This window comes from Candidatus Zixiibacteriota bacterium, from assembly GCA_018820315.1.
Lineage (GTDB): Bacteria > Zixibacteria > MSB-5A5 > JAABVY01 > JAHJOQ01 > JAHJOQ01.
Map to the genome: position 1 here is coordinate 1 of JAHJOQ010000011.1, position 48,331 is coordinate 48,331.

At 51.4% G+C, this 48,331-nt stretch carries 35 protein-coding genes; 18 read left to right on the forward strand and 17 right to left on the reverse strand.

Translation table 11 applies throughout. From position 1 onward, the window contains the following. On the forward strand, positions 1–438 hold a 438-nt coding region (locus KKH67_00955), incomplete at its 5' end, for a hypothetical protein (GenBank protein ID MBU1317741.1). Between the two features lie 303 nt (positions 439–741). Here the strand turns inward: KKH67_00955 and KKH67_00960 are convergent. Continuing rightward, positions 742–4,059 carry a PAS domain S-box protein gene (locus tag KKH67_00960; protein MBU1317742.1) on the reverse strand — a complete coding sequence of 1,106 codons (3,318 nt, stop codon included), beginning with the start codon at positions 4,057–4,059 and terminating at the stop codon, positions 742–744. A gap of 301 nt (positions 4,060–4,360) precedes the next feature. On the opposite strand from KKH67_00960, the gene KKH67_00965 reads away from it, so the two are divergent. The 5 genes from KKH67_00965 (at position 4,361) to KKH67_00985 (ending at position 9,672) form a co-directional block, all read left to right on the forward strand. After that, positions 4,361–5,755, forward strand: coding sequence for a sodium:solute symporter family protein (locus KKH67_00965; protein MBU1317743.1), 1,395 nt, complete (start codon positions 4,361–4,363; stop codon positions 5,753–5,755). 37 nt (positions 5,756–5,792) lie between these two features. After that, on the forward strand, positions 5,793–6,176 hold the full coding sequence (locus tag KKH67_00970; GenBank protein ID MBU1317744.1) for a cupin domain-containing protein: 384 nt from the start codon (positions 5,793–5,795) through the stop codon (positions 6,174–6,176). A 122-nt stretch (positions 6,177–6,298) separates the two neighbouring features. Then, on the forward strand, positions 6,299–8,053 hold the full coding sequence (locus KKH67_00975; protein ID MBU1317745.1) for a metallophosphoesterase: 1,755 nt from the start codon (positions 6,299–6,301) through the stop codon (positions 8,051–8,053). Positions 8,054–8,282: 229 nt separating this feature from the next. After that, positions 8,283–9,173 (forward strand): DMT family transporter, encoded by an 891-nt coding sequence (locus KKH67_00980; protein ID MBU1317746.1) that lies wholly within the window; start codon positions 8,283–8,285, stop codon positions 9,171–9,173. A 64-nt stretch (positions 9,174–9,237) separates the two neighbouring features. Beyond that, on the forward strand, positions 9,238–9,672 hold the full coding sequence (locus KKH67_00985) for a CoA-binding protein (GenBank protein MBU1317747.1): 435 nt from the start codon (positions 9,238–9,240) through the stop codon (positions 9,670–9,672). Positions 9,673–9,890: 218 nt separating this feature from the next. On the opposite strand, the gene KKH67_00990 is transcribed toward KKH67_00985, so the two are convergent. The 5 genes from KKH67_00990 to KKH67_01010 all read right to left on the reverse strand — a co-directional run bounded on the left by KKH67_00990 (position 9,891) and on the right by KKH67_01010 (position 14,621). Beyond that, on the reverse strand, positions 9,891–11,561 hold the full coding sequence (locus KKH67_00990) for an FAD-binding protein (GenBank protein MBU1317748.1): 1,671 nt from the start codon (positions 11,559–11,561) through the stop codon (positions 9,891–9,893). A gap of 31 nt (positions 11,562–11,592) precedes the next feature. Beyond that, on the reverse strand, positions 11,593–12,348 hold the full coding sequence (locus KKH67_00995) for a 4Fe-4S dicluster domain-containing protein (GenBank protein ID MBU1317749.1): 756 nt from the start codon (positions 12,346–12,348) through the stop codon (positions 11,593–11,595). A 47-nt stretch (positions 12,349–12,395) separates the two neighbouring features. Further along, entirely contained in the window at positions 12,396–13,280 is an 885-nt protein-coding gene (locus tag KKH67_01000) for a CoB--CoM heterodisulfide reductase iron-sulfur subunit B family protein (GenBank protein ID MBU1317750.1), read from the reverse strand. A gap of 8 nt (positions 13,281–13,288) precedes the next feature. Then, complete coding sequence (locus tag KKH67_01005) at positions 13,289–13,696, reverse strand: 4Fe-4S dicluster domain-containing protein (GenBank protein MBU1317751.1); 408 nt, start codon at positions 13,694–13,696, stop codon at positions 13,289–13,291. A gap of 511 nt (positions 13,697–14,207) precedes the next feature. Next, positions 14,208–14,621 (reverse strand): hypothetical protein, encoded by a 414-nt coding sequence (locus KKH67_01010; GenBank protein MBU1317752.1) that lies wholly within the window; start codon positions 14,619–14,621, stop codon positions 14,208–14,210. Positions 14,622–14,744: 123 nt separating this feature from the next. Between KKH67_01010 and KKH67_01015 the strand changes: the two genes are divergently transcribed. Next, on the forward strand, positions 14,745–15,236 hold the full coding sequence (locus KKH67_01015) for a DUF1801 domain-containing protein (GenBank protein ID MBU1317753.1): 492 nt from the start codon (positions 14,745–14,747) through the stop codon (positions 15,234–15,236). Positions 15,237–15,242: 6 nt separating this feature from the next. Here KKH67_01015 and KKH67_01020 read toward each other — a convergent pair whose 3' ends face one another. Then, entirely contained in the window at positions 15,243–16,214 is a 972-nt protein-coding gene (locus KKH67_01020) for a hypothetical protein (GenBank protein MBU1317754.1), read from the reverse strand. 220 nt (positions 16,215–16,434) lie between these two features. On the opposite strand from KKH67_01020, the gene fni reads away from it, so the two are divergent. From fni to KKH67_01045, 5 genes are read left to right on the forward strand one after another with little or no spacing between them, the layout of a single operon-like run. After that, positions 16,435–17,547, forward strand: coding sequence for a type 2 isopentenyl-diphosphate Delta-isomerase (gene fni, locus KKH67_01025; protein MBU1317755.1), 1,113 nt, complete (start codon positions 16,435–16,437; stop codon positions 17,545–17,547). A 5-nt stretch (positions 17,548–17,552) separates the two neighbouring features. Continuing rightward, positions 17,553–19,853 (forward strand): hydroxymethylglutaryl-CoA reductase, degradative, encoded by a 2,301-nt coding sequence (locus KKH67_01030; protein ID MBU1317756.1) that lies wholly within the window; start codon positions 17,553–17,555, stop codon positions 19,851–19,853. Continuing rightward, positions 19,850–20,821 carry a diphosphomevalonate decarboxylase gene (gene mvaD, locus KKH67_01035; protein ID MBU1317757.1) on the forward strand — a complete coding sequence of 324 codons (972 nt, stop codon included), beginning with the start codon at positions 19,850–19,852 and terminating at the stop codon, positions 20,819–20,821. The genes KKH67_01030 and mvaD overlap by 4 nt, the downstream gene beginning before the upstream one ends. After that, positions 20,812–21,735 carry a hypothetical protein gene (locus KKH67_01040; GenBank protein ID MBU1317758.1) on the forward strand — a complete coding sequence of 308 codons (924 nt, stop codon included), beginning with the start codon at positions 20,812–20,814 and terminating at the stop codon, positions 21,733–21,735. Before mvaD ends, KKH67_01040 begins: the two co-directional genes overlap by 10 nt. 59 nt (positions 21,736–21,794) lie before the next feature. Beyond that, a complete protein-coding gene (locus tag KKH67_01045; GenBank protein MBU1317759.1) occupies positions 21,795–22,316 on the forward strand; it encodes a DUF2250 domain-containing protein in 522 nt (173 codons plus the stop codon). 140 nt (positions 22,317–22,456) lie between these two features. Here KKH67_01045 and KKH67_01050 read toward each other — a convergent pair whose 3' ends face one another. The 4 genes from KKH67_01050 to KKH67_01065 all read right to left on the reverse strand — a co-directional run bounded on the left by KKH67_01050 (position 22,457) and on the right by KKH67_01065 (position 28,348). Next, complete coding sequence (locus KKH67_01050; protein MBU1317760.1) at positions 22,457–24,838, reverse strand: DUF5686 and carboxypeptidase regulatory-like domain-containing protein; 2,382 nt, start codon at positions 24,836–24,838, stop codon at positions 22,457–22,459. 183 nt (positions 24,839–25,021) lie between these two features. Then, complete coding sequence (locus KKH67_01055; GenBank protein MBU1317761.1) at positions 25,022–25,303, reverse strand: RNA-binding protein; 282 nt, start codon at positions 25,301–25,303, stop codon at positions 25,022–25,024. A gap of 472 nt (positions 25,304–25,775) precedes the next feature. Then, the gene (locus KKH67_01060; protein ID MBU1317762.1) at positions 25,776–26,210 is read right to left on the reverse strand and encodes a DoxX family protein; all 435 of its coding nucleotides are present in this window, start codon (positions 26,208–26,210) and stop codon (positions 25,776–25,778) included. Between the two features lie 386 nt (positions 26,211–26,596). Then, positions 26,597–28,348: a glutamine--tRNA ligase/YqeY domain fusion protein gene (locus tag KKH67_01065; GenBank protein ID MBU1317763.1), complete on the reverse strand. Its 1,752-nt coding sequence runs from the start codon at positions 28,346–28,348 to the stop codon at positions 26,597–26,599. A 291-nt stretch (positions 28,349–28,639) separates the two neighbouring features. Between KKH67_01065 and KKH67_01070 the strand changes: the two genes are divergently transcribed. Next, on the forward strand, positions 28,640–28,921 hold the full coding sequence (locus tag KKH67_01070) for a DUF427 domain-containing protein (protein ID MBU1317764.1): 282 nt from the start codon (positions 28,640–28,642) through the stop codon (positions 28,919–28,921). Between the two features lie 22 nt (positions 28,922–28,943). On the opposite strand, the gene KKH67_01075 is transcribed toward KKH67_01070, so the two are convergent. Beyond that, a complete protein-coding gene (locus KKH67_01075; GenBank protein ID MBU1317765.1) occupies positions 28,944–30,314 on the reverse strand; it encodes a sigma-54 dependent transcriptional regulator in 1,371 nt (456 codons plus the stop codon). Then, positions 30,314–31,387: a DUF4118 domain-containing protein gene (locus KKH67_01080; protein ID MBU1317766.1), complete on the reverse strand. Its 1,074-nt coding sequence runs from the start codon at positions 31,385–31,387 to the stop codon at positions 30,314–30,316. The genes KKH67_01075 and KKH67_01080 overlap by 1 nt, the downstream gene beginning before the upstream one ends. Positions 31,388–31,837: 450 nt before the next feature. On the opposite strand from KKH67_01080, the gene KKH67_01085 reads away from it, so the two are divergent. From KKH67_01085 to KKH67_01100, 4 genes are read left to right on the forward strand one after another with little or no spacing between them, the layout of a single operon-like run. Beyond that, positions 31,838–33,223 (forward strand): TolC family protein, encoded by a 1,386-nt coding sequence (locus KKH67_01085; GenBank protein ID MBU1317767.1) that lies wholly within the window; start codon positions 31,838–31,840, stop codon positions 33,221–33,223. Between the two features lie 16 nt (positions 33,224–33,239). Then, positions 33,240–33,740, forward strand: coding sequence for a hypothetical protein (locus tag KKH67_01090; protein MBU1317768.1), 501 nt, complete (start codon positions 33,240–33,242; stop codon positions 33,738–33,740). Between the two features lie 27 nt (positions 33,741–33,767). Beyond that, a complete protein-coding gene (locus tag KKH67_01095) occupies positions 33,768–35,675 on the forward strand; it encodes an efflux RND transporter periplasmic adaptor subunit (GenBank protein ID MBU1317769.1) in 1,908 nt (635 codons plus the stop codon). Between the two features lie 3 nt (positions 35,676–35,678). After that, positions 35,679–39,509, forward strand: coding sequence for an efflux RND transporter permease subunit (locus tag KKH67_01100; protein ID MBU1317770.1), 3,831 nt, complete (start codon positions 35,679–35,681; stop codon positions 39,507–39,509). Here the strand turns inward: KKH67_01100 and KKH67_01105 are convergent. From KKH67_01105 to clpX, 4 genes are read right to left on the reverse strand one after another with little or no spacing between them, the layout of a single operon-like run. Beyond that, complete coding sequence (locus KKH67_01105) at positions 39,496–40,809, reverse strand: adenylosuccinate synthase (protein ID MBU1317771.1); 1,314 nt, start codon at positions 40,807–40,809, stop codon at positions 39,496–39,498. The two genes, KKH67_01100 and KKH67_01105, sit on opposite strands and share 14 nt — an antisense overlap. A gap of 13 nt (positions 40,810–40,822) precedes the next feature. Further along, positions 40,823–41,410 (reverse strand): ribosome biogenesis GTP-binding protein YihA/YsxC, encoded by a 588-nt coding sequence (gene yihA / locus KKH67_01110; GenBank protein MBU1317772.1) that lies wholly within the window; start codon positions 41,408–41,410, stop codon positions 40,823–40,825. Then, positions 41,397–43,763, reverse strand: coding sequence for an endopeptidase La (gene lon, locus KKH67_01115; protein MBU1317773.1), 2,367 nt, complete (start codon positions 43,761–43,763; stop codon positions 41,397–41,399). The genes yihA and lon overlap by 14 nt, the downstream gene beginning before the upstream one ends. A 3-nt stretch (positions 43,764–43,766) precedes the next feature. Next, positions 43,767–44,996 (reverse strand): ATP-dependent Clp protease ATP-binding subunit ClpX, encoded by a 1,230-nt coding sequence (gene clpX, locus KKH67_01120; GenBank protein MBU1317774.1) that lies wholly within the window; start codon positions 44,994–44,996, stop codon positions 43,767–43,769. Between the two features lie 1,184 nt (positions 44,997–46,180). On the opposite strand from clpX, the gene KKH67_01125 reads away from it, so the two are divergent. Beyond that, a complete protein-coding gene (locus tag KKH67_01125; protein MBU1317775.1) occupies positions 46,181–48,124 on the forward strand; it encodes a hypothetical protein in 1,944 nt (647 codons plus the stop codon). Positions 48,125–48,331: the final 207 nt, after the last annotated feature.

Below are 48,331 nucleotides of genomic sequence, written 5' to 3' on the forward strand. Positions count from 1 at the left end.
CGTTTCAGTCTATCACGCTCCTCCTTCGATAATCGAACGATGTACTTTTTCATCGACCACCTCCTTGTTTGCACAAATATAGCGCAAACAATTTCGGAAGTCAATGACATGCCCAATAATATCATGTTGACGGGACACTACGGTGACGGACGATATGCCGACGCTCGATTTGAAGACCCCATGCGTACCGGCTTCGTCGATCATGAGCGGCGCATACATTTCGTAAATCTCCCAGCGCAATGCAAGATCAGCATATTCACTCTTGATGGCGATTTGGTGCGCGAGTTGGATCATCCGGGGAGATTCAGCGACACCGATTCGAAGCTGACATGGAACGTGAGGTCGGTCAACAATGAGATAGTCACAAGTGGGATATATCTGTTTGTCGTGGAATCAGAATGGGGGAATCAGATTGGGAAGTTGGTTATCATTCTCTGACGGCCACAAAAGAGAGAGTCGGCGACTATTGCCACCGACTCTATACAGAGAAAGGGTTGGAGCTTCCTCTAATCAATGATCGTTCCGTTGTCAGTCCGTTGTCATTCGAGTTGTCAATCCGCTGTCGATCTGTTGAAAAACCCTGGTGTAAAGCCGTTGTCATGCCCCGGTGTCAACGTGCTGCGCGCCCCGAAGTCAATCCCTGTTGACATCCAAGATGTCAGACCGTTGTCTTAGTGGGGAATATCGGTGTTTTGCAGGAATTGGCAAGGCGGCAAAAATACGCACTGAGGACGTATGCTTTTATACGCCCTTGAAGCCCTTGAGAAAGGCCGAAAGATTTATGTTCTTGTTAGCCAATTTGAGCTTTTTTCTAACCTTTTCGCGGTGTTTCTTGACTGTTCCGAGCGAAATAAAGAGCGCATCTGCAATCTCCTGCGAGGTTGCGCCATTTCTGATAAGATTGCATATCTCGACCTCACGAGGAGATAATCGAGAATATAGGTAGAGTATCTCGTCAGACGTCGAGGCCAGATCCTGCAGGCTGTTCTTAAGCAGATCGAGGAAGCTCCGATTTACTGTGCCATCGCTATTGACCAGCCTGTTCATAGCCGGTGTGAGCACTTGATCCACAGTCTCGGCGATTTTCGCTCTGATCTGCTTTCGCTCGTCATCGATATGCTCCAGGACCTCTCGCAGCGCTATGTTCTTCTCTACGAGCGCCTTACGTTCGACACTCAATTGTTCGTATGCTGATCTCAGGGCCTCGTCGGCGCGTTGACGATCCGTAATGTCTTCTCCGGAGCTTAGCGTCGCCACGATTCTCCCTTTATCATTGACAAGCAGAGCATTGTGCCAAGCGATCAGTCTCTCCTCACCGAATCTGTTCAGTATTGGATTCTCATAATATTCTGCTGGTTCGATGTGTCCCGCCATGAGTTCTTCGAATGTCGCCTTAGTCTCCGTCCTGCTGCTTTCGGGGACGAAGTTATTGAACCAGTTTCTGTTCAGGATATCGCGCTCTTCGAAGCCGAGAATCTCGCATCCCTTTCTATTGATTAGTGTAACCTCACCCCTATTGTTCAGCACCACAAATATTGCTCCAGCGATATCGAGATAGTTTTGCGCCCTGTCTCGCTCCTTCTGAACCTCCAGCTCCGCGCGTTTGCGTTCGGCGATTTCTGCTTTCAGCTGGGCCAGGTGCTCTGCATTTGACATCGCCAGCCCGATGGATCTCCCGATAGAGAGCAGGGTCTCACGTTCACGCTGGTCGAGAGGGTGTTCTTCTCTGAAGATAAGAACCATTGCTCCCTTAACTTCGTCCTGATGCGAGATTGGCACAGAAACTATGGTCACAAAGCCCTGGTCTGCGAGATGCTTCTGAACTCCGGTATATACGCGATTATCTTCGGTCAACTCTGGGGACACCATGATATCATTTTGCAGGACCGCCTTCCCTGTAAGGCTGCTTTCGATTGGCATGGTCTCCGCTGCTTTGACGGTTGCATCGGTAAATCCACGTGCATGCAGCAGCTCCAGTCGGTTAGCCTCCCTGTTGACAGAGAACATGCCGACAGATGGTGACTGACTATAGCGCATCATGGCCTCCACGGCGGCCTTGACGACATCATCAAAATCGAGGGAACGGTGCAGAGATCCGGAGACATCGATCATTGACACGAGCGCCATGTTTCGAGCTTCCAGTTCCGCCTGTGACTTTTTCAGCGCGTCTTCAGCCTTCTTTCGGTCTGTTATATCTGAGAAAGTCGAATAGACCTGAAACGGCTTGTCATCGCCCGGCTTGAATTGAGGCACTGCATTGACGCTTATCCATACCCAGTCTTCTATTCTGGGATTGAATATACCCATCACGACCTTATGCACTTCCTTTCCAGTACTCAGCGCCACTGTCGAAGGATAAGCATCGCGGGTGAATTCCGAACCATCCTCATGAATGGCTCTCCAGCCGGAGTCATGCGATGTCCTGCCGCTCATTTCGTCGAAAGACAGTCCCAGAATCCTCTCAGCCGTAGGATTGACTGATGTGATTCTGCCATCAGCATCCTGATAGACAACACCCTGAGCCATAGTCTCATACAGTGTGCGATATCTCTCCTCACTCTCCCGTAGCGCAACGATTGCGCGTTCTCGCGTCGTGATATCTCTGATTGCCGTAATTCTTGCCTTTGCTCCACCATATTGGACTATCTTGCCGCACGCCTCTACCGGGAATGTCGTTCCGTCTTTGCGCTTACAAACCGATTCATATGGAGAATCATAATCTGCCTCTATCTTTGCTGAGACGTCTTCCCTTTGCTCAGGTGCAAAGAGATCAATCACATTCATCCCGATCAGCTCTGTCATTTGGTAGCCGAAAAGCTCGGCGAACCGCTCACTTGCCTCAGCGACTTTGCTCGCTGTGCTGATCGCGTATCCGCCAAATGCAACCTCTGTCAACTTTCGATATCTCTGCTCGCTGTCTTCAAGAGCCTTATGAGCCTGCTTTCGTTCGGTGATGTCCCGAATGATCGCCAGCACTTCATTCTCCCCGGTAGCGTTCATCCTGCACTCGAAATTTCTCAGTTCGCCAGATATCAGCAATTCATATTCACATGTCTGCATCACGTTTGTTCTCAGAGCATTCTCAATAGCGTGCAAACTGACAGTGGCAACTTCAGGGGGCATGACATCCTGAACATTCTTGCCCAGGAACGCGCGCTCTTCCACGTACAAGTCCTCTGTCGGTGCGATGTAATCCAGAAATGTACCGTCCGAAGAGAACTGGAACATCAAGTCCGGATAAGTCCTGAGGATGGCACGTGTCCGCGCCTCGCTCTCCCGCAGGTCTTTCTCGACCTTCTTGCTGTCAGTTATGTTGCGAAGCGTGCCGATCATTCCGATGACTTCACCCGAATCGTCGCGGAGCAGAGAATTGTGCATCGCAGTTGGGAATTCGGTTCCGTCACGTTTGACATGCCATATCTCGCCTGTGAATTCTCCGGTGTCTGCAATCTGCTTGTTTGCAGCATTCACGGCAGCCATCTGCCCCGGCGTGTGGAAGACTGAAACGTGCCTTCCGAGAAGCTCATCCGGCTTGTAGCCGTGCATTTCCGCAAAAGCGTTGTTTATGAATTGCAGATGACCTTCCATATCGATCACCGCTATCCCTTCGGTACTCTGCGTGGCAATGGACGAGAGTATCTGCGACTGCCTGTCGGCGCTCCGCCTGCTCTCGGATGGCTTCAGGAGAAGCGCGGCCTGCCTTCCCGTTTGATTTGTCAGTGGCACAATCGTAATATCGGCGCTAAATACATCCTCTCCTGCAGCGCTGAATGGGATATCTCTGAAGTGAAGCTGTGTCTTGCTGGAAGTCCAGCTCATCAGTTCGTCTGCACGTGAGAAATCCTGTGAGGAAAGAAGTGAGGTCAACGTTGCCGACTTCAGATCACTTTCTGATCGGCCGAGCATCGAACAGGCAGACTTGTTCACATGAATAACCGAGGCTGAAGCGCCATCGACGACAATGATACCGTCAGACAAGACATCACAGATCAATCGAAGTTCTGGCGCTACCTCGTGAATCCCATCCGCTGGATTTCCTGATTGATCGCTGCTCTTCATAATCTCTCAATCAAAAGAGTAGTTTTCAGGTCTCCCCACTTTTTCGATCGTCTCGAGATTGAAAAGCCCAGGTGGCGGTTGCAGCTCTATGCCAGCATTCCCTTTCTCACAGACAGTATCACAAATTTGGACGGACTAGGCAAGACTTTTGTTGTGTTATTCTGAATTCTGTCTTTCGATCGAGATATAGTTCTTCTGTCTCTATTCTTACGCAATTCATATTGTCAGCGGTCACAACAGACGGGAGTTAATTGGATTACGTATTTGACAAACACATGCCGCACATATTATATGTGCCGTCATGGTCTATTTCTGGACAATCATCGCCTACCTGCTATTGCTGATCGCTGTGGGGGCTTACCGCAGCACTCGAGTCAAAACGCAGGATGACTTCATGGTGGCAGGCAGAAGGCTGTCGGCGCGGGTGCTGGTCGGAACCCTTCTGGCGACATGGATCGGGTCAGGCTCCATAATCGCAGGAGCCGGTCTCGCATACGATAAGGGCTTTTCCGCACTTTGGTTCGATGCCGGAGTCTGGATAGCTATCATCATCTTGTATCTGATTGCCGGAAGGGCGCGGAAACTCGCGCAGTACACCGTGCCTGACATTCTGGAGATTCGATACAATAAATATGCCAGGGTGCTGGGAACGATTGTTACGGTAGTGGCTTACACGGCTATTGTAAGCTACCAATTCCGCGCGGGTGGGATGGTACTGAATTTGATAACCGGCATCTCTGTCGATTATGGGATAATTATCACCGCTGCTTTTGTGATAGGTTACACGGTCCTTGCAGGGATGATCTCGGTGGCCTATACCGACGTTGTCAACGGCATTATCATGATAATCGGTCTCTTTCTTGCCTTGCCTTTTCTGATTAATGATGCTGGCGGTCTCAGCGAAATTGTGAAGAGATTGCCCGAGACTCACCTCGATCTTCTCGGCGATATGTCACTTCTGGAGGCGCTCGGGTACACGCTCCCCACTATGCTGCTCTTGCTCGGGGAATCCGGTATGTATCAGAGATTCTTCTCAGCGAAGGATGAGCAGACGGCGAAAAAATCGGTAGTCGGCTGGTTAATCGGCACGATTATTATCGAGACTTTGATAGTTGTCGTAGCAATTGTTGGCAGGTCGATCTTCAGCGATATCGACGGAGAGAAAGTCATTCTATATTCGGTGAGAGATGCACTGCCTGTCGCCATCGGCTGTCTCTGTCTTGCAGCAATTGTGGCGATCATAGTATCCACGGCAGATTCGTTCCTGCTGGTGCCCTCGACGAATTTGATGCGTGATATCTATCAGCGATTCATCAATCCTGGTGCCTCGCAGAAGCGAATTCTGCTCTATTCGCGGATTGTGGTTGTCATTCTCGGTATCTTTGCATTTGTGCAGGTGAGGTTTTTTGAAAAAGTACTCGAAATGGCAATATATGCTTACACCATGTACGGAGTCGGTATTACACCGGCGGTTATGGCGGCGTTCTTCTGGAAGAGGGCTACTGCTGCGGCGGGTGTCAGCTCGATAGCCGCCGGAATGACGGTCACCATCCTGTGGGAAGCCCTGAGTCAACCGTGGGGTTTGCCCACCGTCTATCCAGCGCTCGGACTGTCGCTGTTTTGCCTTATCTTCGTGAGCTTTGTGACCCCGAAACCTGACAGGGCGAAGGTGGAGCCCTTTTTCGAAAGGTGTTAACTGTGAGAGAGCTCCAGTGACCAAGGAGTAAATTGAGATGTCCAATGAAACCAATCACTATTTCATCAGTCCGGAAGAAATTCGATATATCGAGTTGATGCCCGGGGTAAAGTCAAGAATCCTGACCGGCTTGCTCGGCGAGAAGATGATGATGGTACTGACCACTGTCGAACCGGGCGAGACTGTGCCGTCGCACGCACATCCGCATGAGCAAATCGGGATGGTCTATTCCGGCAAGGCGTCATTTCGAGTCGGAAACGAGGAACGGGAGGTTTCGAGAAACGATTTTTTCTCGATCCCTGCCAATGTCGATCACGAAGCAACCTGCATTAGCGCCGAACCGTTTGTCGCTCTCGACATCTTTTGTCCGGTGCGAGAGGATATGGCTGAAAAGGCGAGAAAACTGGAATTGCCGAGGTAATCGACTTGTTGACAGCGAGAATGTTGCGCCGTTAGGAATCCCTTCCTGACGGCAGGATGGTTCGGGCAGGAAAGGATTCCTGTCCGCGCGATGAGGGGAATTTCTTGGAGGAGGAGCAATCCATGTGTTATCAGATTTCGTTTCGTGAAACTGCGTCAGCGCTGCTTGTGATTGTTGCGCTCGCATATTCTGGCTTTGCTGCGGTCGGTGACTGTGCGGTAAATTTCGCGGTTATTGGCGATCGTACCGGCGATCACATTGAAGGTATCTATGGTCAAATAATCGAACAGGTCGAAAAGCTTCATCCTGATTTCGCAATCACCGTTGGCGATCAGATCGAGGGATATGTTGAGGATGCCGCTATACTGGATACAGAGTGGGCCGAATACGATTCTATCGTTGCCGCGTTGAGTGTTCCGCTCTTTATCACGCCCGGAAACCACGACATTACGAACAGTTTTATGGGGGAGTACTACCAGGCTCACAGAGGCGAACCGTATTATTCAGTCGACCAGAACGGAATCCATCTGATCGTACTCGACAACAGCCGCTACAATACGACAACTGATTTCTCATCGGAGCAGCTCGATTGGCTGGCGGATGATCTCGAGAAGAATCGGGATGCCGAGTATACATTTGCGTTTATGCACAAGCCGTTCTGGTTTGATACCGTAGCAGATGGCAATCCCGATACGCTTCACAGCCTGTTTGTGAAATTCGGTGTGGACGGTGTCTTCTCGGGTCATTTTCATAGCTATTTCAATGGCACATTTGACGGCATCAATTACACCAGTGTGGGAAGTTCCGGTGGCGATGCGGATCCGGCGCCGACCGGCATGCATTTCCATTTCGTTTCTGTGACAATCGACGACAGCGGATTCTCGATCAATCCGATCACTCTCGATGGTGCGGTGCACCCGTGGGATGAGGTCACCGTATACGATGTCAAATTCGGCAATCAGATAAGATACCGGGGGGTCGAGATAGTGCGTCCTCTCGAAATAGGACAAGATCTGAATCTTGAAACGCAGACACTTGAAGTGTCGGTGACAAACCTAAACGAGGGACTCGAGATTTCCGATACGATTCGATGGGATTTGCCGGAGGGTTGGTCTGTCGAGCCGCAGATGCTGCCGTTCACCGTGCCGGTAGGGGATAAGCTGACTGCAGAATTCAAATTCTCGGTCGAAGGCGAATTGTATCCATTGCCCTCTTTCTCATTGACCTATCCCTTTGGTTCGAATAAGGTGTACACTGTCAAGAAGTATGCAAGAGCTGTTAGATCTGCAGAGTGCCTCCCCGCTACAGAAGCCCCGGTGATCGATGGCATTGTCAATGACGCGGCATGGGGCAGCCCGGTCAGCCGATTGTTTTCACCAGACGGTGGGATCGCTATCACAGATCCAGTCAATTTCTATTTCGCATACGACACCGACAATATCTACCTTGCAGCATATTGCTCCGAGCCGTTTGTTGATTCGATGAAGTCCGGGACCACCGAACGTGATGGCATGCTCTTCGGAGATGACTGCGTCGGATATTTCATTCAGCCGGATATCGACGAGGGTAAGGCATATATGATATATGTCAATGCAATTGGCACGGTATTCGACCAGGAGCTTGTCGTCGGTTACGATGGTTTCACGGACTACGATCCGAAATGGGATGGCTCTTATGAAGTCGTGGCCGGCAGGGGAGGGGATCATTGGAGTGTAGAAATCGCTATCCCGCTTGCGCAGTGGGGAGCGAAGGCAGAATCGGGTCAGAAATGGGGAATCAATTTCCGTCGCAAACAACCGAGATTTGGATCTGCAGCCGATTGGCAAACTCCGATAGATTACGCTCCCGATTCATATGGGAATCTGATAATGAAATAGCCGCACGACAGTTGGGCTGTTAGGCAAGTCCGTTGTGAGTTGTAGTCGTCATCGCGAGGAGCGAAGCGACGTGGCGATCTCCGACACTGCGCTGTCAGGAATCCCTTCCTGACAGCTTGATAATACGGGCAGGAAAGGATTCCTGCCTGCGCAAAACAGCTTCACACCGCGCTGTCGGGAATCCTTTGCTGACAGCCGAGTAATACGAGGGTGCATTGGGGCCGCAGCTATGAGCGACAGCAAAAACATTCGGAATATATCCTCGCACATCGGCTTGATCTATGCTGCGGCGATATGGGGATCAACGTTTATCATCGTCAAGGCGAGTCTCGACAATATCGATCCGGTCATACTTGTCGGATACCGCTTCACTTTCGCCGCGCTGGTGCTTGCCGGATTTCTGATCTATGAGCGAAAGCCGCTGTTCGCCCAGATCGGCAGAGGATGTGTGCTTGGGTTTTTCCTGTGGATGCTCTATGTTCCGCAGACCATTGGACTCGGATACACGACAGCCTCGAATTCGGCGTTCATCACCGGACTCTTCGTGGCATTTGTGCCGTTGTTCTCGCTACTGCTGTTTAAGAAGAAACCTGCAATCCGGGATTATCTTGCCGTTACCATTTCTCTAGCCGGGCTGTGGTTTCTGACCGGCGGGTTGGTCAATGCGAATCTTGGCGATATGCTGACTCTGATTACGGCGATGACATACGGGCTGCACATTCTGCTTGTCGACAAGTACGCGAAGTTCGGGTTTGACCCGTACTTGATGGCATTTCAGCAGTTTCTGTTTGTAGGTGTCGCAAGCTTGATCGCGGGTGTCGTGTTTCAGCTTCCGTTTGGTATCGGTACGACCGAAACCGCGATTGCAGTCTTGTTTCTTGCACTGCTGCCAACACTCTCGGCGTTTGTGATTCAGATGGTCGCGCAGAAGATTGTGCCGCCGGTGCGAGTGTCGCTGATATTCGCGCTGGAGCCGGTGTTTGCGGCGCTGTTCGCGTGGACTGTCGGCGGCGAGGAGTTCTCTACATATCGCGCAATCGGTGGTTTGCTGATAGTCGCCGCAATGATCGTCTCAGCCATCCCATACCGGAGGTTTGTGCTGAGACGAGCGTGTATGTGAGAGATGCGAATTGCATTGCGACAGCAGGGTGCAACAATTATCCTATTCCCAGGAGGTGATCGCAGTGGATAGCAGAGCAGAAAACATCACAGCTTCCAAACACATCGCTGTTGTCGGTGTGTCGAATCGCAAATTCGGCGGGGCAATATACAAAGAGCTGAAGAAACGCGGCTATAATGTCTACGCGGTGCATCCCACAATGGAGTCTTTCAACGGCGACCCATGCTACGACAGCCTGAAATCAGTGCCGGCTGATGTCGAGGCAGCAGTGGTGGCCGTATCGCCCGCCAGTGCAGAGAAGGTTGTCGATGACGCGCTGGGGCGCGGCATTAAGAGGCTCTGGTTTCAGCGGGGGTCGGATTTTACGAGAGTAGTAGAAAAGGCGGAGGCGGCCGGCATACAAACCATCAGCAGGAAGTGCATTCTGATGTACACGCAGCCGGTAACCGGTATCCACGCATTCCATCGCTTCCTCGCACGGGTTTTCGGTTCAGTCTGAGCCGAAGCAAGGGCAGGATTGCCCCAAGCCTGCCCTACGCTCTTATTCAATGCGTCAGGATCTCCTCACTGCCGTTCGGACCTGCTCTTCGCTTCGCTCGATCATGCAGGGATCCTGACCTACAAGATGCTCGAACAGGCAACGGTCATGAGGTACAGACAGCAACGCCGCCGCGGAAATCGCGGCGGCGTTTTAGTACGCTCGAATTAAAGGGAAACTTATCGGAGCGTGCCAACATAGCGTGTGGTAAGTTGCTTCTCGCGTGTGCGCGGATCGGTGTAGTCCGGAAGGATCATTGGGGCTACACGGCCATCCGCAACGCCGGCGTCATCAACTTCTTTATTGTATTTGACCGCATGCTCAATAGTGAGCTTGCCATCCTTGAAGGTCTCTTTTATGTAATTCGCGGCGCTCTTGCCGGCAATCCGACCGAACACCATGATATCCAGCAGCGAATTGCCCATCAGGCGGTTCTCGCCGTGGATGCCTCCGCCTACCTCGCCAGCGACAAACAGACCTGGAAGCTGCGTGGAACCATCACTCTTGAATTCGAGTCCGCCATTCTGATAATGCAATGTCGGGTAAATCAGCATCGGCTCTTTCGCGATGTCGATCCCGAAACGGTCATACAGAATGTGCTTGCCGGGGAATTCGCGCTCGACTGTGCCCTCGCCCGCTAGCATCTCGATCATTGGTGAGTCAAGCCAGACACCGAGCTTGCCCGTCGGTGTCGGAACGCCTTTGCCTTTCACAACACACTCTTTGATGATCGAAGCAGCCTCGACATCGCGCGGCTCGCGCTCGTTCACAAACTGCTGGCCGTCGATGTTAACGAGATTTGCACCCGATCCGCGAAATTTCTCGGTGATCAGGATGCCTTCGGCCTGCTCCGGAAACACGACACCGGTCGGGTGATACTGGACCGTATGCAGAAAACAGATTGGAACTCCGGCACGATACGCCATGACGATACCATCACCCGTAGCACCGTAGTGGTTGGTGGTCATGAAACCCTGGATGTGCAGCCGACCGCTTCCGCCGGTTGCCATCACAACCGCTTTGGCCTTGACTACGAGATATTCCTCGGTCTCAAGATTGTAGAGAACAGCTCCTGCGCACTGACCATGCTCGTTGAGTAACAACTCGACTGCGGGCGAGAATTCCATCAGCGTAATTTCGCCGGGAGAGTTTCGCGCTTCGTCGCGGACCGTACGCATCATCTCGGCACCGGTAATGTCAGCGGCGTAATGCATTCTCTTGCGACATGTACCACCGCCATGAATCGTTTTCAGAGTGCCGTCATCAAACTTGGAAAAATTACATCCAAGACTCTCGAGCCACTTGATCACGCCCGGGGCTTCGGTGACAAGCGTTTCGACAAGCTCCGGAGTATTCCCGAAATGCCCCCCTCCCATAACATCGAGATAGTGATAGTATGGTGAATCCTTGTGGCCTTTGGTCGCCGCCTGAATTCCACCCTCGGCCATCATAGTGTTGGCGTCACCGTGGCGCAGCTTGGTTGCGATTATGACTTTCGCGCCGTTGGCCTGAGCGAGCAGAGCCGCGGATGTTCCCGCGCCGCCACCACCGATCACCAGCACGTCAGTCTCATAGTCGATCTTCGACAGATTGATAGCTACGGGATCGACACGGGATTTGGCTTCAAGAAGATCGGCCATTTCGTGGGCAATGTGATAGCCTTTGCTCGGGCCGACTTTTACCTCGCGACGTCCTTCTTCTTTGACGTCGGGGTGATACCGGAGCATCTCCTTGCGTTCATCAAGTGACAGGAATGGAACTTCCTCGTTCTTTTTCTTGCGCTCGACTCTTTCCGCACGGGTGCTCTCTACTACTTTGATCAGTTTCTTCAATTCTTCTGGGTATGGCATCTATGACCTCAACTTCGAATCTGTTCTCGATCTACAGGTTAGCCGCTTCTTTGGGAGTCCAGTCTTCACCAGCGGTGGCCGGCTCCATCTCACGTTCCTGATATGTACTCTTCAAGGCCGCCTCATCCATTGCCTTGAGCTTATCGAGACCCTCTTTGAATCGACCTGCCTCGATATTCGCGACCATAGTCTTGAGATGCTCCGCCGGAATTGTCAGATATCTGCCGTTGAGCCGCCTCGCCAACTGTGCGATATGATACTGCGGCATCTCCGCGAAGCATCTGCTGGCACACAGCCCGCACTGAATGCAGTCGAATGATATCTCGGCGGCTTTCTTGATATCGCCGCGCTTGAGTGCTGAGATATAATCGAGTACCTGCACATCCATCGGGCAGACCTTGGTGCAGGCGTTGCAGGCTACACACCTCATAAGTTCGGGATAGAGTACGAAGATTTCTTCCGGCTTACCTTCAAGAGACTCGAAATCGTATACCGCACGATTTGCCGGATAGAAGGGTATCTGCGTGAGGTACATCTCCGGCTCGACTACTGTCTGGCATGCGAGTCCGGTATAGATTTTGTAATCCCCCGGTTTACGGTATACAGTCGAGCATGCGCCGCAGACGCCGCCGCGACATCCGCATCCTCGAATGTACTTGTAACCGGAGTATTCGATCGCCTTCATTATTGTCAGCGTCGCAGGCACATCATATCTCTTGCCCATAACGTATATGGGGATCAACTGTGCCGCGACTTCCGCTGTCACTTCTTCAGTTTTAGTGCTCATGTTGACCTCGTCCAATTTCTATAGACAAATTGTTGTTTTCATTGTACTCAGGCAGTCGCAATCAGATTTCTATTCTTCAGAAGCTCGACTGTACTGCTACGATTAAGTTCGAAATGGCAGACATCCGCAGGCAGCCCGAGTGCCACCGCAAGAAGCTGTGTGAAATAGAGAACGGGAACATCAGTTGCACCTTCGTATTTCTGCAGCATCGCGTCCTGCCTGCGCCCGAGATTGTAATCGCACAATGGACAGGTCAGCACGAGTGCATCTGCACCTCGCGAAACCGCATCGCTTAGAATATCGAATGACACTTTGAGCGCAGCATCCGGATTGACGAGAACCTGGTAGGAACCGCAGCAAACCGTCGATGACGGAAATTCGATTACTTCCGCCCCGAGAGCATCCATGAACTCGCCGAATATGGTCGGACTATCCGGGTGATCGATCGCCACGTCTTCAGGACGAAGAAGTGTGCAGCCATAGTAGGGTGCTACTTTCAGTCCATTCAGCGGGGACTTAATTTTCTCTTTGAGCTTATCCCATCCGATCTCATCGCGCAGGAAATCGAGGAAGTGAACGACCTTGAGATCACCGAAGTAATCCGGCTCTTCATCCATGAAATCGTTAATGGTGTTCCGTTTTGCTTCGTCGGCTTTCATCAACTCATTGGCGCGGGCGAGAGTGTTGTAACACATCGAGCAGAGAGTAACGACTGTGTCGCTGTCGAGCTCTTTAGCTCTGACAAGATCTCTGACTGGCGCGACCATGTGTATCAAATCATCATCTGCCAGCGAAAAAACTGCACCGCAGCAATTCCATCGAGGAAGCTCCTCCCAATCGATTCCGAGAGCATCAAACACCGCAAGTGCCGACTTTTCGAGGTTTTTAGCTTTCGTCTTCAGCGTGCAGCCCGGATAATAACTTACCTTCATATCCTACCTCACGATGTCATCTTGCGAAAACCGGAAACCAATGCAATCTGCGGGAGATCCACGATCTCTTCAGGTTGCAGGTTTGACGGCTCTATGTGGTTGACGTTCTGGCGCAGCTTCATCTGGCGCAGCATTTCCATGATCCTTGTGATATCCACACCTCTCGGGCAGCGAACCATGCAGGTGTGGCACGATGCGCAGACCCACGGTGTGTTGATTTCCTGGAGAGCTTCGACATTTCCGAGCTGCAGCAGCGCCATCACCTTCCGTGGGAAAGCATCGAGATGCTCTGTCATCGGACAGGAACCAGTGCACGTGCCGCACTGGTAACACTTCATGAATTCCTGACCGCTGATCTCTCTCGCCTTTTCTCGAAACTTGTCGTCTGATGTCCGGCGTGATATGATAAGTGGCATTAGAACCTCATATATAGAAACAGTTAGACCTATCGACTCCAGACGTGTTACCGAAGAGTATCCGCGCAGCAGAATTCTCACCGGCGACGCAATTCGCTATCCGGCACACTGGGAAACCTCGTGAAACCTTTCACAAGGAATGTCGGATAAATACACTTCTCAATATATATAAAAGATATTGAAATTCAACCCTTTTGTGAATTTTCTCACTTAATTTGCAGGATGAGCCTGGGTAGTATGAGGCTCTGTCAGGCAGGTCGGGCATAATCGAGTTCAAGATAGATCTAATCTATTTTATACTAAAAAGATGGACATGCTGTTCATGCGAAGACGCGGCTCAGGATGCTATTGGATGCGGAGTCGCCAACCGCAGAATAGACTGATCCTGAGAAGTATACTATTACTTCTGGAAAAAGGGGCACTCCCGAATGCATGATTGATCTTCATAGAGCTTTAGCGATGCGCCTTGAAAGGTATAATCATGTCAACCACACCAGGGATGCATCCGTCTCTATCGAGAAATCGCTACAAAGACCCCAATGCTGCCCCCGATTAAAACCAGGATGCCGAGAACCACGGCTAATAAGGTTGCATTCACTGAACTGACCTGAGTTCTGTATGGATCAATGTCGAGATGGCGGTCGCCGGCTCGTTTTTCGATTCGTCTCTTGAATCTAATCCGGGTGTCATCGAATTTCTCCACCAGCTCCCACCCCGCCTTAGACTCTTCCTGACAGAGCTTCTGCACTGCCTCAGCAGTCTTGAACTTGCGTGTACAAGCCCGGACAATCTTGAACTCCCAGCCTTTAAGATCGTTACCATTGTATGATGTCATCTCTTCTTCCTCTTTTCTCCGCTGTTCTGCTGCCGCCGCTGCAATTGCAGCAGCCACGGCCCCGGAGGATGCAGCTACCGCACCCGACATACTGCCTCCATTTCTGTCTGTTTCGAACAATATACATCTAATTAGCCCCTAAATTCAATCAAAATGAGATCGTCTGCATCGGAGCTACTGCATATCGATCAGTGATGAAGCTTTTCGAATCCTGTGCCCACCTTACGGGAACAGGATTGGCAGAATAGCATTCTGATAGTCAAAGCGACGATAGCCTCGTCAGGACTGCTGCATGCGGGGCGTTCGCAATGGAACGAAGCCACAGTAGGAAGGGATCAGATTATGGCGATGCAGTCAGGGAGCGATCCTCAAGTCGGTGCATTCATTGAGAAGCTCGATCCTGAATTCCGCGAGATCGCATCGAGAATTCGGAAACTGATTATCGAGGTAATACCTGATGTGTCCGAGACATTCAAGTGGAATCAGCCGGTCTACGAGAGAGACGGCCTCATTTGCTATATAGGATCATTCAAAGAACATATCTGTCTCGGCTTCTACCATGGAGCTTTCCTCGCTGATCCGGAAAAACATCTTCAGGGTGACGGAAGACAACTCCGTCATATCAAGATCAATAGCGTTGAGGACTTGCAGAGCAAACCTCTACGGAAGCTGCTTGAGCAAGCAGCCAGTCTTCAGCTTCGTTGATGCCGGTCACTGAATTCTGAAGTTGTCCAGGTAGACTTCGATCGTGTCTTGAATGTCGAATGCAAAGAGATGAATTGCCCATATCTTTGTCATATCCATCTCTCGTGATACGGGAGCATTTCTTACTTTCTTGAGCGGTACGGAAATCCTGTTGAGCCCGGGTTGAATCTTGACAACGAAATTGAATCTGTCCGGGTAACCTCCGTCATGCCACAGATCGTCGATTCTGACAGCGAGTTGGACTGTTGTGTCAAGCTCCGAATAAGCTTCAAAACGAAAGTAGCTGTATCCTGACCAATCCGGAAACGGTTCATCAATTCGCATTCCGGGATAGGTCGCAGGCAGCATTATCAGCTTGCCGACAGATTCACCGCCGGCATCGATGAATCCGTCGGGTGGTTTTACGATTTCCAGCTCTGCATCGATAACGGTGACGTATTTCTCTTCCCACACGGACTCGAATGTCAGAATGTTTGGAATTGCCTTGTCACGTTGCAGGTCGGCTACAATCCAGAGGGCTGAGGGGACAAGTGTGGCGGCGAGGAGCAGTACTGCGATAACAATCAGCGCAATCCTGAGCCAATCGAACCTGGCGCGAATCTGCCTCACTGCCGGGTCAATTGCCATGTAGAGTGCCAGGAATGATATTGTACCAGCCACATCCCTGATCAGGTCCCAGGTATCGGCGTCACGTTGCTGCGGAATCTGACTAATCTCGGAAATAGCTCCAATTGATACGGTTAGGGTGAGAGCAATCACATAGTGGGCGATGGGGTTTCTGATCCTTGTTTCGAGCACCATCTTCGATATACCGAGTAACGCGAGGGCCAGAATCCCCGACAGCGGAGCATGTCCGGCATTGTGGATCTCTCGCCAAGAATGAGTATCGTGCGGGAGTCGAAGGTATTCAAGAACCAGCAGAACTCCTGCAGCGCAGGCAAGCAAAAGCAATAGAGATACGTACTTATTGATTCTCATAGCATCCAATGACTTACTGTGCACACAATCTGTCAAGTAGAAAGCTTATGTCACCTGAATGACAATCGAGATAAAAGACTTGACGAATGCATACTTGAACTGGATATTGTGCGGTTGCGGGAGTATGCCGGCGCATTTCCGGGAACTCCGGCATGAATGAACCGTTCGGTCTATTCGAAGACCGAGATCGATCAAGGAATCGGAGTTTTAATCTGTGCCGATGCGGAAATCAGATAAATCGCTGAAGGAATCGGGTAGGTCCACTGAGACTATCCGGCGTAAGAGCGAGCATCTTAGAATTGTCGCCGACAAGGATGTGATTCATGCCGGAAGCACTCTTCTTGAGGATGTCATTCTCATCCACCAGGCGCTTCCCGAACTGAATCTTGACGAAATCGATCTTTCTACGAAGTTCTTTGGCAAGAGTCTTGCCGCCCCACTGATGATAACCAGCATGACCGGAGGTGCTGAATTCTCCGAAGAGATGAATCGCGGTCTTGCGGAAGCAGCGGAGCGCGAGTCCATTGCATTTGCTGTCGGAAGCCAGCGAGTTATGCTCCGGCATCCGGAAGTTGCAGATCACTTCGCGGTACGCAAGTACATTCCGAATGGTGTGTTGCTCGGGAATATCGGCGCTGTCCAGCTTGAAGAGTATCCGCCTGATGTTATTGTTGGGCTTGTGGAGCAGATCGAAGCCGACGGGCTCTGCATCCATCTGAATGCGGCACAGGAACTGGTGCAGACCGAAGGCCATCGTCATTTCCGCGGGATACTGGACAATATCGCCAGACTGCTGGATCATCTGGGTGGCAAATTGCTCGTCAAGGAGACTGGCGCCGGAATGTCAATCGAGACGGCAGCCAAACTGAAGTCTATTGGCGTGCCATACATTGACGTTTCCGGATCGGGAGGTACTTCCTGGACGAAAGTCGAGATGTTCCGAGCCAACTCCGGCCTTCTACGGCAGGTCGGATCGACGTTCGCCGACTGGGGAGTGCCAACCGCATTCGGCGTGATGGCGACACGGGATGTGTGCGGCTCAGATATTACAATTATAGCGTCGGGTGGAATAGAAAACGGTCTCGATGTTGCCCGATCTATTGCTATAGGCGCGGATATCGGTGGTCTCGCGAGGCCAATTCTGCTTTCATTCCTGGAAGGTGGTTCCGACGGCGCGTCTGATTATATTGGAAGAATCAAGGAAGAATTACGGATAGCCATGCTGCTGACGGGCGCGGGCAATGTCTCGGCACTTTCGAAGATCCCACGCGTATACAGAGAAGGGCTCCGTGAGTGGCTGTCCCATTTCGGATTGTCTGAGGAGACAGAATAGCAACAATGAAGAAGACTCGTACTCTTAAGAACAAACCAGCCTCAAGGCCGGAGCTCAGAACCTCACGAATCCCGGGATTCTACAGGCTTTCGATCGAGCAGCGCCTTGCGTACTTGGCCAGGACTTTTGGCCTGACAGATGAACAGATATCTCAGATGCGCGATGGAACAGCGCTGAGCGTCGATCACGCTGTGAACATGGTGGAGAATACCATAGGTGTGCTTGGGCTGCCGCTCGGACTGGGACTCAACTTCATGGTTGATGGTCGCGAGCATCTTGTGCCTATGGCAATCGAGGAGGCTTCGATCATTGCTGCCGTCTCCAAGGGAGCGTTGCTGATCAGGCGAAGCGGAGGGTTCACCAGCGAGGTTGACGATCCGATTATGATTGGACAGGTGCAGATTCTCGATCTGGATGATCCCGACAAAGCGTCTGAATTGCTTCTGGAGCGCAAACAGGAAGTGATCGACAGCGCCAACCGTTCTGACTCCAGGATGGTGACAAGAGGCGGCGGAGTCAAAGATTTGGAGACGCGGGTCCTGTATGGTGGCCGTGATGTCGGTCCAATGCTGATAGTACATCTGCTTTACGATGTCTGTGAGGCGATGGGCGCTAACGCAGTTAACTACGCCTGCGAAGCTGCAGGACCGAAAATCGCTGAATTAGTTGGCGGGAGAGTGAATCTTCAAATTCTCTCGAACCTTGCTGATAAGCGGATCGCTCGGGCAGAATTCCACTTGCCGTTCGAAATGCTCAAGACTGAGAAGATTGATGGACGGTCCGTCGCAACCAGAATGGTCGAAGCGAGTAGATTTGCGCAAGTAGATCCATATCGTGCGGCGACTCACAATAAAGGAATCTTCAACGGCATATGCGCCGCTGCGCTTGCCTTCGGACAGGACTGGAGAGCGATCGAGGCGGGCGGTCATGCGTATGCTGCCCGAGACGGACAGTATCGTGGACTGGCGACCTATGAAATCTCAGACGAATCATTGATCGGACAGATCGAAATACCTCTGCAAGTCGGTTGGGTTGGCGGAGCTGTTGATTCGCATCCCGGAGTGAAAGTCCTTCGTGCGATCAGCGGTGTACAGAATTCTCGCGAATTGTCAGGTTTGCTGGCGTCGGTTGGATTGGCACAAAACTTCGCCGCATGCCTTGCACTCTGCACTGAAGGCATCCAGCGAGGGCATATGGCGCTGCATGCTCGCAGCGTGGCGGTCAGCGTCGGCGTGGAACCCGAAAATGTCGAGAAAGTCGCGCTTGAGATGATTCGACGTGGTGAGGTGAAGGTCTCGGTCGCTGAAGATATTCACCGAGGCATGCGAGACACCGTGCCTGAAAAGTCCGGCGAGCATGAACTTCCCGTAAGATCGTTTGCCCGAGGCAAGGTTGTGTTGTTCGGCGAACATGCTACCGTGTATGGATATCCCGGAATCATCTCGACCATTGACCTCGGACTGACTGTCAAAATTAAGAGCGATTCGCACGGCCCAAGGTTCTTGCATCCTAATTTCAAGCAAGCATTTCCCATCCCGAATACGGATAAAGATGTCAGGCTATTTTCCCGCGCTGCGGATGCCGCATTTGAGCTCTACGGATTGCTGCAGGAGCCGATTGCGATTGAAGTCGAATCGAATCTGGTTCCCGGAATGGGACTCGGATCGTCGGCAGCTTTCTCTGTGGCGTTGTGTTCTGCTCTCAGACGATATAAGGGAATGAATCTCGACCAGCAGTGGAACGGCGAGTTGTTCGGTGAAGCTCAGCAGCTTGAAGCCGTATTCCACGGTAATCCGAGCGGTATGGATGCCGCCACGGTGCTTTCAGGCGGTGTGATTTGGTTTCGCAAAGGACCGCCGAGGGAGATTCTACCGATACGACTTCCAAAACCTATGACCGGCATTGTCTGCATCGTCGAACCGGGTGCCCGCACAATCGAAATGGTTGAGCTTGTGAAGAATAACCGCAAGCATGATCCCGAGAGTGTCGATGCAATTTTCGAAGAGATCGGTAATCTGACGGTTGATGCCGGAATCGCGCTCGGAACAGGCGACGCCCACGCTACGGGCAAACTAATGCAGAAGAACCACGACTTGCTTGCGAAACTTGGCGTATCGACGCCTCAACTCGATAAGGCGGTTGACCTGCTTCTCGATCGCGGTGCTCTCGGCGCCAAACTGACCGGTGCCGGAGGTGGCGGTGCAGTTGTTGCGCTGGTCGATCCGGATAAACGTCAGGAACTGATGGAAGAGCTCTCTGCGAAGTTCGCGCTCGTCTATCCTTTCACGCTTGGAGCCGCGACATGATCAGCCGGGTCAAGGCCCGCGCACACGCGAATATCGCATTAGTCAAGTATTGGGGTAAAAGGGAAGGGGCCGGCAATGTCCCGGCAACTCCCTCTATCTCGCTCACACTCGATTCACTCGTAACAGATACAGAAGTACTGCGCATAGATGGCAAGACTGACAGTGTTAGTCTTGATGGCCTTCCCGCCGACGTAAATGCTCACAAAAGAATTGTCTGCTATCTCGATCACTGGCGCGCGAGCGGTCTGATCGACGGGCATTTCCAGATCAAATCAGCAAACAGTTTCCCGACCGCAGCCGGGCTAGCATCGAGCGCATCCGGATTCGCAGCGCTTGCGACAGCTCTCAGAGAGTTCTCAGAGACACGAATCAGCAAATCGGTACTGTCCCGTCTCGCCAGGCGAGGCAGCGGATCGGCTGCGAGATCGATTCCGGGTGGGCTGGCAGCGATGCCAACCGGAACTGATCCAGCCGCGCGCTTGCTGATGCCTGCATCCGATATACAATGGGGAATGGTTGTCGCAATCGCTCAAGAGACCGAAAAAGAAATCGGCTCGCGCACCGGCATGGAAATGAGCCGCAAGAGTTCACCGTATTATTCTGCGTGGCTTGCATGCGCAAAACGCGATTACAGGTCTATGCTCCGAGCCATTTCGCAGAAGAACTTTACCGAGATTGGTCAGATTGCCGAGCAGAATGCACTCGCAATGCATGCCTGCATGATTGCGACTCGGCCGCAGTTGATCTACTGGAATGAGACGACGGTGAGACTCATAAAGAACGCTCATGAGTATCGGAAGGGGGGCATCGAAACGTATATCACGATTGATGCAGGTGCGAATGTCGTATTTTTCTGTCGACTTGACAGCATAGATGATGTGAAAAACGAAGTTGAAAAGACAGATGGTGTTAAATCGGTCATCAAGGCTGGTCCGGCACCGGGAGCGGAGGTGCTCGAATGGGAGTGACATCGGTACGGGTTCCGGGAAAAGTAATGCTAACCGGTGAATATTCGGTTCTGCACGGAGGTACGGCGGTAGTGCTGCCGGTGCCGCGATATCTGACCGTGACAGAGTCGGATCATACCGATCCGTCGAAGTACTCGCCGGTGATTCGAGCTGCCGCAGGATTTCCGATTGAAGAGATTCAGGAATTCGAGTGCGAGCAGAAGCTGCCCGGGATTGAAGTCGATTACACGGAATTTTATCACAAAAACTCTGCCGGTAAAATCACCAAGCTCGGGCTCGGATCGTCAGCTGCTGAGGCTGTCGGCGCGGTTGCGCTGCGATTCGAGAGAGCCGGTTTGTCGTGGGACGATCACGCAGAGATGATAGCCGCGTACGCCGACCATATTCATCGAGGAGTCCAGGGCGGGATCGGCAGCGGCGCGGACGTAGCAACGTGCGCATTTCGCAGGCCGATAAAATTCAAGCACAGTCACCAGGAAATCCTCGTCGATCAGATAGAATACTCACCCGATGCAGACAGACTGCCGCTTAATCTTGTCTGGAGCGGACATCCGGCGAACACGCGCGACATGGTCGACCGATTCGAGTCATGGCTGCGAAGCGGAGATGAGAACGCGGGGAAGCTGATGCGACAACTCAACAAAGCGGCCAGCGATGTTGCCCACCTTTGGTTCAGGTCGAAGACCGACAAGTTGTTCACGCATCTGGATAAATTCGTTGCGACGCTGATAGCGTGTGCGATGGCGGCTGACATACCGCTCATTCTCCCGATCCACGCAGAACTTGCTGATTGGGCGGAAAAGCATGGCGGTCGCGCAAAACCGACCGGTGCCGGCGGTGGCGACATGATTCTTCTCGTAGGCGATCTGCCGGTCGATCAACTCGAATATCCGGTCATTCCGCTCGAATACTGATAGCTTGATTTTCTTCGTGCTCTTGTATGCGGTCGCGATTTGGATTATATTACTGCATCATGTCATCTAAGGACAAGATTCAAATCAGGGAAGAGTATACGCTCGCGAATTGCTGCAAGCCGTCCACCGACGAAGCAATCGTCGGTTATCACAGCTATGGCGAGTTAATCAAGATACACACTAAAGACTGCCCGAACCTTGCCAACGTCGAGAGTAATCGTCTTGTCGAACTCGATTGGCACGACGTTGTCGTCATCGAAGGGTTCACCCCGAATCGAAAATACCTCTCACTCGGAGAAAACGATTTCAGGATTCTCGCATTGCATCTCAAAGTTGGTCTCGATTACTCACACAAAGTCGCGCGTATGCTGCATCTCGAGAAGCAGGAAGTCTTCGACCGCCATATCAAACTGCGAGAGATTGGCCTGCTGAGACGCGTTCCTAAAGTGATGATTCGATATCGCAAAGGTGTTGTCGACAACAAGTGGATCAAGCACAGAAATCACACCTATTACGAGTTGACCGAAGAGGGCAGGAAATTCGCCGAGCATTATGTCGGGCAACGTGGCCGCGACCTCTGAGCGCGGTTCACGAAACAATGTTCTGCGCTGTCAGGAATCCTTTCCTGACTGCTGAGTGAGTCGGGCAGGAAAGGATTCCTGCCCGCGCAAATAGAGTCCCCCAGTGGTTGGCGTACATCCTCGTGCGCCAACAAGAAACACTACTCTATAAATGCCATCCCGATATCGAGCGAGAATTTCTCGGTGTTGTGGTCTGATAACCGCCATGTGAAATCAACAGTGAAATTCAGCGGCGAGATCCTCCTGATCTGGAATCCGATCTCACTATATGCTTTAGGGGAGAACAGAATCAGATTGTCGCCCGGCTGATATTTGTGATTCTTGAAATCTGTCCAGAACGCACCGCCGAATACGCCTACCGAGAACGGGATGTCTCTGATCAATGGAATGCCGCTGGCGATGAAGAGCCGCCTGCCGAAATCGTGCGTGGCATAAACCGCAGCAGCGCGGTTGCCGCTGAAATTCTTCTCACCGAGAGTCTTGAAATATATGTCACTGGTGAGAAGTCCGGCGCCGTAGTCGACAGTGAAGTGTTTTTGTGGCGGCAGGTCTCCATCTGATGCTCCCGTATACAACGATAGTGACGAGAAACCGAATCCGAGCGTGCTCTGAGTTCTGTAGAATCTTGCATAATAGCGCCTGAAGTCAAAGTCGTTGCCAACTAGATCGGGAGATGCGACCTCCATTCCAGCCTGTAGTGTTGAGTACGACGCGGCAGGCTCTCTATATACACGGCGGCCGAATTTCATCAGATTTCTCGAGTCCCAGCCTACTTCTGCCGTCAGAGACCGAAGCTTGCCATCTACGATTGCGGGGTTATCTCTATGCTTCTTCTCCTGCTCAAATACCGCGAACTCCGTATTCTTGGTTACCGAATGCTGATTGTAATCATGATATCCGACAGTAGCAGTCGTTTTCCTCAGCAGCTTTGAACTCAGTGTCAGGTCGAATCCCGTTTCATGGAAGTAGTCGAACGGATCCGATTTTGTCGTAGCGGCGGCGACAGTCGGATTGGCGTCGGGTCCGGATACGATTGTCAGTCGGTGAACGATCTTGTCATGGTATCTTGCACCGAACTTCAGTCTGCGTCTCTCGTGCAATTCCGTGACTATGCCGTAGTCATGCTGCCAGTATTCACCGGTGATCGCATAGCCGGATTTGATGGCCAGGTCTGTCCTCGGCAAAATGTCGCGCAGATTGACTGCCGCTCCCAGATAGGTGCCCTCGACTCGATTGAAGTGAAAGAAATCAGGTGCAGCGGATGCGATATACATGGCACCGAAAGAGAGGCTCAGCAGGCGTTTCTTGAACGGCATAGGAGCTTGTGCGATCGAGTCTATCAACTCATAGCCACCGATCTCCTCATGCGTCAGCGGGATCATCTGCCCCTCATTCCAGGTTGCCGAGTCGACTTCGAGAGCATTCTCCGCGACTTCAAGCACATAATCATCGAATATGTCCTTATCATGTACCAAATTAATGTCGTATTTGTGGAGAGCCACTACGTAGTCAATGAAGTAATTCGATATCCCGGGAATTCCGAGTTCAATGTCGATTTCAAACCTGATTTCGATCGGCATCCAGAATGAATCACGAAAGAGCTCATACTTCTGACTGAAGCGGGGGTTCTTCAGGTACTGCCAGTCGAATGCCTCACTGAACTCGACATCGACACCGACAACATCATATGTCGAATCTGCGATCAGAATCTCTCCCGCAAACAGCGGATGCAGAGCGCTCTTCGGTTCTATCTCGAGCCGGAATACCGGTCTGTTATCTACAAATATCGTATCGAGAAGATAGTAGTTGTAGAAGTCGAGCGCATCCTCTGCCGCCGGTGCAACGACTGAATTCCCCTGGAGGTCCAGACGATTCTGGTTGAAATCAAGCAGCCCGTTTAGCGCGCCGGTACCCTCGACACCCTTGACATTCTGTGAGTGCCTCTGGGCATTCACAATAGTCTTATACTTGCCCGGCTGCTCCCAGTACGATTTCTGCTGTGACTCGTTGATGAAAGCGATGCTGGTCGAATCATCTTTACCCTCTTCTCGGATCACCATCTTGGTGTAGGCTTCGAACGTGTAGCTTTGAATCCGCGAGAGAATCTCCGCTTTCCGCTTGATAGCTTCAAGAATAATCCTCTGGCCGGGACCGTAGGCGCGCGCCGACACGGTAATACCGGGCACCTCAATTCGCGAAGGTTTGAGACGAATGTCGTATAATACTGCCGTATCAGGAATCTCGACTGCCAGTTTCTCGGAGTAATAAGCAAGATGGCTGAATTTCAACTCGTAACTTCCACGTCTTAGTCTCAGACGATACTCACCATCTTTGTTCGCCGAAATCGACTGTCCCGAAATATCGTCGCGAACAGTAGCATATGAGATGGGCTCTCCGGTATTGGCATCGAGGATAGTCCCTTTGATTGTACCTGCCAACGCTGTCGCGCCTGGAAGTAAGATGAATATCAGTGCCGGCAGGATGGCTGCCATCGCAATTCTGAACGTCCTGAATCTGTCCATCTGGAGTCCCGTCACCTTCCTAATCGTGTTTCAATCTATCATCCAGTTAGGGACTTATACGTGGAGTCACGGATAGGTTTTCATAAAAAACAGACACGCTGACCACAAGCGAAAAAACAAATAGCCCCTTCCATTACAGAAGGGGCTTGAAGTTTGAGTCAGTTTGTCGGTTTGCCAGATATCTTAATATCTGCGGTAACCTTCGCCGCCGCCGCCTCTGCGTTCTCTGTTTCTCGGCGGACGAGCCTCGTCAACTCTCAGGGTGCGCCCTTCGAAATTCGAGCCATCGAGAGCTTCCTTCGCGGCTTCTGCCTCGGTCGAGCTACCGAGTTCAACAAAACCAAAACCTTTGCCTTCGATGACGTTAACCGAACGCACTTCCCCGTAGGCGCCAAACAGCTCCTGAAGCTGTTCGTTGGTTACTGAATAGGCAAGATTACCAACGTAGAGCTTACTACCCTGCACTCCAACCTCCGTGAAAGAATAGTTGTACTGTCTAATACTGTTTCATTCGGGGGCAGAAATGACGTCGGTTCTCTTGATCCGCCAGCGAAAACATTATTAAACGAGCGTACCAAAGCATTAATGCACAGATATTTTAGCTCACAATGGCGATTCTGTCAAGGGGAAATTCTCGGAATTGGCAGCAGGAAAGAGAGTTAGGTGGCGGATTCTGACAGGGCAGGTGCTGTCATCCTCGCCTTCAGGCTTGTTGAGAAACCTTTGAAATCGTCATTGCGAGCGACCAGAGGGAGCGTGGCAATCTCCGCATTTCAGGATAGCATCGATTGACATAGAGATCGCCACGTCGCTCGAAGACTCGCTCCTCGCGATGACGGGTTTTGTACTTGCAGGACTTCTTCAACAAGCCTCTTCGCGGGAATGGCACGGTTGGACGGGAATGACATTGGTAGGTGTCGATGCGCGATCTGAGAGATTACTTCTTGCCGAGCAATCCATCCATCGAATACCTGCCCGGTCCGGCAATCAAGATGGCTGTGTAGGAAGCGAGATACATCAACGCCAGTTCTTTCTTACCGAAAGGATCATCGCTGTGGATCACGAGCGCCGCCATTAGCATCGTAAACGCCAACGGAATCACAACTCCGCGTGTCAGCAATCCCAATATGAGAGCGAGTGAGCAGAAGAACTCGGCGGATACGGTGAGTGAGAGAGAGAGTTGGCTGCCGATTCCGAGCGGGTCGGAAAAACTGGATGCACGCTCTGAGAAAGTCGTCAGCTTTCCCCACCCATGACCGAATGCCATCGTCAAGCCGATGCAGACTCGCAGTATCAGTAAGCTGACTGATCCGGCAACCGATGTGTTTGTTATCTGCTTGCGACTCAGAAGCCAGTCTATCACACTCTTCATCGACCCATCCTTCATGTGTAAGCGTTATTGAACGTGTTGCTATTACAAACAGAATCGATGCAGAATTGTTCATGCGGATATGTGGGTTGCGCAATGTCGTCAGGAAGGGGTTCCTGACGACGCAGTAAATACGCCCATCGTCGTCATCGCGAGGAGCGAGTCTTCGAGCGACGTGGCGATCTCTATGTCAATAAAGGCTATTGTGAAAGGTTGAGATTGCCACGCTCCCGTTGGTCGCTCGCAATGACGAATTCAAGGGCTTTCCAACAGGCTCTTTGTCTGGTGTGTCGAAACCACGCTCTGCGCTGTGCGCCTCGCTCAGTGGTTTCTAGCAACCGAGGTTATCAGAGTCGGTGCACATACATGTGCACCGACCATAATACGATCTACTGTTGCTGCTTCTTCTGAATTCTTGCCCAGGTGTCTTTGAGAGTCACCGTGCGGTTGAAGACAAGCTTGTCATCTGTAGAATCGGGATCGACGCAGAAATAACCGAGCCGTTCGAACTGAAATCTATCGCCCGGCTTTGAGCCTGCGATAGAAGGCTCCAGACGGCAAGATTCCAACACCTCAAGAGAGTCCGGATTCAAGTAGTCTTTGAAATCCTTGCCTTCTTCGACTGCCAGCGGATTCTCTTTTGTGAAAAGTTGATCGTACAGCCGCACCTCAGCCTTGATAGCATGCGCCGCCGAGACCCAATGCATGGTTGCTTTGACTTTGCGGCCATCAGGTGCCGATCCGCCTCGCGTCGCCGGATCATACGTACAGTGCAACTCGATTATCTCGCCAGTCTTATCGTCTTTGACAAAACTCTCGCACGTGATGAAATACGCATACCGCAACCGCACCTCGCGACCGGGAGAAAGTCGGAAGAACTTCTTCGGCGGATCTTCCATGAAATCATCACGCTCGATATAGAGGACTTTCGAGAACGGGACTTTGCGCGTCCCGGCAGCTTCGTCCTCGGGATTATTGACGGCATCAAGCTCCTCGACTTTGTCATCCGGATAGTTGTCGATCACGACTTTCAGAGGGCGCAGAACACCCATCACTCGCGAAGCGGTTCTGTTCAGGTCTTCGCGCAGAGTATGCTCGAGCAGCGCCAAATCAACCATACTGTCTCTCTTCGAAACTCCGATACGCTCGCAGAAGCGCCTGATCGATTCCGGCATATATCCAAGCCGGCGCATACCCGACAGCGTCGGCATGCGCGGATCATCCCATCCGCTGACACGTCCGTCCTCGACCAATAGCAGCAGTTTCCGCTTTGTAACCACCGTGTAACTCAAATTGAGGCGTGCGAATTCGATTTGCTGCGGATGGTGCACTCCCAACTGATCGAGAAACCAGTCGTAGAGCGGCCTGTGATCTTCGAACTCGACCGTACAAAGCGAATGCGTAATGCCTTCTATCGAATCAGAAAGGCAGTGAGTGAAATCATACATCGGGTAGATGCACCACTTGTCACCGGTGCGGTGATGCGATGCATGAACAATGCGATAGATCACCGGGTCACGCATGTTGAGGTTGCCTGACGACATGTCGATCTTAGCTCGCAGAGTACGCGACCCGTTCGGAAACTCTCCGGCACGCATGCGTTCGAAAAGATCAAGATTCTCCTCGACCGAACGATTGCGGTCGGGGCTCTCTTTGCCCGGCTCCGTAAGAGTTCCGCGATACTCTCTGATCTCATCGGCGTTTAGATCGCAGACGTATGCTTTACCGTCCTTTATCAGTTGCACAGCATATTCATATAGACGCTCAAAATAGTCCGAGGCGAAATATAGCCGATCATCCCAGTCCCAACCAAGCCAGCGTATGTCCTCCTTGATCGAGTCGACATATTCGACATCCTCTCTCGTCGGATTTGTATCGTCGAATCTCAGATTGCAGAGACCGTTGTAGTCGGCAGCTACACCAAAATCGATACAGATTGCCTTGGCATGGCCAATGTGCAGATATCCATTCGGCTCCGGTGGAAAGCGCGTGTGTACTTTGCTGTCGTTCCTGTTATTCTTCAGATCTTCTTCAACGATGGTCCGGACAAAATCGAGTCCTGGGCCAGATTCCGTATTGCCCGACTCCGCCGAATTCTTCCTCGCCGTTGATCTGTCATCATCAGAGTTCTTCGATTTCATGGCCTTTCTCGATTCAGGAGAATGTTTATCGCTGCCGTATATTTCATAATGAGACAACCCGGCGGCTCTATTGTTCCAAGTGTCAGAGTACGAAGCTAATACAAATTGGTTGCTCCTTCAACCCCAATCTTCAGGACTCGGTAAGATATATCTCGGTTTTCGATTCGAGCATCCGATAACGTAAATACGACCGGAACAAATATTTGAGAAACCGGTTACAGCTTCACGAAGAGGGGCACACTCCGCGAACGACATCCAGACAGTCAAAACATGTATTGTGAGGTGCTGGAAATGAAGGCAATATGGAATGGTGCGGTGATCGCCGATTCCGAAGATACTGTCGTTCTTGCTGGCAGCAGTTATTTTCCGCCGGAGTCAGTAAAAAACGAATTCCTGAGAAAGAGCCTGAGAACATCAATATGTCCATGGATAGGCGAGGCCACGTATTACGATGTGGTTGTAGATGGAGTTGCGGTGAAAGATGCAGCCTTGTCTTATCCGGACCCGAAACCGAAAGCAGTCTGTGTTCGAAATTACATAGCGTTCTTGAAAGGCGTGCAACTGGTTCTGTAGTCAGTCAGCATACAGCAACGGGCTATTCGATTGTTGCGGAATCGCTCGTGATGTCGTACTTCTTCATTCTATAGATGAGCACATGACGTGGCATCTTCAAGTATTTGGCTGCTTTGGTTCTATTCCAACCGCAGTTGTTGAGGGCATCGACTATGATCTTCCGGGTCGCTTCGTGATAAGTCAGTCTTTCCGGCTGGAGACTCGTACGCTCCGACGCACCGCCCGGTTTTGACATATCGAAATCATCAGGCAAGTCGCGGATTGTCAATGTATCCTCACCGCGCAAAATCACCATCCGCCCGATCAGATTCTCTAGTTCTCTGATATTGCCGGGCCAACTGTAGTTCGAGAGCGCTTCAACGAGGTCATCTTCGATACCGACAGGTTTGTCAGGACTATGCTTCCTCAGGAACTCCCTGATCAAAAGCGGTATGTCTTCTCTTCTCTCGCGAAGACTCGGTACATGCAGCGGGATTACATTCAGTCTGTAATACAAATCTTCTCTGAACCTTCCGTTGTCGATCGACTTCTTGAGATCGACATTTGTCGCAGCGATCACTCTGACATCGATATTGATCTTTCTCTCCGATCCAACCGGCTCGATGACTCGCTCCTGCAACACCCGGAGAAGTTTCACCTGCAATTCGGTTTCGAGTTCGCCGATCTCATCGAGCATGATTGTGCCGCCATCTGCGAGTTCGAATTTCCCTCTCTTATCACGGATAGCGCCGGTGAAGGCGCCTTTGACATGGCCGAACAGCTCCGATTCGATCAGGTCTCGTGGAATCGCGGCACAGTTGACTGCAACGTATTTCTTCGTAAGTCTCGGACTGAGATGGTGAATCTGCCGTGCAATCACTTCCTTGCCGGTGCCGGACTCTCCGGTCAACAGCACTGTAGCGTCATACGGCGCGATCTTCTCAACAGTTCTCATCAGCTCCTTGTATGATCTGGATACACCAACGATGTGCTTGAATTCGTCGCGCCCGCGCAGTTCTTCTCTGAGCTGCTTGTTTTCATCTTCGAGATTCCGAAACTTAAGAGCCTTTTCAATCGCCACGAAGAGCTCATCGTCATCGAATGGTTTCGTGAGATAATCAAACGCACCGAGTTTGACCGCCTTAACCGCCTGTGAAACGTCAGCGAACGCAGTGATGAGGATTACTTCGAGCTCAGGCTGGACTTTCTTTGCCCTCTCCAGAAGCTCGATGCCGTTCAGCTTCGGCATTTTCATATCCGTGAGAAGCACATCATAGCGGCTTTTGCCCAGCTCATCGAGCGCAACCTGCCCATCGGCAACGGCGGTCACATCAAACCCCTTGCGACGGAGCTTGAATTGAATCACGCGCCTTAGGGCGTCGTCATCATCTGCAAGCAACACTCTGACAGCCATTATGTCTCCTCGGATGGCGGAAACGAAATTCTAACCTCGGTACCCTTTCCCGATTTGCTCTCGATCCGTATCGCGCCGCCGTGGTCGTCAACAATGCTCCTTGCGATCGCAAGACCGAGACCGGTGCCTGCCGACTTGGTAGTATAGAACGGTTCGAACACTTTCTCCAGATCAAGCTGGTCAATCCCTTGTCCCGAGTCTTTGACGACCAGTTCAACGCGGTCTCCCGAACCGACTGCGAGCTTCACCTGAATCGTCGAACCCGAATTTGACGCCTCCAGAGCGTTGAGCATGAGATTCAGCATTAATTGGTGGATTTTTTCGGCATCGCCTTTGATGTGAATACTATCTGTAATCACGACATCTGTTGCCACGCCTGCTGACTCAATTTGCGCATCGATTTGACGCAGACTTGCCACGACTGTTTTGCTGAGATTGATGCTTGTGAGTTCGGTCTTCCTCGGTCGCGCGAATGTCAGAAAGTCTCTAACCGTGCCGTCCACCCTCCTGATTTCCTTGAATGCAATCTCTCTGAATTCGTCCCTATCATTAGAGGGTGTAGTCTCGTCGGACATTATTTCGAGAGCGCCCTTGATCGAGGCGAGCGGGTTCTTGATCTCATGAGCAACTCCGGCCGCCATCCGGCCGATTGTCGAGAGCCGCTGCGCGCGTTCGAGTTCTAATTTGGTCTCACCGTGGCGACGGCGGATGTGCAGTTCCCGTTCGGTCAACGCTCCGGTCAGCAGAGCGATAGCAAAGTAGAAAACGATTTCGACCAGTTCACCGGAAAGATCAGTAGGATGCTGTCTGGGCAGAAAGATAAATGGCATCACTGCAGCCGATATGATTGCTGCAGTCACGAGTCCCCCTCGCACGCCGAACCAGACAGCGGCTATCGCGATCGGGATATAGCAGAATCTGCCATGGATAGCATGTATCCAGCCTGCGTGGCCAAAGATATTCTCAAGTACCAGGCCGTAGTGGATCGCAAGAGTCAACGCGACCAGCAGGCCGAGGAAACCTATCTTGTAATACTTGACTTTCAATGCTACTTTGGTCAGATCATCTCCCATGCATCACAGTGATAGTAAATTCTGTGCCAGAAGATCAATACACTCGCCAGGGTCTCTCTATGATCTTTCCTGCATGTGTGTTGAAGGGGCCCAGACATCGTCATCTCTGAGAGCGAAGCGTGGCAATCTCCACGTTCACTATAGCTTTGATCGACATTGAGATCGCCACGTCGCTCCACTCCTCGCGATGACGGATTTTGCGATGCGCATGACCGTTTCAACCAGCCCGCGCGCAAGCCTCCTGCAAGGGCAACCTCTCGGATCTGTATCTCAGCTGGCAACTCTATCCCTCAATATTGAAGAAAAATGAACAATATTCTGTACTCAATCAACAATATTCTTCACTCTACAGTTCCTCGATAGAATAGTAAATTCGTAACCCATTGATATACAACGGATATTGCAGCGATTCTTGTATTGGCACGCTTGTTGATCTTATGTCTTGGCGTGATGAGATACGCAATATCAAGAAGACTGGCCTCTGCATTAGTTTTGGCTCTCGCAGTCATCAACTTCGGCTTGGCCGATACGAGTGCCGCGTCGGAGAAAGATGATGCGATGGCACTCGCGAGAGAAACCGGTTCCGGCTACTCCGATTCGAAGGCAGCGATGCTTCGACCGGGTGTATCACTCAACGATTTTCTCATCTACGGTGCACTCAACAATCCCGGTCTGAAGGCAGCTTATTACAATTGGGTTTCGGAGTTGGAGAAGGTCGCTGTTGTTGGAGGATTGCCTGATCCGACCGTCTCATACGGTTACTTCATAAAGAATGTCGAGACGAGAGTCGGCCCGCAGAACCAGCGTTTCGGGATTAAGCAATCAATACCATGGTTCGGAACACTCGGGAAGAGGGGAGATGCCGCATTCGAGTTGGCACAGGCAGCGTATCAGAATTATCAGTCCGAAAAGCTGCGGCTTTTCTATAGTATCACCCGTGCCTATAACGATTACTACTATCTTGGAAGAAATGTCGAGATTGCGTCAGACAATTTGGAGTTGCTCAAACTCTGGGAGTCTGTTGCGACGACCAAGTACAAGGCTGGGATCAGTCCGTACGCCGATCTCATCAAGATCCAGGTGGAGCTCGGAAAGCTCGACGATCAATTGACAAGCCTGGAGGAGATGAAGCGACCGCTGGAGTACAAGCTTCGCTCGGCGTTAGGGCTTCCTGACTCGTTGCCCCTGCCTGCTCCGACCTCAATTGCAAACAGCGAGTTTATTGCAGAGAGAGATTCTGTAACGATCTGGGCGCTCCGGCACAATCCGAACCTGAATGCCCTAAATCATCTGTTGAGCAAGGAGAAAATAGAGATCAGCCTTGCGAACATTGCACGTCTGCCCAATTTCACACTGGGAGCCGACTACATAGAGACGGGCGAGGCAGTGAATCCGGGGCTCGCTGAGAGTGGAAAAGATCCATGGATGGTCAGTGTTAGTCTCAATGTGCCCATCTGGTTCGGCAAGAACAATGCCCGCGTCAGGCAGGCTCAGGCGCGCAGAGATGCCGCCGAGAACCGGCTCGCAGACTCCAGGAATCAGATCGAAGCATATATCAGCCGGGTGTTGTTCGAATATGAAGATGCTGTCAGGAAGATCGGATTGTATGAGGATGGTCTGATTCCGAAGGCGGAACAATCTCTTAACGCATCCTATACCGCTTACCAATCTGGTGAATCAGATTTCCTGAACCTCCTCGACGCACAGCGCGAGTTGCTTGAATTTCAACTGAATCTCGAAAAGGCGAGAACTGACGCATCCACAAAACTAGCAGAAATCGAAATGACAATCGGAAAAGACATAAGTAACCCAATCAGTAAATCTCCAATCAAGTAGCGAAAGGAAGACTGCTATGAGAAAGTCCCAAATCATGATTCTGATGCTCTCTATGTTTGCTCTTCTTGCAGTATCTGCATTTGCAGGAGAGGTAAAGAAAGAGAGTGCGGAGAAGAAGCCGATCGAGCTGCATGCTCAGACTCTTTGTCCGGTGATGGGCGGCAAGGTTGATTCGACGGCATATACAGATATTCAGGGACAGCGCGTGTACCACTGCTGCCCGGCATGCTCAAAGACTCTGAAGTCTGATCCTGACAAGTATTTCAAGAAGGCTGCCGCTGAAGGCGTGCTCTTTGAGAATGTTCAGGCGACCTGTCCGGTGTCGGGTAAGGAGCTCGGCGAAAAGAGCGTGTTCACAGATTACGAAGGCCGTCGCGTCTATTTCTGCTGTGAAAAATGCCCGGTGGAATTCGCCAAAGATCCGCAGAAATGTCTGGCCAAGCTCGATCAACCGGTAGAGACCGAAAAGGCGAGCAAAGCAGAGAAGACACAGAGTCACGAAGGACATGATCACTAATATTTTGTTGCAGGTAGGGAGAAAGCGATGACAGACTCAGATAAGAAGAGATTCTCAGACTGGATATCACTCATACCACGTCGAGGTGCGGGCCTCGTCGTATTTATCCTGATAGTCGTCATTGCTTTCTCCCTTGGTCTTATGCTTTCCGGTGGCGACGACGGACAGCTTGCGCAATCAGCAGTGCACGATCACGATGGCGAAGTCGCCAAGCAGCCCACCATCTGGACATGTTCGATGCACCCGCAGATCAAACTCCCGAAGCCGGGCAAGTGCCCGATTTGCTTCATGGATCTCATTCCGCTTGAATCTGGCTCCGGTGACGGTCTCGATCCGAATCAACTGAGAATGACAGAGGCTGCCAAGCAACTGGCGCGTATCGAGACAACACCCGTCGTGCGCGATTATGCGTCAGCCGAAATCAGGATGGTCGGCAGGATAGCGTATGACGAGACCAAAGTAGCCGTCATTTCCGCAAGAATTCCGGGGCGTATCGACCAGCTCTACGCCGACTACACCGGCCTCAGGGTTGCGAAGGGCGATCACTTGGTGAAGCTTTACTCGCCGGAACTTCTCAGCGCGCAGGAGGAACTGATTCAGGCAAAGAGAAGCGTCGAGGGACTGCGCGTCAGAGGTGGAGTGCTCTTGTCGACGGCAATCACTACTCTCGATGCAGCTCGCGAAAAGCTGAGCCTCTACGGCCTGCCCAAATATCAGATCGACGAAATCGAGGAGAGAGGAACAGCCGCTGAGAATTTGACAATCTATGCCCCGATCGGTGGTACCGTTATTCACAAGAATGCAACCGAAGGAATGTATGTTCAGACAGGAACAGATATCTACACGATTGCCGATTTGAAGAAGCTCTGGGTTCTGTTCGATGCCTATGAATCCGACCTGCCATGGCTTCGTATTGGACAGACGGTCAAATTCGCGTCACCATCATTCCCCGGTGAACAATTCGACGCAACGATTTCATTCATTGATCCAATCGTAGATCAGAAAACCCGTACGATCAGTGTGCGCGCGATAGCAGATAATACTGGTGATAGACTGAAGCCCGATATGTTCGTCAGCGGTGTTGTTAAGTCAAGTCTCGATGAGCATGGCAAGGTTGCCGACCAAAGCGATCGAGCACTTGTAATTCCGGCATCGGCACCGCTTCTCACCGGCAGCAGGGCAATTGTATATGTTCAAGTATCGGATGACGATGGTCCGGTGTTCGAAGGACGCGAGGTCGTACTCGGACCGAGAGCCGGTGAGCTCTACACCGTCAAATCGGGATTGGTCGAAGGAGAGCTTGTTGTCAGCAACGGCGCCTTCAAGATCGACAGCGAACTTCAGATACATGCAAAACCGAGCATGATGTCGCCTTCCGGAGGAGGTGCGCTGCCGCATGAGCATGATCAGTCAGCACCCATGGCTGCAGATATGATGGATCCCGAGGCTGTGTCGCACATAATAGAATCTCCGGCATTGGAGACTCTAACTCCCGTCTTCGATGCTTACTTCGAAGTGCAAATGGCGCTGGCATCCGATGATCCAGTGGCTGCATCAGAATCATACGCGAAACTCAGGGGAGAGGTTAGCTCGGTCGATATGTCGCTGTTTGATGGGGAAACACACATGCAGTGGATGTCACTCTCGGACAGCATCGTCACCTACTCCAGGAAGGCCAGTGAGACTAAAGATATTGATCAATTGCGTGATGCGTTTTATCACGTCTCCAAAGCCATGATTGATTTGGAAGAGGGCTTCGGCCATTCTGACAATCGAGATTACTTCCTCACTTTCTGTCCGATGGCGCGTGACAACAGAGGTGCGTACTGGTTGCAGACAGTCGACACAGTCTACAATTCTTTCTATGGTGCAATGATGCTTCGCTGTGGTGAAATCAAGGGAGCGTTACCTTCCAATCCGGCGAGTGACAAGTAGATCATGAGTGAACACATCGACAAGAATAAACAGAGCAGGCACTCCCCAATCGATCGGGTGATCAAATTCTGCCTTGAAAACAAACTCGTTGTGCTCCTCGCCACGCTGTTCTTCATAGCGTGGGGAATCATTGTGGCGCCGTTTGACTGGAATATCCAGGCCATCCCGCGCTATCCGGTTCCGGTGGATGCTATCCCCGATATCGGAGAGAATCAGCAGATTGTCTTCACCGAATGGATGGGACGGTCGCCGCAGGATGTCGAAGATCAGATATCGTATCCGCTGACAGTCTCACTGCTCGGCGTGCCGGGCGTGAGGACAATCAGGAGCTACTCGTTCTTCGGCTTCTCGTCGATCTACGTGATCTTCAAGGATGATGTCGAATTCTACTGGTCTCGCTCGCGGATTCTCGAGAAGCTCAACTCGCTTCCCGCCGGTACCCTGCCGGACGAGGTGCAGCCTGCTCTAGGACCAGACGCTACTGCACTCGGACAGGTCTTCTGGTACACACTCGAGGGCAGAGATGAACGCGGCAATCCGACCGGCGGCTGGGATCTTCACGAACTGCGATCCATTCAGGACTGGACTGTGCGCTATGCGCTGCAATCAGCCGATGGCGTAGCTGAAGTGGCTTCGATCGGCGGGTTTGTTCAGGAATACCAAATCGATGCCAATCCTGACGCTATGAAATCATACGGCGTCACGCTGTCTGATCTATTCATGGCCGTGAAATCCTCCAACATCGATGTTGGCGCAAGAACGATCGAAATCAACAAAGTCGAATATGTCATTCGCGGTCTCGGCTTCATCAAGGAGCTCGCAGACATCGAGAACACTGCCGTGGCCTCGCGCGACAATGTCCCGATTCGCATCAAAGATGTCGCGACTGTATCGCTCGGACCAGCCATGAGACGCGGAGCCCTGGACAAAGGCGGGGCAGAGGCTGTCGGAGGTGTAGTTGTTGTCAGACATGGTGCAAATCCGCTTGCTACAATAACCAATGTTAAAGCTAAGATCGCGGAAATATCGCCGGGGCTGCCAAAGAAGATACTTGGTGATGGCAGCACATCGCAGGTCAGTATCGTACCGTTCTATGATCGAACCGGATTGATTTATGAAACTCTCGGGACTCTCAATACCGCACTCGTTGACGAAATTCTCGTGACCATGATTGTCGTGATCCTGATGGTGATGCACTTGAGAGCATCAGCGTTGATTTCTGGATTGCTACCGTTGACGGTACTGATGGTTTTCATTGCAATGAAGGTATTCAAGGTAGATGCCAACATTGTCGCCCTCTCGGGTATCGCAATTGCAATCGGTACGATTGTCGACATGGGTATTGTTGTCAGCGAGAACATTCTCAGGCACCTGGAGAAAGCTCAGCCGGGTGCTGATCGATTGCAGGTCATATTCCAGGCTGCATCCGAGGTTGGAGGTGCGGTCCTGACTGCCATCTCTACAACTGTAATTTCATTCCTTCCTGTATTCACAATGCAAGCTGCGGAAGGCAAGCTTTTCAAGCCACTGGCCTATACGAAGACTTTTGCGCTCATTGCATCGGTCATAGTCGCAATGACGATCATCCCGCCGCTGGCTCACATGTTGTTCACAGCCAGTGAATCAAGACTGAAATCTCGAAGGCTTCTACCTATCGGACTCGCTATTGGCGCATTAACGCTCATGGTCTGGTCATTCTGGTTGGCGGGTGTATTGCTATTGATTATGGCCGCGTACCAGGCATTCAAGAATCACATTCCAGAGCGCTTTCGAGAGAAAATACCGACCATCACGAACTATATCATAGTCATCATCATCGGTGCACTGCTCGCCGAACATTGGAGGCCACTCGGTTACCAGGTCGGGATAGTCGGCAACTTCGTTTTTGTCGCTCTGCTGCTCGGTGGGATTCTGTTTCTGGTGCAAATGCTGATAAGAGCTTACGAACCAATCTTGAGATGGTGCCTGGCTCACAAGAAGCAGTTTCTCGTATTACCTTTGTTACTGTTGTTACTCGGTACCACGATTTGGCTTGGTTTTGACAGCATATTCGGGTTCATGCCCGGCTGGATACGATCAACCGCACCATATATTGATGTCAATCACGCGTTCCCGGGTCTCGGCAAAGAATTCATGCCTGATCTTGACGAAGGATCGTTCCTCTACATGCCGACTACCATGCCGCATGCCTCGATAGGTGAAGTGCTCGATGTGCTGCAACTCCAGGACAAGGCTTTCAGCAGTATACCGGAAATCGAAACTGTCGTTGGCAAGCTCGGCCGCGTCGACAGTCCGCTCGACCCGGCGCCGATCTCGATGATCGAAACAGTCATAAATTACAAACCGGAATACAGGGTTGATGAGAATGGCAGGGTGCTGAGATTCAAGCACGATGAAGCAGCCGATGAGTTCGCGCGTGATGAATTCGGAGAATTGATCCCCGACAAGAACGGCGAACCGTATCGACAATGGCGCGATCATATAAAATCACCTGATGATATCTGGAAAGAAATTGTCAATGCTGGCAAGATCACGGGCACAACTTCAGCTCCGAAACTTCAGCCTATCGCAACTCGTCTTGTCATGCTTCAATCAGGAATGCGCGCGCCGATGGGTGTCAAAGTTAAAGGTCCCGATCTCGAAACGATAGAGAAAGTCGGGCTGGAGATAGAGAAGTATCTGAAAGATGTGCCGTCAATCGAATCGAACACAGTCATAGCCGACAGGATTGTCGGCAAGCCATATCTCGAAATCGAAATCGACCGCGAGGCGATCGCGCGCTACGGGATATCTGTCCGGCAGGTGCAGGACATAATTGAAGTGGCTATAGGCGGCAAGAAACTGACCACGACAGTCGAAGGGCGTGAGCGGTATCCGGTTAGAGTGCGGTATCAGAGAGAATTGCGTGGGACATTGGAAGACCTGGGTGATGTTTTGATTCCGGCGCCGGAGGGTGTACAGATTCCACTCACACAACTCGCAACGATGAATTTCGTCAGAGGTCCGATGGTCATCAAGTCGGAGGATACATTCCTCGTCGGTTACGTTATCTTCGACAAGAAGCCGGACTATGCAGAAGTGGACGTCGTGCAGGATGCAGAGGAGTATCTCAGCGAGAAGATCAAGACTGGTGAGCTCGAAATACCCGCGGGAGTCAGCTACGCATTTGCCGGAAGCTATGAAAACCAGGTCAGATCAGAGAAGAAACTGAGAATTGTATTGCCCCTTGCGCTCTTTCTGATCTTTATGATCCTCTACTTCCAATTCAGACGAGTCTCGACAAGCCTTCTGGTTTTCTCGGGAATATTCGTTGCATGGTCGGGCGGATTTCTGATGCTATGGCTCTACGGACAGGATTGGTTTCTCAATTTCACGATTCTTGGGATCGACTTCAGAGAGCTGTTCCAGGTGAGGCAACTCAATCTCTCGGTAGCGGTATGGGTCGGATTCCTCGCGCTGTTCGGGGTCGCAAGCGATGACGGCGTGATTATATCGACCTATCTCGATCAGATATTCGCGCGCAGAAAGCCGAGTACAGTTGCTGATATCAGGGAGGCGACAGTGGCCGCAGGCAAGCGGAGAGTACGCCCCGCATTGATGACCGTTGTAACGACAATTCTCGCGCTGCTCCCCGTTCTGACCTCGACCGGAAAAGGTGCAGACATCATGGTACCGATGGCGATACCATCGTTCGGCGGTATGACTGTGGTGATTATAACGATATTCGTCGTGCCCACGCTGTACTGCGCGCTCGCAGAGCGAAGGCTGACGAAGTCATTCCGGAAGCAGAGCTTAGATCCGGCCACACACAACGATCGATCTAATGCACCGTAACATTTCGGTCGCTGGGAGCGAGGGGCGGCATGAGGATTGCCTCGCCTCTTGAAGGCCCGGTCGAAATCAGCGCGACGGTCGCACCGGTGAAATCTTCGATGAACCGCACATAATCCTGAGCTTTGCGCGGAAGATCAGATATATCAGTTACGCCCACGGTCGATGTTTCCCAGCCGCCGAACTTCCTGTAAATCGGATCGGCATTAGACAGATCGTAGCACGAGAATTTGCAAGCAGAGTTCACTGTGTCATTTGTCTTATAGCCTGTGCACACATGAATCTCGCTCAAATGATCGAGGACATCGAGCTTCGTGATCGTCAGATAATTTATTCCATTTATGGCCACTGATCGCTTAAGGAGATTCAGATCGAGCCATCCGCATCGGCGTGGTCGTCCTGTCGTCGCACCGAACTCTTTTCCCTGTTCCTGAATCGACACGCCGATTTCGTCACACAGCTCTGTCGGGAACGGCCCCGCACCAACCCGGGTCGTGTAGGCTTTGACGACACCGTAGATTTCGTCAACATAGTAAGGCGGAATGCCGAGCCCGGTCATGATACCGCCGACGGTCGTATTCGAAGAAGTCACATAGGGATATGTTCCGAAGTCGATATCGAGAAATGTTCCCTGCGCGCCTTCAAACAGAATCGACTTACCTTCCCGGCGCGCGTCGTGCAGGAACGAGCTTCCATCGACGGCGCTCTCTGCAAGACGCTTGCCACACTCGATCAGCCGCTCATGCAGATGGTTTACATTGGCGTCAGCTTCGGATGAAAAGCGGTCGATAACATCGGCCTTCATTCTGAAGTTGGCCTCAAGTTTCTCTTTCAGTTTTTGTGGATAGAAAAGATCGAATACACGAATGCCGCATCGTGAGTACTTGTCCGTGTACGTCGGACCAATGCCTCGAAGAGTCGTTTCAATCTTCTCCGATCCGCGCCCCTCCTCATTGCCCTGTTCCGTCCATTTGTGATACGGCAGCACGAGATGCGCCAGTCCCGATACGAGTACGCGTCCGTCGGTATCGATGCCCTGAGAGTTGAGTTCATCGGTTTCGAAAAAGAGTTGATCGAGATCGATAACGACGCCATTGCCGATCAGACAGGTGCAGCCTTTGTGGAGAATTCCCGAAGGTATCAGATGGAGGATAAACCTCCTGCCATCGATTATCACGGTGTGTCCCGCATTGGCCCCGCCCTGACATCGTGCGACGATATCTGAAGCCTCGGAAAGGATATCTACTACTTTGCCCTTCCCTTCATCACCCCACTGGGTTCCGATTACTGCGCGATTAGGCATGATTCCTCCGTATCTATTTTGTCTGACTATCTATCCAACTCAGGAGTTCATTTTTCCCGCGTCCGGTTTTGGCAGAGAAAACCAGAGGCTCCATCCCGACTGTGAGAACGAGCGACTTCTTTGCTTCGACAATACTCTTTGAAAGAAGATTACCGGAGAGCTTGTCGGCCTTTGTCAGCACAACCACATACACCAATCCGTTCTCGTTCAGCCACTCGTTGAGCTCCTGATCGAGCGGAGTCGGTGGATGGCGGCTGTCGACCAGGTGCACAAGTCCCCTGAGCTTGTCGTTGTTCACCAGATATGACTCAATGAGCTTGCCCCACTGCCGGCTGATCGATTTCGACACCTTCGAGTAGCCGTATCCGGGAAGGTCAACAAACATGATATTCGCGTCGGTCATGAAGAAGTTGACTGCCCGCGTTTTGCCGGGAGTCTGCGAAACTTTCGCGACATTTCTAATGCCGACAAGCCTGTTGAGCAGGGAAGACTTTCCAACATTGGATCGCCCCGCAAATGCTACTTGTGGGTATGGTTCGGCTTTGAAGTCTTTAGGTTTTACAACAGAGTAGAGGTATTCGCAGTTCTTAATCTTTAGCATGATGACCGTTCTTGCCGAAGACGATCCTCAGTACTTCCGAAGCTGTTCTGACTTTATGGATCTTAAGCCCGCTCAGGAGTTCCTTCGGGAGTTCCTTTATGTCTTTCTCATTCTTTCTGGGACAGATTATCTCTTTGATACCCGCGCGTTTGGCGGCGATAAATTTCTCGTTAAGTCCACCGACAGGGAGCACGTCACCCATCAGCGTGATCTCGCCGGTCATTGCAACATCGGTCCTGACCGGTTTCTCGGAAAACGCCGACACGAGCGCTGTCAGGAGCGAGATTCCCGCAGAGGGTCCGTCCTTTGGCACAGCGCCTTCAGGGATGTGCACGTGCACTTCTCTATCTTTGTAGAAATCCGGTTTCAGCTTCAGTTTGCGAGAATTGCTCCTGATGTAGGACAGCGCCGCATTCGCCGACTCTTTTATCACATCGCCAAGTTTGCCGGTTAGGGTCAGTTTCGAAGCCCCATCCATCAGCGAGACTTCTATTGGCAGAATCTCACCGCCGTGCGATGTCCACGCGAGTCCGACCGCTCTTCCAACTCTCGGCCTCACGCCAACTTCGAGTTCTGTATAGCGGGGTGCTCCGAGATACCGCGTGAGGTCCTGCTTTCGTATTGTGAATGCTTTCCGATTCCGGGAGATAACATGTTTCTCAGCGATCTTTCTGAATAAAGACGCGATCAGTCTTTCCAGTTCACGCACACCGGCTTCGCGCGTATAATCGCGCACAACAGTCATGATAGCGTTATCAGGGATGTTGATCTTGAGCTTCTCTACACCGAGTTCGAATCTCAGCTTGGGGATCAGATATTTCTTGGCGATCTCGAGTTTCTCGAAATCAAGATAACCCGGAAGATGAATTACTTCCATCCTGTCGAGCAGTGCGACAGGGATTCCGTGCAGTGTGTTGGCGGTTGTCAGAAATAACACCTTCGATAAATCATACTCGACTTCAAGGAAGTGATCGACGAAGGTGCTGTTCTGCTCAGGATCGAGCACTTCAAGCAGCGCAGACGACGGGTCTCCTCTGAAGTCAGCGCCAATCTTGTCGACTTCATCGAGAAGGAACACTGGATTCGAAGATTCGGCCTTCTTCAAAGATTGAATGATCCGTCCGGGAAGGGCGCCGATGTATGTGCGTCTGTGCCCACGAATCTCGGCCTCATCGCGCACGCCTCCAAGCGACATGCGAACGAATTTCCTGTTGAGCGCACCCGCTATCGACTTCCCGACAGATGTCTTGCCGACTCCGGGAGGTCCAACGAAACAGAGAATCGGTCCCTTGGCGGAACGAATCAGCTGCAGCACGGCGAGATGTTCCCGGATTCGTTTCTTCGCCTTATCCAGACCGAAATGATCGGCATCGAGTATCGCCGACACTGCCCTAAAGTCAGTCCTGTCTTCAGTATGAATTCCCCATGGCATTCCAAGCAGCCAGTCAAGATACGATCTGACGACTGTGGCTTCCGCCGAATAGGGGTGCATCTTTCTAAGTCTGTCTATTTCATCAGTGGCCTTTTCCATCGCCTGGTCGGTTACACTGAGCTTCTTGAGCTTACGAACATATTCATCCGCCTCGGCTTGGTTATCTTCACTCTGGCCGAGTTCTTCCTTGATAGCGCGCAACTGGTGCTGAAGGTAGAATTCGCGCTGGCTCTTGGACAATGACTCCCTGACCGAACCATCAATCTTCTCCTCGATTTTCAGGATCTCGATTTCAGACTTGAGGATGTCTGTCAGTAGCTTCAGATGCGTTCTAAGATAATTCACTTCGAGGAGCTTCTGCTTGACACTGACCTTGAGGAGGGCGTGCGCACTGACAGTATCACCTAACCTCTGAGGGTCCTCGATATTCGAGAGATACAGCAAGACTTCATCGGGTATTCGACGGTTTAGTTTGATGTATTCTTCAAAGTGCGTCACCATTAGTCTGGCGAGAGCTTCGATTTCAGATTCAGCTTTGCCGACCTTGGGGGTGAATGGCGTGCCTCGGATAACAGCGAAATGCTCGGTATCCAGGTACTCAGTCACCTTGGCCCGTGTAATTCCTTCCACAAGCACCTTAAGCATGCCGTTGGGTAGCTTCATAACCTGAAGAATCCGGGCTATGGTTCCGACGCGATAGATGTCTTTTTCGGCAGGCTCCTCTACCGATGAACGCTTCTGCGTGCAGAGAAAAACCAGTTTCTCCTTGACCATCGCCTCTTGCAGGGCGTCGATTGAAAAGTGACGCCCAAGAAGCAGCGGATAGACCATATAGGGGAATATCACCACATCCCTGAGCGGGAGCAGCGGCAATAGGGGCGGAATCTTTATCTCTTCTGAATTATGTGTGATTTGCATCATTCATCACGCGCTTTTGCGCTGCCGCTTTCTCGGCTCAAGGATCGGCGGCTTCTTCTCTTTGACAACTTCTTCAGTAATGATGCACTTGCCAATGCCCTTGTGCGACGGGATATCATACATAATCTCGAGCATTGTCTCCTCGATGATCGATCTCAATGCGCGCGCACCTGTCTTCCGCTTCTCTGCGAGCTTCACGATGGCATCCAGCGCCTCCGAGGTAAATTCGAGTTTCACGTTTTCCATCTCGAAAAGCTTCTCGTACTGTTTTACGAGAGCGTTCTTCGGTTCTGTGAGAATCGCCAACAGCGCCTCTCTCGGCAATTCGTGAAGCGCACTTACGATCGGCAGTCGCCCTACCAGCTCAGGAATCAAGCCGTACTGAAGCAGATCCTCTGGCTCCGTCATTTCAAGAAGTTCGCCAATGTTCTTGTTCACGAGATTCGTGGATGGCGCATTGAATCCGAGTTGCTTTCTGCCAGCACGCCTCGCCACTATTTTCTCAAGGCCGTCGAACGCCCCGCCACAGATGAACAGGATATTTCTTGTGTCAACCTGGATGAATGCCTGCTCCGGGTGCTTGCGCCCCCCCTTCGGTGGTATGGAAGCGACTGTCCCTTCAAGTATCTTCAGCAAAGCCTGCTGCACTCCCTCGCCAGAGACATCACGTGTGATTGACGGATTCGCGTCCCTGCGGGAAATCTTATCTATCTCATCAATGTAAATAATACCGCGCTCTGCCTTGGAAACATCGTGATCCGCCGCCTGCAGCAAACGGACTATTATGTTCTCGACATCCTCACCGACATACCCAGCCTCGGTCAACACAGTGGCGTCGGCGATAGTGAACGGCACTGACAGCATCTTTGCAAGTGTCTGCGCCATCAGCGTTTTACCGGTCCCGGTTGGCCCTATCAGCAGAATATTACTCTTGTCCAATTCTACTTCGGCCGACTTGTCCGGAAAGAAAACACGCTTATAGTGGTTGTAGACTGCCACGGCTATGGTCTTTTTCGATTTGTCCTGTCCAATAATATACGTGTCGAGGAATTCCTTGACCTCCGCCGGCTTGGGCAATTTAAACGGCTCAGTCCTGGTTGCCTTCTGCTTCTCGGTCGTAAGTACATCAGTGCAGAGACCGACGCACTCATCGCAAATGAACGCATTGTAGCCGGAGAAGAGCCTCTGAACACTCTGGGCAGGCTTGCCACAGAAATTGCAGCGTTTTTCTTCCATTTTAGATCACACCTCTACTAAGCTCACAAAAAACTGGGCAGACCGTCTGGTGGTCAGCCCAGTTGATAAATCTACAGATGTCCTAGCCCGGAATCAAGCCTTTTTTTCGAAAACCTTTCTTTCTCATACTGAACTGATCTCAACTGCCATAATGAGCTTTCTACGTATCGCAAAGAAAGATGCGTCCGGTATGGGGCCGATTTGTTCCACTACTTATCCATCGCTTTGCTCACTTGCAGAAGATCATTTGTCCGTCCACGGGATGTTCGCGCCACTGCACCTAATGATAAAGCCGGAAGACCAGGAGATTCCTGAACTTCTCTCAGTAAGAAGTCAGCTTTGTATCTACTCTGCAGTTCTAAAATAGTCCACTACGACCAGCTTGTAACTTATTGCGTCACTTATAGTTATTGCACTTTTACAAAAAGGGGAGCAATTAGTTCGAACCATTATCCGCCTCAGGTGACGTTGCATGTCCTTTTTCGAGAGGCGGATTCACTTGGCTGTGAATTCATAGATTACCGAACGCACACTGGCTTCCGAAATGTATGCCTTACTATACCTGCACATTCAGAGAATTCTTCAATCAAAGCTGATACTACATCGCTCTGGGCGTAATGTTTCTCATTCTGTAGACATTGTCGACTCCGGTCCACTGGCGATTCACGCCCTGCAGATCACATCACAACTGAAACAACTGATTGAATAATCACATCCGTTCGTGCCAAGATCATATCGACCAGCTCTTAGCATCAAAGCCCGGTTGGATCTTAAAACACTCTCCAAAATCCTTCTGACCGGCCAAGATCGTCGGAACGCTTAAGTACTCCCAGAGGTCTCGGTTAGTTTCCGCAAACAATGGCGCAAGCTCCTCTCGGTAACCTAAGTCTTACCATCGAGTTTAACCTCGAATCTAGTCGGCTTCAGGGTGAAGCGCATTCAATGCCTTCAAATAAAGTACGCAGCTAAGGAAACACCACTTAATACACTACCCATCGCGTTGCCTCATAGCAAAAGGTAACCGAGGGGTCATTGACAATACCTCTTGACACTTATTGCGGGCTTGGGTATTTTGAAATAGCGTAATCCTCACAGATATAGCACCGCACTTTCATCTCATCAAACCGATGGTAGATCGGTTTCTGTGCCCAGATACTGTTCACACCATTTTCAAGGAGTTTATTATGTACTGCAATTGGAACAAGAAATGGGAGCAATATGGAATTGTAGGTCGTATACTGCTCATTATGATCGCCTGTGCTTTTTGGCTTCACACCGATACTGTATTCGGACAATATGAGATCTCGCTGGAGATTCCGACAGAGCTGAAACACCTGATGATCAACAATACAGTGACAGGCGTTTACGAGATGGTCGACTACAACACTGTTACCTTGCGGGTAAGGCTGGTAGCGGAGGTAAATACCTATGTGACGTCTCCGAATCACACAAACATTGGCAGCTATGCGATAAGAAATCAAGCGGTCACGTTTCACATCCAGAGAGAAGACGGAACAGAGCGGCCGACGCAGACAGCCCACACCGATGCCGACGGTTGGGCAGAAGATACAGTCTGGAATCTACCAGTCGAGCAGGACTGCGCGATTCCACCATGCTGGGAGATGTATACTTTCTGGGCCGAATATGATGGCAGTGAATGCACTTATACAGCCAGCTATCCGATATACTATGGACCTTCCACATCAGACCCCGACTCCATGCTTCTGGCTGACTACAACGCTCCGATGCCACTGCCACCCGAGCTTGATTGGGCTGGTGGTATTGTGCATAGCACTGTTGGAGCAACGCTTATAGTCCCGGGCGGCGCAATCGCCTTCGGAGACACCATGATCGTGACTATAGATCCAGTCTTGAATATTCCCCCACCTTATGGCATACCGCCGCAATTTGAGCCTGTGGCTTACGCGCGCGACCTAAGCGAGACTGGGAATCTCTTTGAAAAGAAGGTTCTCTGCGTGATACCCTACGGCCCGTCCGATATATGGAACGTGGGTGAACTGAGTCAGATGATGTTCTTCTTCGACCCGAATTTGCCTGCCTGGCTGCCATTTACAGACTACTGGATCGACCCTGACAACCATTCGATCACTTTTTTGACAGATAACTTCACAGTTTTCGGAGCCGCTGGCGAACCGGACGGAGACTTCGATAACGTCTCGAATGATGACGAGGAGACTCTTCACAACACAAATCCAGATCTGGCCGACACGGACGGTGATCTCCTCAGCGATGGTGAGGAGTTGCTTACATATCATACAAATCCTACAAATGTTGATAAAGACGGCGACGGTTACAGCGACAGCGACGAAATCGCTACCGGCTCGGATCCTAACAACAAATACCACACCGAGGTATGCCCTCCGGTTTTCACTGACGCTTTCACAGATTGTTCCATTGACAACTGGCAAGTGTCGCAATCAGAGGGCACCATCCAGGCAACCGAAGATGCATTCGTGACCTATGGCTGTGGAGTAAGGATGAATTCCAAAGGCAGTGGATATGCATACGCCAGGAGTCCCGACATTGGCCTGAACACGGAACAGGAATACCACGTAGTGCTTCACTTCATGGTGCCAGAGGCTGACAACCACTGGTTTATGGTAATGGATAATGGGCACGTTCATTTAGTCATAGATTACGGCACAGATCTCCGGGCATGGCAGGGAAGCTCGGGCGGGATCATGCATCTACGTACGCTGCAAGCAGCGCAGTGGTACTACATCGCGTGCAAAGTCTATCCAAGCCTTGGGAAGTATGATATCTTCGTCGGCAGCGATTCGCTCGGCAGAGCAAATTTCCTCAGTTCGAGTGCCAGCCCGAGATTCAGAATCGGAGATATTCACGATGGGTCAATCGACTATGGTGAAGCGTTTTGGGACGACATTGCCATATACGGTGATGTCACATTCATACGGGGAGATGCAGATTCGAGCGGCGGCATCGATATCGATGATGTCGTTTATCTTATCGCGTACATTTTTGGCGGTGGGTCAGCACCCGATCCATTAGAAGCTGGTGATGCTGACTGCAGCGGAGCGATTGATATCGATGATGTTGTTTACTTGATTGCTTACATCTTCTGCGGAGGCGATCCACCCGGCTGCTGACGTCGGACCAGAAGATACAACGAAGTGGGCAGCATCAAGTATCTACTACCGACAGCATTCTGTGCCCTAGGAGTCTGTCGGAATACCCTACCTGGATTTCGAATTTATGTGGTTTAGATTTGTGATTTTGACTGGATTGTGGGATTTTTCGTTGGGAAGGTAAGTTTCAGCCTGATTGCACTTCGGATGAATCTCTCCCCGGCAGGC

Bases quoted from the DNA above. Each gene is read 5' to 3' on its own strand.
- KKH67_00960 (MBU1317742.1), bottom strand. From the start codon at position 4,059: ATGAAGAGCAGCGATCAATCAGGAAATCCAGCGGATGGGATTCACGAG.
- KKH67_00965 (MBU1317743.1), top strand. From the start codon at position 4,361: ATGGTCTATTTCTGGACAATCATCGCCTACCTGCTATTGCTGATCGCT.
- KKH67_00970 (MBU1317744.1), top strand. From the start codon at position 5,793: ATGTCCAATGAAACCAATCACTATTTCATCAGTCCGGAAGAAATTCGA.
- KKH67_00975 (MBU1317745.1), top strand. From the start codon at position 6,299: ATGTGTTATCAGATTTCGTTTCGTGAAACTGCGTCAGCGCTGCTTGTG.
- KKH67_00980 (MBU1317746.1), top strand. From the start codon at position 8,283: ATGAGCGACAGCAAAAACATTCGGAATATATCCTCGCACATCGGCTTG.
- KKH67_00990 (MBU1317748.1), bottom strand. From the start codon at position 11,561: ATGCCATACCCAGAAGAATTGAAGAAACTGATCAAAGTAGTAGAGAGC.
- KKH67_00995 (MBU1317749.1), bottom strand. From the start codon at position 12,348: ATGAGCACTAAAACTGAAGAAGTGACAGCGGAAGTCGCGGCACAGTTG.
- KKH67_01000 (MBU1317750.1), bottom strand. From the start codon at position 13,280: ATGAAGGTAAGTTATTATCCGGGCTGCACGCTGAAGACGAAAGCTAAA.
- KKH67_01005 (MBU1317751.1), bottom strand. From the start codon at position 13,696: ATGCCACTTATCATATCACGCCGGACATCAGACGACAAGTTTCGAGAA.
- KKH67_01010 (MBU1317752.1), bottom strand. From the start codon at position 14,621: ATGTCGGGTGCGGTAGCTGCATCCTCCGGGGCCGTGGCTGCTGCAATT.
- KKH67_01020 (MBU1317754.1), bottom strand. From the start codon at position 16,214: ATGAGAATCAATAAGTACGTATCTCTATTGCTTTTGCTTGCCTGCGCT.
- fni (MBU1317755.1), top strand. From the start codon at position 16,435: ATGCGGAAATCAGATAAATCGCTGAAGGAATCGGGTAGGTCCACTGAG.
- KKH67_01030 (MBU1317756.1), top strand. From the start codon at position 17,553: ATGAAGAAGACTCGTACTCTTAAGAACAAACCAGCCTCAAGGCCGGAG.
- mvaD (MBU1317757.1), top strand. From the start codon at position 19,850: ATGATCAGCCGGGTCAAGGCCCGCGCACACGCGAATATCGCATTAGTC.
- KKH67_01040 (MBU1317758.1), top strand. From the start codon at position 20,812: ATGGGAGTGACATCGGTACGGGTTCCGGGAAAAGTAATGCTAACCGGT.
- KKH67_01045 (MBU1317759.1), top strand. From the start codon at position 21,795: ATGTCATCTAAGGACAAGATTCAAATCAGGGAAGAGTATACGCTCGCG.
- KKH67_01050 (MBU1317760.1), bottom strand. From the start codon at position 24,838: ATGGACAGATTCAGGACGTTCAGAATTGCGATGGCAGCCATCCTGCCG.
- KKH67_01060 (MBU1317762.1), bottom strand. From the start codon at position 26,210: ATGAAGAGTGTGATAGACTGGCTTCTGAGTCGCAAGCAGATAACAAAC.
- KKH67_01065 (MBU1317763.1), bottom strand. From the start codon at position 28,348: ATGAAATCGAAGAACTCTGATGATGACAGATCAACGGCGAGGAAGAAT.
- KKH67_01070 (MBU1317764.1), top strand. From the start codon at position 28,640: ATGAAGGCAATATGGAATGGTGCGGTGATCGCCGATTCCGAAGATACT.
- KKH67_01075 (MBU1317765.1), bottom strand. From the start codon at position 30,314: ATGGCTGTCAGAGTGTTGCTTGCAGATGATGACGACGCCCTAAGGCGC.
- KKH67_01080 (MBU1317766.1), bottom strand. From the start codon at position 31,387: ATGGGAGATGATCTGACCAAAGTAGCATTGAAAGTCAAGTATTACAAG.
- KKH67_01085 (MBU1317767.1), top strand. From the start codon at position 31,838: ATGAGATACGCAATATCAAGAAGACTGGCCTCTGCATTAGTTTTGGCT.
- KKH67_01090 (MBU1317768.1), top strand. From the start codon at position 33,240: ATGAGAAAGTCCCAAATCATGATTCTGATGCTCTCTATGTTTGCTCTT.
- KKH67_01095 (MBU1317769.1), top strand. From the start codon at position 33,768: ATGACAGACTCAGATAAGAAGAGATTCTCAGACTGGATATCACTCATA.
- KKH67_01100 (MBU1317770.1), top strand. From the start codon at position 35,679: ATGAGTGAACACATCGACAAGAATAAACAGAGCAGGCACTCCCCAATC.
- KKH67_01105 (MBU1317771.1), bottom strand. From the start codon at position 40,809: ATGCCTAATCGCGCAGTAATCGGAACCCAGTGGGGTGATGAAGGGAAG.
- yihA (MBU1317772.1), bottom strand. From the start codon at position 41,410: ATGCTAAAGATTAAGAACTGCGAATACCTCTACTCTGTTGTAAAACCT.
- lon (MBU1317773.1), bottom strand. From the start codon at position 43,763: ATGATGCAAATCACACATAATTCAGAAGAGATAAAGATTCCGCCCCTA.
- clpX (MBU1317774.1), bottom strand. From the start codon at position 44,996: ATGGAAGAAAAACGCTGCAATTTCTGTGGCAAGCCTGCCCAGAGTGTT.
- KKH67_01125 (MBU1317775.1), top strand. From the start codon at position 46,181: ATGTACTGCAATTGGAACAAGAAATGGGAGCAATATGGAATTGTAGGT.